This window comes from Arthrobacter sp. 7Tela_A1 (assembly GCF_049311065.1).
Taxonomy (GTDB): Bacteria; Actinomycetota; Actinomycetes; order Actinomycetales; family Micrococcaceae; genus Arthrobacter_B.
The window spans coordinates 1-56559 of record NZ_JAXIOO010000001.1 but is presented as its reverse complement, the minus strand read 5'-3'; the positions used below and the strand labels follow the sequence as shown (position 1 = coordinate 56559).

Here is a 56559-nt window from a genome sequence, read left to right as displayed (position 1 = left end):
GGCAGGTGGTGCTTCTCCAGCCGGGCCGGCGGATAGGGGATGTCGAATCCGGTAACGCGAACGGGTGCATGCTCCAGAAAGTCGAAGCAGCGCTCGGTGATGCTCGCGGCGATCTCTGCTCCGAGTCCGCCGGATTGCGCTGCCTCATGGGTGATGACCAGCCGGCCGGTTTTCCGCACGGAGGCTTCGACGGCGTCGTAATCCACCGGTGACAGTGAGCGCAGGTCGATCACCTCAACGGAGATGCCTTCGTCGGACGCTGCGACGGCGGCGTCCAGGGCCGTCATCACCAGGGGACCGTAGGTCACCAGGGTCACGTCACTCCCCGTCGCGGCCACCAGTGCAGCGCCCATCGGCAGGGCACCGTCCAGGGTCCGGCTGACCTCACCCTTGGTGTGGTACCGGCGCTTGGGCTCGAAGTAGAGCACCGGGTCATCGCTGGCGATGGCCTGGCGGATCATCGTGTACGCATCCTGGGGGTTGGAAACGCTGACCACCCGCAGGCCGGAGGTGTGGGTGAAGTAGGCCTCCGGGGACTCCGAGTGGTGCTCCGGAGACCCGATGCCGCCGCCGAAGGGAACCCGTATGGTCAGCGGCAGTTTGACGGCACCCCGCGTGCGGTAATGCATCTTGGCAACCTGCGAAACGATCTGGTCGAAGGCCGGATAAATGAATCCGTCGAACTGAATCTCCACTACGGGGCGGTATCCCCGGAACGCCAGCCCGACGGCGGTCCCCATGATCCCGGATTCTGCCAGCGGCGTGTCCATCACCCGCCTGGGGCCGAACTCCGCCTGCAGTCCGTCGGTGATGCGGAAGACCCCGCCGAGCTTGCCGATGTCCTCACCCATGAGAAGCACCTTCGGATCCTCGGCCATGGCGTCGTGGAGGCCCGAGGTAATCGCGCGGCCAAAACCCATGCTGCTCATCGTGTTCCGCCTTCCGCGGCAGGCTCCATCATCGAGCGGTACTGGCGGTAATGCTGCTCTTGGCGGTCCAGCCAGCTGTTAGGTTCGGCGTAGACGTGGGCGAACACCTCGTCGGGGCCCGGGTCCGGCAGGCCCAGGCAGGCCGCCCGGAGTTCGGCGGCGAGCGCGTTGGCGTCTTCTTCCACTGAGGCATCGAAGGCGTCGTCGAATTTTCCCTGTCCGCGCAGGTAGGCGGAGAGCCTGCTGATGGGATCTCTTTCCTGCCATTCGAGCACTTCGGCCTGGTCCCGGTAGCGCGTTGGGTCGTCGGCGGTGGTGTGCGGACCCATCCGGTAAGTGACGGCCTCGATGAAGGTGGGCCCTCCCCCGCTGCGCGCCCGGTCCAGTGCTACCCGGGTAGCGGCGAGAGTGGCCAGGACGTCGTTGCCGTCCACCCGGATGGCCGGGATACCGAAGCCGGGCGCACGGTTGGAGACGGGAATCTGTGCCTGCAGGCCTACGGGCTCGGAGATGGCCCACTGGTTGTTCTGGCAGAAGAAGATCACCGGAGCCTGGAAGCTGGCCGCAAAGACCATGGCCTCGTTGACGTCTCCCTGGCTCGTGGCGCCGTCACCGAAGTAGCTGATCGCGGCATCGTCCATGCCGTCCTGGGCGATGCCCATCGCGTAACCGGCGGCGTGCAGGGCCTGGGCGCCAATGATCACCTGGGTGGGTGCCATGTTGACGGAATACGGGTCCCAGCCACCGGCCGCGTTGCCTCGCCAGACGCGCATGAGGTCGGCGTGCCCGACGCCGCGGCAGTAGGCCACCGCATTCTCGCGGTAGCTGCTGAAGACAAAGTCGGAGCTGCGCAGCGCCCGGGCGGAACCGACCTGGGCGGCTTCCTGGCCCAGCAGCGGAGGCCAGAGCCCCAATTCGCCCTGCCGCTGCAGCGACGTCGCTTCCGTATCGATCCGCCGCACCAGGACCATGTCCCGGTACAGTCCGCGCAGGACTTCGGCGTCAACGTCGTCGACCCAGTGGTCGTAGAGCTCATCCGGTACGCGCGTTCCGTCAGGGCGGATGAGCTGGACGTACGGGTTGCGGGGTTCCGTCCCGGTGTTTTCGGGATGGTCTACCGGGATATGCAGGGACACTTTGATACGCATCCTTCCGTGTTGGGGCCCCTGGGGTGGCGGGGTCCGAACCTGATGCCCGGGCGCCGTTGCCCGGATAGATGTGACCCTACTCACACCGCGCAGGTGGCACAACCACGCGTCTGCAAACTGCGCATCCTGCCCTGCCAACGGGATTTTCACCGTGCTACCGTTGCGCACTATGCAGATTCTGGACATTACCGATTTCCGGGTCCTGCGGGCCATGGCAACCGACCCGCGGCGCACCGTCGTCGCGCTCGCGTCGCGCCTGGGCATCTCGCGGAACACCGTCCAGGCCAGGCTCTCGCGGATGGAAAAGAAGGGCGCGTTCCTTTCCTTTGAACGTCGCATCAACCCCGTGGCCCTGGGATATCCGCTGATGGCGTTCGTGCACGTGCACGTCCAGCAGCAGCGCCTGTCAGATATCACTGCCGACCTGTCCGACATCCCCGAGGTGGTGGAGGCCCATGGACTCACCGGAGCCGCGGACATCCTGCTGCGGATCGTGGCCCTGGATGCCGAGGACCTGTTCCGGGTGAACAAGGCGATTCTTGCCGTGCCCGGCGTCGAACGCTCTGACACCACCCTCGCCATGGGTGAACTGATCCCCTACCGGGTGGCACCGCTGCTTGACCGCGGTCCGGCAGCCGGCGCCGAATAGCCGGCGCCGAACAGGTTCACCGGCACACAAAAAGGTGCCCTCCCGGAAGGACCGGGAGGGCACCTTTTCCGTGCGGCCGAGACTAGTGGTCGACAGCCTTTTCAGCGCCGACGCCGGTGAGCGAGCGGACTTCCATTTCCGCCTGCTTCTCGGGCGACTCGTTATCCTTGCTGGTGACCGTTCCCAGCCAGCCCAGGAAGAAGGCCAGCGGGATGGAGACCAGGCCCGGGTTGTTCAGCGGGAAGATCGAGAAATCCATTCCGGTGATCATCGAGGTTTCCGCTCCGGAGACCACCGGCGAGAAGATGATCAGCACGATCGCCGATCCGAGGCCGCCGTACATGCTCCAGACAGCACCGCGGGTGTTGAAGCGGCGCCAGTAGAGCGAGTAGATGATCGTAGGCAGGTTGGCGCTGGCAGCCACGGCGAAGGCAAGGGCGACGAGGAACGCCACGTTCTGCCCCTGGGCGCCGATGCCGCCCAGGATGGAGACGACGCCGATCACCACAACGGTGCGGCGGGCGACCTTCACTTCGCCGTCGGCATCGACCTTGCCCTTGCGGACCACGTTCGCGTAGATATCGTGGGCGAAGGACGCGGCTGCGGTGATGGTCAGGCCGGCCACCACGGCCAGGATCGTGGCGAACGCGACGGCTGCGATGACGCCCAGCAGCACCGGTCCGCCGAGTGCGAAGGCCAGCATCGGTGCCGCCGAGTTCACGCCGCCGGGAGCCGAAAGGATGGTTTCGCGTTCGATCAGGGCTGCTGCACCGTAGCCGAGCACCAGGGTGAACAGGTAGAACAGGCCGATCAGCCAAATGGCCCAGACCACCGAGCGGCGGGCTTCCTTGGCGGTGGGAACCGTGTAGAAGCGCATCAGCACGTGGGGCAGGGCCGCGGTGCCAAGCACCAGGGCCAGGCCCAGCGAGATGAAGTCCAGCTTGGAGGTTTCGGACTTGCCGTACTGCAGTCCCGGATCAAGGATCGCGGCGTTGCCGGACATCTCGACGGCGGAACCGAGCAGCTCGGAAAGGTTGAAGCCGTTGATCGCAAGGACCCAGATGGTCATGATGCCGGCTCCGGCGATCAGGAGGCAGGCCTTGATGATCTGCACCCAGGTGGTGCCCTTCATGCCGCCTACGAGTACGTAGATGATCATGAGGCCGCCGACGACCGTGATGACCAGGGACTGGCCAAGCTTGGTATCGATGCCCATGAGCAGGGCCACCAGTCCACCGGCACCGGCCATTTGGGCCAGGAGGTAGAAGAAGCAGACAGCCAGCGTGGTCGTGGCCGCAGCAATGCGCACCGGACGCTGCTTCAGGCGGAAGGAAAGCACGTCCGCCATGGTGAACTTGCCGGTATTCCGGAGCATTTCAGCAACCAGCAGCAGGGCTACGAGCCACGCCACCAGGAAGCCAATGGAGTACAGGAAGCCGTCGTAGCCGTTGATGGCGATGGCTCCGACGATGCCCAGGAAAGACGCGGCCGAGAGGTAGTCGCCGGCTATTGCGGTGCCGTTCTGCGGTCCGGTGAAGGAGCGGCCGGCTGCATAGTAGTCCGCAGCGGTCTTGTTGTTGCGGCTGGCGCGCAGCACCACCACCAGGGTGACGGCAACGAACAGGCCGAAGATCAGCATGTTCAGCCAGCCGGTTTCCCGGACGGCGTCAGCGGTGACGACAGCGGGGATGTAGAGGGTGCTCATTTGGTGTCCTCCGGAAGGGAAACGCCCTTGGCTTCCAGCTCGCCGCGCAGGTCGGAGGCGATCGGATCAAGGCGGCGGTTGGCATAGCTGACGTACCACATGGTGATGCCGAAGGTACTGACGAACTGCAGCAACCCGAGGATCAGACCGATGTTGATGTTGCCAATGACCGGGGTGGACATAAAGTCATGCGCATAGTCGGCCAGCAGGACGTAGGCGAAGTACCAGACCAGGAACACTACGGCCATGGGGAAAATGAAGCTGCGCTGGCGCTTGCGCAGTTCCTGGAACTGCGGTGACCGCTGGACTTCCCGGAAGTCGACTGGTGCCGCGCTTCCGGGGTGTGATTGTGGCTGGGATTCAGCCATCTCTCCTCCTTGGGTAGGGCACGTACGGCGGTACGGCATCGCAGCCTGGAATCCATCGGGGATCCCGGACACCAACGCGCCGGTTGTGATGGGCATCACTTTTCCAAGCTGCGGGTCCCTGGGGCCACTTTCGCCGCACCTGCGTCGGTGAACGGAGCGATCCGTGCGCCCAACGGCATGCCGGGGTCCTCCGGCGCACCCCCGGAGTGGGTAGTCTGGTGGGCATGCCTGCAGCCGTCGACGTCGCCCTGGTCTGCGCCATTGCCGTGCTGACGCTCGCCGCCGTGGCGGCTTTGGGGTACCGCTTGAGCCGTTCCCAGCGCGACCTGGGGTCCGACGCCGAACGAGCCGCATATGCGACGCTGCACACAGCGTCACTCGCCTCCCGCCACCTGAGGTCCGGGCTCACTCCGGCCGGGGCATCGCGGGCCAGCCGGCACCTGCGCGGGCTGCTGCGCTGCGAAACACTGCTCATGACCGACACCGCTGCCGTCCTGGCCTGGGAGGGATCGCTGGCGGATACGCCCCAGCGCCGTGAGCGCGTGCTGCTCGCGGCCCGCTCTGTGCAGGACAGCGGCCGCACGAAAGTCTTCCGCGGCCCGGCGCTGCGCGCCCTGGGGCTGGACGACGGCGGCCAGCTGCTGATCTGCCCGCTGCGGGTCAACGGTGCCGCTGCCGGAACCCTGGGGATCTTCGCCCCGACGATCAGCGCCGGACTGATCCGGGCCACGAATGACGTAGCCGACTGGGTGGCTGCGCAGGTGGAACTGGCCGAACTGGACACTTCCCGCGCCCTGCTCATGGAGGCGGAGGTGAAGGCCCTGCGCGCACAGATCAGCCCGCACTTCATTTACAACTCGCTCAACGCGATTGCTTCCTACATCAACACCGACCCGGCGCGCGCCCGGGAACTGGTGGTCGAGTTTGCTGATTTCACCCGGTACTCCTTCCGGCGGCACGGGGATTTCACCACCCTCGCCGAGGAACTGACGTCGATCGACCGCTACCTGCTGCTCGAACGGGCCCGCTTCGGCGACCGGCTGAAGGTTTCCCTGCAGATCAGCCCCGAGGTCCTGGGCACTGTCATTCCGTTCCTCTCCCTGCAGCCGCTGGTGGAGAACTCAGTTCGGCACGGGCTGGAAGCCCTGGAAAGCGACGGCCACATCACCATCTCCGCGCGCGACGCCGGCGCGATGGCCGAAATAACCGTCGAGGACAACGGCGTGGGCATGGATCCGCAGAAGCTGCGCACCCTGCTGGCCGGGCACGCCGACGGTGACCACGTGGGCCTGCGGAACGTCGACGTCCGCCTGCGCCAGCTGTACGGCGACGCACACGGCCTGGTGATCGACACAGCCGTTGGGGCCGGAACCCTCATCACCATGAGAATCCCCAAGTCGCAGCCCGAACACCGGACCTGAACGAAGTAGTCTGTCTTCCATGCCGAAATCCGCAAAGCTGCTGAACGTGGTGGTGGCCGACGACGAAGCGCCGGCCGTAGAAGAGCTGGCCTTCCTGCTGGGCCGGGACGCCCGCATCGGCACGGTGCACCGGGCCTCCAGCGGAGCCCAGGCACTGCACGCGATTGAGACCGCCGACATCGACGCCGTCTTCCTGGATATCCACATGCCTGCCCTGTCCGGGCTGGACATCGCACGGGCGCTGTCCCGCAAGGAGCGGCCGCCCGCCGTCGTCTTTGTCACCGCCGACGAAGACCACGCCCTGGACGCCTTCGATCTCGCCGCCCTGGATTATCTCCTGAAGCCGGTCCGTCCGGAGCGGCTCACCGAGTCGGTGCGGCGCATCTGCGAGACGCTGGCCGGGACGGAAGCCGACGACGGCGACGTCGTCACCGTAGTGCAGGGCGCCACCACACGGATGATCCGGCGAGAGGACATCCGCTATGTGCAGGCCCAGGGTGACTACGCGCGCCTGCACACAGCCGATGCCAGCTACCTGGTGCGGATTCCCCTGGCCGAGCTGGAGACCCAGTGGGCTGACGCCGGGTTCCTGCGCATCCACCGCTCCTATTTGGTGGCCCGGCACCAGATCCGCCAGGTCAGGATGTCCGCCGGGCGGGCGAGCATCCGGATCGGTTCCGAAGAACTGCCGGTGAGCCGGCGGCACCTGCCCACCGTCCGCAGCACCCTGGCCTCCGGCAGGGTCAGGCCGTCTGCATGAACAGCGCGAACCTTCCGGAGCGGGTACGGGTCACGGCTCCGCGTGCCCCGGGCGCGGCTCCGGCCGTTTTCCCGGTGGCCCGGGAACTCGATGAGCAGTCCGAGGTCGGCGAGGTATTCCTGTCGTCCCTGATCCGTTCCCAGCTGCGGCTGGCGCTGGTGGTTGCCGGCGGTTTCGGCCTGATCATGGTGGGCGTGCCCCTGCTGCTGGCAGCCGTCCCCCAGCTGAACGCCGTCGAGGTATTCGGCATCCCTGTCCCGTGGCTGCTGCTGGGCCTGGGCGTCTATCCCCTCGTGATCGTCAGCGGCGCCTTGTATGTCCGAAGCGCCAACCGGAACGAAAAACGTTTCCAGGACCTGCTCGATGAAGGCTAGGGCTGCGTGAGCTGGGAGGTAAGTCCCGGCGTCGGTTATGCCGCCCTCGCTGCGGTGACGGCAGCGACGCTGCTGATCGGCGCCTACGGACTCCGCATTTCCCGCACCACCGGGGACTTCTACGTGGCGTCCCGGACGGTCAAACCCTGGTGGAACGCCTCGGCCATCGGCGGGGAGTACCTCTCCGCCGCCAGCTTCCTGGGTGTCGCCGGCCTGGTGCTGGTTTCCGGCGCGGACGCGCTCTGGTTCCCCATCGGCTATACCGCCGGATACCTGATGCTGCTGCTGTTCGTTGCCGCGCCGCTGCGCCGCTCAGGTGCCTACACCGTGCCTGACTTCGCCCGGGCCAGGCTGGATTCTGTGGCGGTCCGCCGCGTCACCAGCCTGCTGGTCGTGGCAGTGGGCTGGCTGTACATCGTCCCCCAGCTGCACGGAGCCGCCCTGACCGTCGGGCTGACCACCGGGCTGCCGGGATGGGCCGGTTCCGTCGCCGTCGTGGTGATTGTCTGCCTCAGCGTGCTGAGCGGCGGGATGCGCTCCATCACCTTCGTGCAGGCCTTCCAGTACTGGCTGAAGCTCGTGGCCCTGGCGGTGCCGGTGCTGTTCATCCTGTTCCGGCTTGGAGCCGACGGCGTCTCCTGGACCGGGGACGGCACCGCTTTTGACACCGGCACCGGCACGGAGATGGCCGATTCGGTGTACCGGAACATTTCGCTGAGCATTGCGCTGCTGTGCGGGACGCTGGGCCTCCCGCATGTGCTGGTCCGGTTCTACACCAACCCCGACGGCGTTTCGGCCCGCCGGACCACCCTGATCGTGCTGGGACTGCTGTCGGTCTTTTACCTCTTTCCCACGATCTACGGGATCCTTGGCCGGACCTATCTGCCTGAACTCGCCTCGGAGGGCTCGGCCGATGCGACCGTGCTGCTGCTCCCGGCCCGGATCTTTGACGGTGCCCTGGGCGACCTGCTCGCGGCTTTCGTGACAGCGGGAGCCTTCGCGGCGTTCCTCTCCACGAGCAGCGGACTGATTGTGTCCCTTGCCGGAGTGATCAGCCAGGAATTCTTCCGCGGAAGCATCAGCGGCTTCCGGGCCGCTACCCTGCTGGCGGCCGCGGTCCCGCTGGGGCTCGCGCTGCTGACCAACACGCAGGCGCTGGCCGGCAGCGTGGGGATGGTGTTTGCGTTCACCGCGTCGACCCTGTGTCCCCTGCTGCTGCTGGGAATCTGGTGGCGCCGCCTCACCGCCCCCGGCGCTGTTGCCGGAATGATCACCGGAGCCCTGCTCTGCGGCGGGGCGATTGTTGCAGGCGGCCTGTTCTCCGTCTCGGGGACGGCTGCGCCCGTGTGGTTGGAGCAGCCGGCGGCGTGGACCGTACCGGCCGCGTTCGCCGTGATGGTCGGCGTCTCGGTGCGGACTGCGGGCTCGGTGCCCGGTGGAACCTCACGGTTCCTGGCGAGGATCCACACCCCCGAGCGCATCTTCCGCCGCTGATCCTCCCCCGGACACAATTCGAGATAGCAGAAACTGCTGGTTTCAGGGCTGAAACGAGCAGTTTCTGCTATCTCGAATTCGGGAGGAAAAGACCCCTAGTCGATCGCAGCCATGAGTTCGACGACGCGGTCCAGGAACGCATCCACCTGCGTCTCCTCATAACCTGCCTCGCCCTTGGCCTCGCGGAACACGGCGCGGCGCACCACGTCCACGCTCAGCGGCTTGTCATGTTCAAAGTAGCCGAGCAGTTCGTTGCAGAGGGCATCGACGTCGCGCACGTTGTAGCTGGGGGCCCGCTTCTTGGACGGACGGCGGAACCGCTCCCCGGGCTTGCGGTGCAGGCGGGCACGCAGCACTGCTGAGGTCCGGCCGATCTGGATCAGCCACGCCTCCTCGCCCTTTTCCTGGATGAGGCGGTCGCGCTCACGCTGGGCGAAGACATCTTCAAGCCGGTCCAATGCGGCGTCGACAGCCTGGGCCTCGTAGCCTCCCTTGGCGGGATCGAAGGCCATGGAACGGACGTGGCGGCTGGTAATGACCTTGGCTCCCGGTGTCTCGGCATTGTAGTAATTGCGGGCCTTGGTCAGGAATTCGTCGACCTGGCGGACGTTGTAGCCGTACTCCCTGCGGCCCACACGCTCAAAGGGGGCACTGGCCTGCCTCACATCGTTCATGTTCAACTCATCCTTTGGTGTCAAGTCTTCATTCCGCCGCGGGATGCGGGACCGTCGGAAATATCTTACGTGGAGGCAGTGCCTGGAACGGCCAGGACTCCCCGGAAACCCCTACATTGCTACGGGGACAAGGAGCACCGAGAGCAGGAAGACCACCGGAGAGGCGAAAACGACCGAGTCGAGCCGGTCCATGACGCCGCCGTGGCCGGGCAGCAGGTTGGACATGTCCTTCACACCGAGCTCGCGCTTGATCATCGACTCGGAGAAATCCCCTGCCGTCGCAGCAGCCACGGTCGCCACGGCCAGTACCAGTCCGAACCACCACGGCTGGCCCAGGAAGAACACGGAGGTCAGGACGCCCACCACCGTGGCTCCGGCCACCGAGCCGGCGAAACCCTCCCAGGATTTCTTCGGACTGATCTTAGGAGCCATCGGATGTTTGCCCGCCAGGGCCCCCACCAGATACCCGCAGGTGTCGTTTGCCACCACCAGCAGCAGCAGGACCGCCACGCGGATGTAGCCCTCAGGCTCGCGGAAGAGCAGCAGCGCAAAACTGAGCAGGAACGGCACCCACAGGATCACGAAAATCCCGGCCAGGATGCTGCGAAGCGCGTCTTGGGCAGTGTCGATCGTGCGCCAGAGAAGGATTGCGATGCCGGTTCCGGCCAGCGCGAAGGCCAGCGCCTCCGTCCCGCCGAAATAGGCAGCCAGCGGCACGGCGATCGAACCAACCAGCACCGGGACCTGCGGCACCTTGATGCCGCGGACTTCCAGCGCACGGGATACTTCCCACACGCCCACGGCCGAAAACACCGCTGCGATGGCCGCGATGGCCAGGGGGCTGTACAGCAGGCCTACCAGCAGACCACCAAGCAGTACGACGCCGACGGCGATGGCAGCGGGCAGGTTGCGCCCCGCCTTGGACGGTTTCTTCGCCGGCTTGGCGCCCTGCCTGAGGGCCCTCCGGCTGCCTGGATCATTCATGTCCGCGCCCTTCGCTGCCGGGCCGGCCTCAAGGGACGCGGAACCGCCAGCCTGGGTTGAAGGCTGGGAATGGCTCATCAGACCTCTAGCAGCTCGGCTTCCTTGCGCTTGAGCAGCTCATCGATCGACTCAGTGTGCGCCTTCGTCATGGCGTCAAGATCCTTTTCGGCGCGGGCACCGTCGTCTTCGCCGATCTCTCCGTCCTTGACCAGCCGGTCAAGCGCGTCCTTGGCCTTGCGGCGGATGTTGCGGACGGAGACCTTGGCGTCTTCGCCCTTGCTCCGGACGATCTTGACGTATTCCTTGCGGCGGTCCTGCGTGAGTTCGGGCATCACCACGCGGATGACCTTGCCGTCGTTGGACGGGTTGGCGCCCACCTCGGAGTCACTCAGGGCGCGCTCGATGGCCCGCAGGGCGGTCACGTCATAAGGCGTGATGAGAAGGGTACGGGCGTCCGGCGTCGCGAAGGAGGCGAGCTGCTGGAGCTGCGTCGGGGAACCGTAGTAATCCACCAGCACCCGGGAGAAGAGCGCCGGGTTGGCGCGCCCGGTGCGGATGGTCGAGAAGTCCTCCTTGGCAACCTCCACAGCCTTGTCCATCTTGTCGGCTGCCTCTTTCAAGGTCTCTTCGATCACGGTGTCTCCTCAATACGGAAAAGTCCGCGCCATGGCGCGGTTGGGCTCTAGTACCATCCTAACCCGGGCGGCTCCCGGCCCCGCGCACCTGCGGGGATGCACTCAAGGCCGTGCCGGGAGCCGGGGAGGGAACCGTCCTAGTTGGAGACGACGGTCCCGATGTTCTCGCCGCGGATGGCGCGGGTGACGTTGCCTTCACCCTCCATGCCGAAGACAACCATGGAGAGGTTGTTGTCCTTGCACATGGTCATGGCGGTCTGGTCCATGACCCGGATGTCCTGGCGCAGGGCATCGTCATAGGTCAGGGTGTCCAGGCGCTTGGCGCTGGGATCCTTGTTGGGGTCGGCGGTGTAGACGCCGTCCACGCCCGACTTTGCCATGAGGACTTCGTCTGCGTGCACTTCAAGGGCCCTCTGGGCCGCAACGGTGTCAGTGGAGAAGTACGGCAGGCCGGCACCGGCGCCGAAGATAACGACGCGGCCCTTCTCGAGGTGCCGAATGGCACGCCGCGGAATGTAGGCCTCTGCGACCTGGCCCATGGTGATGGCACTCTGGACGCGGGTCTCCACGCCTGCCTGCTCGAGGAAGTCCTGGAGGGCCAGGCAGTTCATGACGGTTCCCAGCATGCCCATGTAGTCAGCGCGGGAACGGTCCATGCCGCTCTGGGACAGCTCGGCGCCGCGGAAGAAGTTGCCTCCGCCAACCACGATTGCGGTCTCGACTTCGCCTACGGTGGCCGCGATTTGCTTGGCGACGGAGCGTACCGTTTCCGGGTCCACGCCCAGCTTGCCTCCGCCGAACACCTCGCCGGAGAGCTTGAGCAGCACGCGGCGGCGCGGAGCTTCGGTTTCTGTCAGGGCGTGGTCCATGGTGCCTCCCGGGGCAAACTGGTGAAACGACGTAAACGTGTCAGCTGTTTTCAAGATTAGTAAGGGGTTTCGGACAGGCAAAAGGGGCGGCCACCTTTCGGTGGCCACCCCCTCTGTGCATCATTGGTCAGCTCAGAGCCTGCGCCGGATTACTGCTTAGGCGCCTACGCGGAACCGGGCGAAAGCGGTCGGCTTGACGCCGGCCTCTTCCAGCACGGCTGCGACGGTCTTCTTGGAGTCCTTCGCGAAGGGCTGGTCCAGAAGCACGATCTCCTTGAAGAAGCCGGTGAGGCGCCCTTCAACGATCTTCGGCAGCGCGGCCTCGGGCTTGCCCTCGGCGCGTGCGGACTCGTCAGCGATGCGGCGTTCGTTCTCTACGATGTCCGAAGGAACTTCGTCCCGGGTCAGGTAGGTCGGAGCGTAAGCAGCGGTGTGCACTGCGACGTCGTGGGCCGCGGTGAAGGCTGCGTCACCTTCGCCGTCGACAGCGAAGAGCACGCCGACCTGTGCCGGAAGGTCCTTGGAAGTCTTGTGCAGGTATGCGTCGACGGTCTTGCCTTCGATGCGTGCCACGCGGCGGACGACAACCTTCTCGCCCAGGATGGCGCCTTCTTCGACGACGACCTCGGAGAGGGGCTTGCCGTCGATCTCAAAGGCCAGCAGTGCCTCGGCGTCAGCGGCGCCGGACTCCACGGCTGCGGCGAGGACGCGGTCAGCCAGTTCGATGAACTTGGCGGACTTGGCAACGAAGTCAGTCTCGCAGTTCAGTTCGACCATGACGCCGACGGTGCCGTCGATGACCTTGGCAGCAACCAGGCCCTCGGCGGTGGAACGGCCTTCGCGCTTGGTAGCGCCCTTGAGGCCCTTGATGCGGATGAGCTCCATGGCCTTGTCGGCATCGCCGTTGGCCTCGTCGAGAGCCTTCTTCACATCCATCATGCCGGCGCCGGTGCGCTCGCGCAGAGCCTTGATATCAGCAGCGGTGTAGTTCGCCATTTGGACTCCAGTCCTCCCGTAATAAAAGTATTGGTGCATTTCCACCTTTACGGGGGGGCGGGGGCCCCGGCCCCCCCGTAAAGGCGAAGGTCCTAAGACGGCAGCAGCACCAGGGCCGCTGCCGTCACAGGGAAATCGAGTTACTTTGCTTCTTCAGCGGGAGCTTCGGCGGCGGGAGCCTCCGGAGCAGCCTCAGCGGCCGGAGCTTCAGCAGCGGCTTCAGCGGCCGGAGCCTCTTCAGCGGCCGGAGCAGCTGCACCTTCGAGCAGTTCGCGCTCCCACTCAGCCAGCGGCTCAGCCGGGGCTTCGGTGTTGCCGGACTTGTTGTGGCGGGCGATGAGGCCCTCAGCAACAGCGTCGGCGATAACGCGGGTCAGCAGGTTGACGGAGCGGATGGCGTCGTCGTTGCCCGGGATCGGGAAGTCGACGTCGTCCGGATCGCAGTTGCTGTCGAGGATGGCGACAACCGGGATGTTCAGCTTCTTGGCCTCGTCAACGGCGAGGTGTTCCTTCTGGGTGTCCACGATCCAGACCACGGACGGAGCCTTGGTCAGGTTGCGGATGCCGCCCAGGTTGGATTCCAGCTTGGTCAGCTCACGCTTGAGGAGCAGGAGCTCCTTCTTGGTGTGGCCGGACGCAGCGACGTCGTCGAAGTTGATCTCTTCGAGTTCCTTCATGCGCTGGATCCGCTTGGCGACGGTCTGGAAGTTGGTGAGCATGCCGCCGAGCCAGCGCTGGTTCACGTAGGGCTGGCCAACGCGGGTGGCCTGCTCTGCGATGGCTTCCTGGGCCTGCTTCTTCGTGCCGACGAACAGCACGGTTCCGCCGTGGGCAACAGTGGCCTTGACGAACTCGTAAGCGCGGTCGATGTAGGACAGCGACTGCTGCAGGTCAATGATGTAGATGCCGTTGCGCTCGGTGAAGATGAAGCGCTTCATCTTCGGGTTCCAACGGCGGGTCTGGTGACCAAAGTGAACGCCGCTGTCGAGCAGCTGGCGCATGGTAACGACGGGCATGTCGTCACTCCTTCCGGCAGCGTGCGGCGACGAAGCGCGCACGGAAAGCTGCCTATTGACGGTTGATAGAAGCACCCGGCGGGTGCTGCTCCTGGTGCCCATCAGCTGCTGGATGGTTCTCCGGCGGCGTGCGTCCCGTTCCGGTGTTTGGCCGGACCGCAGGAACGCACCCATTTTCCCTGTTTCAGGGAGCGTGGATAGTTGGGGCACGCGTAGTCAGCGTGCTGAACGTAGGCCTGATCCCTGTCGACACCAGATCATCCGGTATCCGCTGCGGGAGCGGGGCGGGATGGCCTGTGCGGGCAGGAAGGATCAGCGCGCAGCAAACTGCTTCGTCAAGTGTACTACAGCGAAGGGGCTCAGATTGCCGCTCCTCCCCCGCCCGTTCCTGCCACTGGCAGGAGCAGGATCTGTCCACAACCGGGGGCCTGTGCGGGCTCCGGCACCGCCGCTCCGGCGAGACTCGGGACCATGACCAGACACCCATGGACAACCCCGCTGCGTGCCGCCGCGCTGCTCCTGTTCCTGGTCGCGGTACTGGCGGCCCCGCCCCGGGCGGGGGCGGGCAATTCCCCCCCCCGGCCCCGGCGGCCGCGCCTGCGTGGCAGTGGCCGGTGACACCGCAGCCCGCCGTCGTGCGCGGCTTCGACAAACCTGCCCAGCGCTGGCTGGCCGGACACCGCGGCGCCGATCTCTCGGCGGCCGCCGGAACCGCTGTCCGCAGTCCCGCCGCCGGCACGGTCCGCTTTGCCGGATACGTCGTGGACCGCGCAGTGCTGACTGTCGATCACGGAAGCGGCCTGGTCAGCAGCTTCGAGCCCGTGGTCTCGACGCTGTCTCCGGGTGAAGCAGTGGCGGCCGGGCAACCCCTGGGGCTGGTGGACGTCCGGTCCCCGGCCCTGAACCCGCCCGGAACGAAGCAGCCGCACTGCCCCGGCAGCTGTCTGCATTGGGGAGTGCGGCTGGACGGGGAGTATGTGGACCCCCTGCGCTTTATCCTGGACCGGCGGCCGCGCGTCCTGCTTCCGCTGCCCGCCGGTCCCGGATACTAGACGAACGCGGCGATTCCGGTGATGGCGCGCCCGGTGACGAGGGTGTTGATTTCGTAGGTTCCCTCGTAGGAGTAGATGGCTTCGGCGTCTGCGAAGACCTTGGCCATCCCGTAGTCCGTGACAATGCCGTTGCCGCCCAGGATGCTGCGGCCCAGCGCCACCGATTCGCGCATCCGGGCGGTGGTGAACGCCTTGGCCAGCGCGGACTGCTCATCCTTGGCCCGGCCCTCGTCTTCAAGCTGGGCCAGGCGGACCATCATGCCCATGGAGCTGACGGTGTTGCCCAGGATCTGCACAAGCTGCTCCTGCACCAGCTGGAACGATGCCAGCGGCTTGCCGAACTGCTCGCGCTGCACGGCGTAGCGGCGGGCGACGTCGAATGCCGCCATCTGCTGGCCAACGGCCTGCCAGGCAACGGCCAGGCGTGTGACCTTCAGGACCTTGTTGGTATCCCGGAAGCTGTTGGCCCCCTTGAGGTGGAAGTCGTCGCTGACGACAACGTTGTCGAGCACGATGTCAGCGTTCTGGACGGTGCGCAGCGCGATCTTGTTCTCGATCTTGGTTGCCGAATAGCCTTCGGTTTTCGTGTCAACCAGGAAGCCCTTGACCTGGTTGTCGGCTTCGTCGCGTGCGTAGATCACTACCCAGTCGGAGAACGTGGCGTTGCCGATCCAGCGCTTCGCACCGTTGAGCACCCAGTTCCCGCCTTCCCGGCGGGCCGTGGTGCGGGTTCCGCCCGCAACGTCAGAGCCACCCAGCGGCTCGGTCAGGCCGAAAGCGCCGATCTTCTTCAGCGAGTAGATGTCCGGAAGCCAGGCTTCCTTCTGCTCTTCCGAGGCCAGTGCTTCGATGGAACCGGTGAACAGTCCGTCGTGCACGCCCATGAAAGTGGCGAATGAGGTGTCTGCACGGGTGAACTCCGCGTGGCACAGCCCGGCGAAGAGGTTGGAATAGCCCTGACGGTAGACCGGGGACACCACATCCAGTTCAGCCAGCTTCGGAATCATTTGGAAGGGGAACTCCCCGGCATTCCACCAGTCGTTGGCGTACGGCTTCACTTCGGCGGTGAGCCAGCTCCGAACCTCATGCAGGCGGTCGCGCTCCTTGTCGCTGAGCAGGTCTTCGAATGCGTAGAAGTCGCCGTCCGCGTACGGGAGGTTATCGACGTCGATAATTGCCATGAAATGTCCTTCGCTGGTCCTTCGGGCGTCCGGGCGATGAAGCCGGCTGCCCCTATGTTACCCACCAGTAACATCGAAGCACAATCCCCCGGGACTGCTTAAACAGCGAAGCACCCCGGCGTTGTAGCCGAGGTGCTTCATCTGCTGACACGGGTAGGGCTGGTGGGGCTTGAACCCACGACCCACGGATTATGAGTCCGCTGCTCTGACCGGCTGAGCTACAGCCCCGCGTACTGCCGCAGTTTCCTGGCACGCAGTAGGAACATCCTAATCGGCTACAGGCCCGGGCACCGAATTCACCCGGTGCCCGGAGTGCGGCGCGGCTAGGCGAAGCTGTCCGCCCGGTAGAGCTTCTCGAATGTGGCGAGCGTGCCTTCAAGGGTGTGGGAGTCCACCATAGCCCGGCTGTGCTGCCCCATTTTCAGGCGCTCGTCGTCGGGCAGTTCAAGGATTTCAGTGATGCGCCCGGCAACTTCGGTGCTGTTGCCGGGTTCGAACAGGAACCCGTTCCTGCCCTGTTCCACCAGATGCGGCAGCGCCATCGCGTTGGCCAGCAGTACCGGTGTGGAAGCGGACATAGCCTCGAGTGTCACCAGCGACTGCAGTTCGGCGGTGCCCGGCATGCAGAAGATGTCCGCGCGCAGGTACGCCTGGCGCAGTTCCTCGTCACTGACGAGTCCCCGGAAGGCAACCCGGTCTTCGACTCCCAGCTGCTTGGCCAGGGCGATGAGGGCAGGCTTGACCTCTCCTCCCCCGACGATCTCGGCGTGCACGTTCAGCTCGCGCGGGGTCTTGGCGACGGCCTTGATCAGCACGTCAACATGCTTTTCTTCAGCCAGCCTCCCCACGAACAGCACGATGGGATGATCAGGACGTTCGATGGTTTCGCCGGCCTGGAGTTCGTAGGTGGACGCTTCGATGCCGTTGGAGAGCGGCATGACGTCCGGAAGCCGGGCATGCTCGACCATGGCTTTGGCCGCCAGCGGGGTCGGCGTCGTCACCACGGCTGCCTTGCCCATGACCTTGCCCATGTCCCGCCACGAGTTCCGGGCGACGATGCGTTTGAACCACTTGGGGAACGGCAGGAAGGGGTCCAGGTTCTCGGGCATGAAGTGGTTCGTGGCGATCACCCGGATGCCGCGCTTGCGGGCGGCATAGAGGGTGTACTCCCCCACCATGTAGTGGCACTGGACGTGGACAACATCCGGCTTAATGCGGTCCAGCAGCATCGAGATGTGCTTCTTGATTTCCCACGGCAGGCAAATCCTCCAGTACTCGTGGGTCGGCACACCGTGGGAACGGAGCCGGTGGACCGCCCAGGGACCGTCCGTCTCGGAATGGGACGGGCCGCTTTCAGGACTGGGTGCCAGGACGTGGACGTCGTGGCCCCGGCCGTGCATACCCTGGGCCAGGCGGAAGCCGAACTGGGCTGCACCGTTCAGGTGCGGCGGGTAGGTGTCACAGGCGATCAGGATAGTCAGCGGTTTTTCTGCCGGTTCCTCGGTCACGTAAGTATTCCTCTATTGGGTTCGGTCTAACGGTTTGGTGCGCGTCAGGGCTTGCGGTTGCCGGCCGGCTTCGATGCCGAAGGTCTTTGGCGCCGCTTCTGGGCTGCCCTGCGCTTGATGACGTCCGGATGGTACCGGGACAGGGCGACCACCCCAACAATAGCAACCAGGGCACAGACTCCCATCGCGACGGCCAGCACTGCGGGAACATCGGGACGGAGTTCGTTCAGCACCCCGATGCCGATTGCGATCCCCACCATTGGGTCGATCACCGTCAGTCCGGCGATCACCAGGTCCGGCGGACCGCTGGAATAGGCACTTTGCACGAACCAGGCGCCGAGTCCCCCCGCCACCACGATCCCGGCGACCGTGTACCACGGCACGTTGAGCAGGAAGCGTCCGTTGGGGTCCAGCAGGTCGGCCGCGATGGTTTTCGTGAGGACGGCAACGAAGCCGAAGAGGATGCCGGCTCCCAGGATGTGCGCGATCGCGCCGAGCCGCTTGCCGAACAGCAGGTTGAGGAGGGCGAAGAAGGCGACCACGACGGCGAGGATCATCACGATCGTGATTTCCTGCCGGGGTTCGACAACTTGGTCGGTTCTCGTCGCGCCGACGGCAAGGGTCACGAACAGCATGCTCCCGGCGACACAGGCGATGATCGAAACGACAGTGACCCGGTTCAGCCGAAGACCCTGGTCCCGTGAGTTCACGATGGTGGTGATGACCAGTGCCAGCGAGCCGATGGGCTGCACGACTGTCAGCGGCGCCATTGCCAGCGCCGCGACGTTGAGCCCCATGCCGATCCCCAGCAGGAGCAGGCCGAACAGCCAGCGCGGGTTCCGCAGCAGCCTCAGGAAGCCTGAGGAATTGAGGTCCAGCCCGCCGGTGTCGGCGCTGACGGCGCTGCCCTGGCGCTGGGCGCCGAAGGCCAGGAAGAAGGCACTGGCCAGGGCGCAGGCGATGGCGATGCCGGTCATGGAACCCGGCCCGGGTCACTGGGAAGTGTGCCGCCGTCAGGACTCATGCGGTGTCCCGACGGGCAGGGCGTTGTGCAGCCTGTATTTCCGCCAGGAGGCCCGCATATAGCCGGCGAAGGCTGCGATGTGTCCGGCGCAGCCTGCCGCGAGCACGATGTTCCCGGCGATGATCAGCCACTCATACCCGAAGCCCGGGACTCTTTGCAGCAGGAGCATCGGAGCGCCGATGAGCAGCAGTGCGGTCCTGATCTTCCCAATGTTGCTTACCTGGAGGTTCGGGCTCCCGCCGAAGAGTATGAGGGAGTTCGCAATGAGGATCAGATCCGGGATGACGATCGTCCAGACGAGCCAGGACGGAGCGATCTGGTCTACAACGAATACGACCGCCACGATGATCAGGGCCAGCCGGTCGGCAACGGGATCAAGCCATTTGCCGGTCCGTGACACCTGGTCCAGCCTCCGTGCGAGGTAGCCGTCTACCCAGTCGGTGGAACCGATAATGACCAGTGTGATGAAGGCCGGACCGTAGCTGTCCCGGACGATAAACCAGACAAAAAGGGGTACGCCAAGGAAGCGGAGGACGGTGATCAGGTTTGGAAGGGTCCAGAACGTATCAAGGACCTTTTCTCCCCGGCCCGGACGGGAACCGGCGCCGATGAGCTTGATCACGGTGTGGCTCCCTCTGCCTTTCTGTACAAAACGGGCTATTTACGCATCAGCCTGCGGAGGAGGATTCCCATGGCGACCAGTGAGGCACCGAGCACCGCCAGCGGCTGCTTGCGCTCGCGCAGCATGGTGCCGATCTCGTCGGCGGGGCCTGTCGTTCCATCAGTCGAAGCCGTTCCGTCCGCGGAAGCGGTGCCTGGCCGGCGGCGAGAGGCGGAGCGGCGTGCCTTGAGGTCGGACATCTGCTTCTTGACGTCGGCCTTTTCACCGAGCCCGTCACGCACTGCAGCCATGTGCTCGCGGCGCTGGCGCAACCGGATACGCAGCTCTTCGGGAGTGGGCTTGTGGACGGCGTCCTCGGGCTTCTCCTGCTCACCCTTGCCCTCATCCTTGGGCTTGGGCTGCTTCGGCGTGTCCAGGGTGGCCGGATCGAAGCTACGGCCTTCCTTCAGGACACCAAGGTCGTAACGGACTCCGCGCAGCGCGTCTTCGGGCAGCAGCGGCATGGTCTTCTTGAACCGCGAAATCCCCACCAGCGCGGCAATCCCGGCGATCACCAGGAACAGCGCGGCGACCAGGAGCGCGGACAGCCAGGCGGGCATCACTGTTGCCAGTCCCAGGATGGCTGCGGCGATCAGGGCTACGCCAAGGGCGGCCAGGCACAGGAGCGCGGCAACCAGAAAACCGGCCGCGATCCCGGCTTTGATACCCTTCTGCTTCATTTCCGCCAGCGCCAGGGCAAGTTCGTCGCTGATCTGCCGCGGAAGCAGGCGTGCCATCACCTTCGAGAGTCCAACAAGCGATGAGCTTCCGTTCGCGCGTTGAGTCCTGGTGCTTGCGGAGCTGTTCATCGGCCCTGCCTCCGTCTGCTCGTTACTGTTCGCCGTTGCCATTACCCAAAATTACCATTCTCCTCAGATTTCACGGGTTTCAGTAGGTGCCGTCCAGACACTCCAGTCACAACTTGTCGCGGTCTTCCTCAAGTTCGCGTCCGGACAGCTCGGGAAGTTTTGTCTTCACGAACCAGAACGAGACAACGGCAAAGATCGTAAAGATGGCGTACATGATCCACAACCCGAAGTTTTCGCTGACCCACGGGAAGGAAAGGGTCACGATGAAATTGAAGACCCAGTTCACCATGGTGCTCAGTCCAAGGGCCAGTGACCTGATGCTATTCGGGAAAATCTCGCCCAGGGTCACCCACATGACCGGGCCCCAGGTCGCTGCGAAGAAGACCACGAAAAGGTTGGCACCGATCAGCGCAATGGCGCCCCATGGCTGGGGCAGCAGGATTTCTCCGCTGCTGTCGTCGGCTTGGAAAAAGGAGATCGTTGCGGCCAGCAAACCGATGAACATGCCAACCGAACCGACCATCAGCAGCTTGCGCCGGCCAACCCGGTCCACGAAGGCAATGGCCACGATCGTCATCAGCACGTTGACGACCGAGGTGATCACCGACGTCGTGAACGAATCGGATTCGCTGAAGCCCACCGACTGCCACAGGGTGGTTGAGTAGTAGAAGATCGCGTTGATGCCCACCAGCTGCTGCAGCGCGGCGATGGCCATGCCCACCCAGAGGATCGGTTTGAGGCCCAGCATGCTCCCGCGCAGGTCGGCGTAGGTCGCACGTTCCTCATGCTCAAAGCTGTTCCGGATTTCAGCGATCTTTTTATCTGTGTCCTGGACGCCGGTGATGTCCCGCAGCACCTTTGCTGCTTCCGGGTCACGGTTCTTGCGCACCAGGTACTGGGGAGACTCGGGAATCGTCAAAGCGAGAATGCCATAGACGATTGCCGGGAAGACGCCGACCAGCAGCATCCAGCGCCAGGCGGCCATCCCCCACCAGAGCTCGTTGAACGCGCTGCCTGCCGTGTTGGCCAGGAAAGCGTCTGAGAGCAGGGCCGCGAAAATGCCCAGCGTAATGGCCAGCTGCTGCACCGATCCCAAGGCTCCGCGCCACTTGGCCGGTGCGACCTCCGCAATGTATCCCGGAGCGATGACGGAGGCGGTGCCGATGGCCAGGCCGCCAATCAAGCGCCACAGCATCAGGTCCCAGACGCTGAAGGCCCAGGCCGAACCGATGGAGTTGGCGGCGAAAAGGACCGCGGCAGTTACCATCACGGTCTTGCGTCCAAGCCGGTCCGCCAGTTGCCCCGCGAACCAGGCGCCGATTGCGCAGCCCAGCAAGGTGATGGCAACAGTAAAGCCCAGCACTCCCGCGCTGAGATCGAACTCCCCGCCGATCGCGTCGACGGCCCCGTTGATGACAGCGGTGTCAAAGCCGAACAGCAGGCCGCCAACCGCGGCAGCCACCGTAACAGCTATGACTTTGGCGGGGTGCGACACATTCCCTGCGCTTCCCTGGCTGGGCCCTGCCTGACGTGCACCCATTGGATCCCTCGGCTCTCCTAGTGCGCGGAAATAACCAATAAAGCCTACTCCAACAGTAAGCATGCTTTGTGTTGCTGGGAACTGCGGCACAGGTTTCGGGGCAGCGGGTGCGGCGCGGATGACCGGGTGAAGATACCGATGGCATAAAAAAGCGGACGTACCCCGGAATCCCGGGGCACGTCCGCCTCTTGCCGAGTAAGTCCTAGCCGGCTGCCGCGGCGACGGCGGCTGCGACGGCCGGCGCAACGCGGGGGTCAAGCGGGCTCGGAACGATGTGGTCTGCTGCAAGCTCATCCCCCACCAGATCCGCGATGGCGTTGGCAGCCGCGACCTTCATGGCGGGGGTGATGCGCCGCGCTCCGCTGTCCAGGGCTCCGCGGAAGACACCGGGGAAAGCCAGCACGTTATTGATTTGGTTCGGGAAGTCGCTGCGTCCGGTCGCCACCACCGAGGCATACCTGGAAGCCACGTCGGGGTGCACTTCGGGGTCTGGATTGGACAGGGCAAAGATCACCGCTTCCGGAGCCATCGTCGCCAGGATCTCTTCCGGCACGGTTCCCGAGGACACGCCAATAAAAACGTCGGCGCCTGTGAGGGCTTCTGCTGCACCGCCTTCCACGTTCCGTGGGTTGGTCCGTGAGGCGAGCTCACCCTTGGCTCCTTCGAGGTTCCGTCCGGCGGTCAGGATTCCCTTGGAATCCAGGACGACGACGTCGGCGACTCCGGCTTCCAGCAGGATGTTGGCGCAGGCTACTCCCGCAGCGCCGGCACCGGAGATGACGACCCGGAGTCCGCTCATGTCACGGCCGGTAACCCGGGCGGCGTTGGTCAGGGCTGCCAGGACCACGATGGCGGTGCCGTGCTGGTCGTCATGCATCACGGGGCAGTCCAGTGCCTCGATCAGCCGCTTCTCCAGTTCGAAGCACCGGGGAGCAGAGATGTCTTCCAGGTTGACCGCTCCGAAGCTGGGGCGCAGGCGGACCAGGGTCTCGATGATCTCGTCCACGTCGGTGGTGTCCAGGACCAGGGGAATGGAGTTCAACCCGGCGAAGGTCTTGAAGAGCGCCGATTTTCCTTCCATGACGGGCAGGGAAGCAGTTCCCCAGACCCAGGACAGCGGTCCCGTCGCTGACCACTGCGACCAGCCGTGAGGCCCACGTGTGGGTGGCAGCCATGCCGGGATCAGCGGCGATCCCGCGGCTGACCTGGGCGACGCCCGGCGTGTAGGCGATGGAAAGGGCGCGGGTTGAATCCAGCGGCTGCTTCGTCTCGACGGAGAGCTTGCCGCCCTCGTGGGCGGCAAAGATTTCTTCGCTGGAGATGGCTGCGGCTGGGGCAAAAGTGGATGTCATGCGAGAACTCCTGATGAAGGACCGAAAAGGCCGCGTCTGGGCCGGCTGGATCAGCGGCCGCAGCGTATGCGGAGGAAGCGGAACAGTAGGGTTCCGGTGCGGGCATCAGGATAGTTGCGCCCTTGCCGCTGCGGCACCGGGCTGCGGATGGGTCCAGTGCACTTTGAAGCGGCAGAGAACCAGTGTAGCCACGGCCGGGTGGAAATCCGTAATGGACGACACGGGAAAAGAGAAGAACCCCGCAGGCACAGGGCCCTGCGGGGTTCTTCAGGTGGCTCCCCCGACTGGACTCGAACCAGTAACCCTTCGATTAACAGTCGAATGCTCTGCCAATTGAGCTACGGGGGAAAGCGGCGACACTCAGTCTACAGGATGTTGCGGCTGTCACCGAACCGCTCCTCCTGTCTTCCCGGCGCCGTCCGACGGACAGGAAGAAGGCTCCTGACCTGCATTTCTACAGGTCAGGAGCCCATTTGCTCCCCCGACTGGACTCGAACCAGTAACCCTTCGATTAACAGTCGAATGCTCTGCCAATTGAGCTACGGGGGAAAGCGCGACTATTACTCTACAGACGATCTGCCGAGAAACGAAATCCGTTTCGTCCACGGTGCGGCTGGGCCCGGAGCCTGCCGGAAAGCAGTCCGGACACCGGCGGCAGCCCCGGTTATTGGATTTCACGCAGGGCCCGGCGCTGCATCTCCAGTTCCATCAGTTCACGGTTGAGCTGCTGGAACAGGGCCGGATCAGCATTTGGATCCAGCCGCTGGAGCTGGCCGAGTTTCTCCGCTTTCAGATGCGTCACCTGGAGCTCGAACAGGCGGTTAAGGATATCCCGGCAGTACAGGGCCAGCGCGTCCGCATCCCGTGCGGGGATCGGAGTCACGGCAAGTTCGCTGACAAACCCGCGCAGCGCGTCCGGCAGTTCCTGGCGCACCTGCTCCACCCAAGCAGCGGCGGACGGCGGGACCTGGCCCGCAGCCCGGACGGCGTTGTGGACTGCCAGATAGGCCGGGACGGTGAAGCGTGCTGCCTTGAACCGTTCCCATTGGCCCTCGTCGAGCAGTCCAGGCTGCTGCAGCACCACTTCCAGCGCCTGGCGTTCCATCCGCGCTGCTGGATCGTTGGGATCAGGGCGCGGGAAGGTCTGCGGCTGGGCGGGCTGCGTCCGTGCACCCTGGTCCTGGTTCCTGTCCAGGAAGCGTCCCTGCTGCTGGGGCTCCCGCTGCGCTCCCGGACTGCCGCCGTCCTGCCCTCCGGGTGCCGCGCCGGGACGGCCGCTGCCCTCCCGCTGGCGCTTGGCTGCCCCGTTGACGGCGCGCAGCACGTCATCGACTTCGCTGCCCAGCCACCCCGCGAGTTCACGCGCGTAGGCCGGGCGCATGGCCGGATCCCGGATGTCCGCTACGACCGGAGCCGCCGCACGCAGGGCAGCGATGCGTCCTTCGACCGTGTTCAGGTCGAATTTGGCCAGCGTGGAGCGGATCGCGAACTCGAACAGCGGGCGCCGGGAGCGGATCAGTTCCGCAACGGCTGCGTCACCCTTCTGCTGCCGGATGTCGCAGGGGTCCATGCCGTTCGGATCCACGGCCACGAAGGTCTGCGCCGTAAAGCGCTGGTCTTCCTCGAAGGCGCGCAGTGCGGCCTTCTGCCCGGCGGCATCGCCGTCGAAGGTAAAGATGACCTCTCCCCCGGTGCCGTCGTCGGAGAGCAGCCTGCGCGCAATCTTGATGTGGTCGGTGCCGAAGGCGGTGCCGCAGGTGGCGACGGCGGTGGTGATGCCGGCAAGGTGGCACGCCATCACATCCGTGTACCCCTCAACAACCACGAGCTGGCGGTTCTTGGCGATGGACCGCTTGGCCAGGTCGATGCCGTAGAGGACCTGGGATTTCTTGTAGAGCGGCGTTTCGGGGGTGTTGAGGTATTTGGGACCTTGGTCGTCTTCGTACAGCTTGCGGGCACCGAACCCAATGGTGGCTCCGGTGAGGTCGCGGATGGGCCAGATGAGGCGGCCGCGGAACCGGTCGTAGAACCGGGAAGCATCGGAGCCGGTGGAGAACATCCCGGTCTGCGCCAGTTCTTCGCGGGTAAAGCCCTTGCCGGTGAGGTGCTTGAGCAAAGAATCCCAGCCCTGCGGGGCGTAGCCCACACCAAAGTGTTCGGCTGCTGCCGGGTCGAAGCCCCGCTCGGCCAGGAAATTCCGGGCTGCGGCTGCCCCGGGCGTGATGAGCTGGGCACGGAAGAATTCCGCGGCAACCTTGTGGGCATCCAGCAGGCGCTGGCGTTTGCCGACGTCTTCGCGGCGGGGGCCGGTGCCACCGTCTTCGTAGTGCAACTCGTAGCCCAGACGGGCGGCCAGTTTTTCCACGGTCTCGGAGAAGGACCCGTGGTCCATCTTCTGCACGAAGGAGATCACGTCGCCGCTCTCCCCGCAGCCGAAGCAGTGGTAGGTGCCTACCTGGGGGCGGACGTGGAAGGACGGGGAGCGTTCGTCGTGGAAGGGGCACAGGCCCTTGTAGGAGCCAATTCCGGCGGACTTGAGCGTGACATACCCGTCCACAACCGCCTTGATGTCGGTCCGGGAACGTACTTCATCAATGTCTTCGCGTTTAATCAGGCCGGCCATGGTTCTACCTTATTCCCCGGGACCAAACCCGGATTCCTACCAGAGTGCGGGAACGGGACCGACCAGGCGTTCGTGCAGGGCCAGCGCCGAGCCGTCGGTGAGCGACGCGACCTGGTCGATGACGACGCGCAGCCGGGCACCGTCGTCGGCCGCTTCCCGCCAATCGGCGGCGAACATCGGCTCCAGGTGGCGGTCGCCCGTGGCCGAAAGCTGGGCCACGAGATTTGTCAGGACCTCACGCTGGCGTTCGTACAGCGGCTGGCGCTGGTCCGTGGTCATCACGAACGTCGTGGCCAGGCCCTTCATCACGGCGATCTCGAGCTGCGTTTCCTCCGGAACCACCATCGCGGCGTTGTACCGGGTGAGCGGGTCCGGTCCGTAGATCTCCCGGGTCGCGTCCATGGCGCTCGAACAGAACCGGCCGATCAGCTGGCTGGTCATATCCTTCAGGGCAGCCATGGAGCGGCGGCTGCCGTCGGCTTCCCGGACCCAGACGGGTTCCGCTTCCAGCCGTGCCAGGGCCTCATCGACAGCTGCGGCTTCAGCCGTGGGCACATACCACTGCTGGGTATACCCGATCACGCGGGCCCGCTGGTCGGGGTTGTCCAGCCACTTCAGCTGCACGTGGCCGGCAACGATGGCGTCCTCGACGTCGTGCACGGAGTACGAAATGTCGTCGGCCAGGTCCATGACCTGGGCCTCGAGGCAGGAGCGTCCGGCCGGAGCGCCGTCCCGGAGCCAGGTGAAGACCGGAAGATCGTCCTCGTAAACGCCGAACTTGGTGGTGCGGTGTCCGTTGACCAGCGGTGCATCGACGGCGGACCACGGATACTTGCAGGCCGCATCCAGGCTGGCGCGGGTCAGGTTCAGCCCGGCCGGCGAGCCGTCCGCCGCAATGATCTTGGGTTCCAGCCGGGTCAGGAGCCGCAGCGTCTGGGCGTTGCCTTCGAAGCCTCCGATGGCATGGGCGATGTCGTTCAGCGCCGTTTCGCCGTTGTGCCCGAAGGGCGGGTGCCCCAGATCGTGGGACAGGCAGGCGGCGTCGACGACGTCGGGATCGCAGCCCAGCGCGTTCCCCAGTTCACGGCCCACCTGGGCCACCTCGAGGCTGTGGGTCAGCCGGGTGCGCACAAAGTCGTCAGTGTCCGGAGCGACCACCTGCGTCTTGGCCCCGAGCCTCCGCAGCGCCGATGAGTGCAGCACCCGGGCACGGTCGCGCCCGAACTGGGTGCGGTGGGTGCTCTTGGCCGGTTCGGCTACCCAGCGCGCCAGGTCGACGTCGGTGTAGCCGGCAATGCGGAAAACCTGCGGGAGGGTCATGAATTCTTAGCCACCTGATACATCGAGTTCGGCTGCCGCAATGATGGCTTTCTGGGCGGGGTTCAGTTCCCGGCCGTCCAGCCAGCCTTCCGGCAGGGCTGTCTTCTTGGGTGTGCCTGCCCGGCCGCGGGGACCTTCGGCGTCCGCGCCCGGGTAGGGAGCAGTGGGGTCCAGCTGGGCCAAAAGTTCGCGGAGGACCTCCAGGGAAGGCACTGTTGCCAGCTTAGCCCGCAGGTCTCCCCCCACCACGTAGCCCTTGAAGTACCAGGCCATGTGCTTGCGGATGTCCCGCAGGGCGATCATCTCGTTGCCGAAGGTCTCCACCAGCAGTTCGGCGTGCCGGTAGACGCTGTCGGCCACTTCCTGCAATCCGGGGCGGTGGCGCTCATCGCTGCCTTCGAAAGCTGCCTGCAGGTCGGCAAAGAGCCAGGGCCGGCCCGGGCATCCGCGGCCAATGACGACGCCGTCCACCCCCGTCTGCTCGACCATGGCTATTGCGTCCTCGGCGGACCAGATGTCGCCGTTGCCCAACACCGGCACGTCGGGAAGGGATTCACGCAGTTCGGCAATGGCGTTCCAGTCGGCTTTGCCGGAGTAGAACTGGGACGCGGTGCGGCCGTGCAGGGTGACGGCCGCAACGCCGGCGTCCCGTGCAATCCTGCCGGCTTCGCGGAAGGTGAGGTGGTCCTCGTCGATGCCTTTGCGCATTTTGATGGTCAGCGGGATGCCGCCCTTGGAGGCCTCGCGGACAGCGGTCTGGACGATCGCGGTAAACAGGTCAAGTTTCCAGGGCAGGGCGGAACCGCCGCCCTTGCGGGTGACCTTGGGGACCGGGCAGCCGAAGTTCAGGTCGATGTGGTCGGCCCGGTCCTCGTCGACGAGGATCCGGATAGCGGCTCCCACGGTCACCGGATCCACGCCGTAGAGCTGGACGGAGCGGATGGCTTCGTCGTCGTCGTGCTCGATGATGCGCATCGACTCGGGGGAACGCTCAACCAGGGCCCGCGACGTCACCATCTCCGTCACATACAACCCGCCGCCGTACTCGCGGCACAGCCGGCGGAACGCCTTGTTCGTAATACCGGCCATGGGGGCCAGGATCACCGGCGTATCCACGGTCAGCCCGCCGAGTTTCAGGGGCGGCAGCTCAAGCCTGGTCTTCTGGGTTACAACGCTCACTGTCCTATTCTCGCAAGCCGGTGCAAATCCTGCGCCCCTGGACTTCCTGCCACCAGTTCGGGCAGGGGGTATTGACTGCCTGCCGAAACACTTTCTATCGTGCAGGCAGCCTGCCAGTCCCTCGGGCCAGCAGGCTTCCCGGCTTCAACGCCGCAGCCGGGAAGCACCGAGAAGATGGAGTCCCACCATGTCAACGGCGACACAGCGGTCCGCAGGTTCCGAGAGAGGGCTCGCGAGGGTCGCCCAGGCGCTGGCCCGCTGGACGGAAAAGTGGTTTCCCGACGCGTATATCTTCGCTCTGGGCGGCGTGGTTCTTGTTGCCCTCGGGGCGTTCCTCAACGGTTCATCTCCGCAGGCAGTGGTGGATTCCTTTGGGGACGGTTTCTGGGACCTGACCGCGTTCACCCTGCAGATGTCCATGGTGGTCCTTACGGGCTATGTAGTGGCTACCTCTCCCCCGGTGGCGCGGCTGATCGCATGGCTCGCCCGGGTGCCCCAGGCCCCGGCCACCGCCGTCAGCTTTGTGGCGTTCCTTTCCATGTCAGTTTCCATCCTGAACTGGGGGTTGAGCATTGTCTTCGGCGGGCTGCTGGCCAGGGCGATTGCCCGCCGCAAGGACCTGCAGGTCGATTACCGGGCGCTGGGCGCAGCGGCGTTCATGGGCCTCGGCGCAGTCTGGGCACTCGGCCTGTCCTCCTCCGCTGCGCAGCTCCAGGCCACGGCGGCGTCGCTGCCCCCGGCGCTCCTGGAGATCACCGGCGTCCTGGACTTCGGCAAGACGATCTTCACCTGGCAGTCGATGCTGACCTGCCTGATCCTGATTGCCCTGACCACGCTGATCGCCCATCTGTCCGCACCGCGCGGAGGCGCCATCCGCACAGCTGAGGATCTTGGCGTGGACCTGAATGACCAGCCGGAGCCGGCATCAAAGCGTGAGCGGCCCGGTGAGTGGCTGGAATACAGTGCCATCCTTCCGGCGCTGATCGGCCTGCTGACCGCAGGCTGGCTGGTCTCCTCCTTTGTGACCAAACCGTTCCTCAGCGTCATCTCCAGCCTCAATGCCTACCTGCTGGTCTTCCTGGTGCTCGGGCTGGTCCTGCACCGCACTCCCCGCAATTTCCTTCAGGCAGTTACCAAAGCAGTTCCGGCCACAGCCGGAATCCTGGTCCAGTTCCCGCTCTATGCCTCCATGGCCGCTATCCTCACCGAAGCTGAAGGCGCCGGCGGAAAGACCCTTTCCGGGCATCTGGCAGGCTTCTTCACCGACATCGGATCCGGCGGCGCCTTTGCCGTGGTCATTGCGGTCTACACGGTGATCCTGGGAATCTTTGTTCCCTCCGGCGGCGGCAAGTGGCTGGTGGAAGCACCCTACGTCATGCAGTCAGCCACGGACGTTGAGATGAACCTGGGCTGGACGGTGCAGATCTACAACATCTCCGAGGCCCTGCCGAACCTGATCAACCCGTTCTTTATGCTGCCGCTGCTGGCCGTGCTGAAACTGCGGGCCCGCGATCTGGTGGGATTCACGTTCCTGCAGTTCATTCTTCACCTGCCGGTGGTCCTGCTGCTGGTCTGGCTGCTGGGCATGACGTTCACGTTCGAGCCGCCGGTTATTCCGGAGCCGGCCGCTCCGTAGCCGTCCCCTGTGCCTTCGTTACCGGAGCCCGGCCGGGCACCGGACAGGCCCACGGCCTTGACCACCAGGACAGCGACGGCGGTGGTCACCGGAATGGCCAGCACCAGGCCGATGGAGCCCACCAGGGTGCGGATGACTTCCTCCGCGAGCTCGCCGCTGGTCAGCGTTTCCATCAGCGTGCGGTCGTACAGGGAAACCAGGATCAGCACCGGCAGCGCCGCCCCGGCATAGGCGAACGCGATGGTGTAGACGGTGGAGGCAATATGGTCGCGGCCCACGCGCATGGCTCCGGCGAAGAGCCGTTTGGCGGAAGCGCCGGGGGCCAGTTCGTACATTTCCCAGACGGCGGAGGACTGGGTGATCGTCACGTCGTTGAGGACACCAAGGCCGGAAATAATGAGTCCGCAGAGGATGATTCCGGAGATGGAGAGCTGGTCCGAGGCGTTGATCAGAGTGTAGGCGTTCTCATTGTCGACCCCGACCAGGTGCGCAGCGTCCGTGGCCCAGGCAGCCAGCCCCGCCGTGATGGCCAGGCCAAAGAGCGTGCCCAGCAGCGCCGTCGAGGTCCTGGCGGAGAAGCCGTGCGCGAAGTACAGGACTCCGATCATGATCACGCTGGATCCGACCAGCCCCAGCAGCAGCGGCGGCTTGCCCTCCACCAGGCCCGGCAGGATGAAACCGGCCAGCACGGCATAGGCTCCGCCCAGTCCGATGAGTGCGCGCAGGCCGCGCCAGCGGGCGACGGCGATGACCACGCCGGCGTAGAGCACGGCGAGTGCGGCGATCGGAACACTCCGGACGAAGTCCATGAAGATGTACGGCGGCGCCCCGTTCTCCACCATGACGTGTTGAAGGTTCAGGTAGCGGATCGTGTCGCCCGGCTCCACCGCGTTGGTCTTGGCAACTTCCGGAGGAACTTCCACCGGCAGCGCCTCTCCCCCGCCGGGCGGCAGGGTGTAGGCCACCTGGCACTGCGGCGCCTGGGCTCCGGCCTCCGTGAGCGCCGCGGATGATGGGCAGTCCTCTTCCACGACTCTCTGGACAGCGCCCGTGTCGATGCTGACGCCGTCGGCCGTCGCATACGGATCGGCAACGGTGATCTCCCCCGGCTGTCCGCTGGGCCAGAGCGCCACCATTCCGGCGAAGGCCAGCAGTCCCAGGGGCACCAGTATCCAGGCCAGCAAACGGTTGGCCCGCCGCCGGGCGGCCAACGCTGCACGCGTTGGCGCGCCCGGGGAGGGCAGGTGGCTGTGTCCCATGCGGGGCGTCCTTACATCGTGGAAAGGGCATCGAGATGGCAGAAAGTGCCCTTTTCAGAGCTGAAAAGGGCACTTTCTGCCATCTCGGCGGAGAGGGAGCGAGGAAACTAGCTGCTGACGATCAGGGTCTCGGGACCGTCCTGGCGGGCGGCGCCGGAAGCCAGCAGCGGCTCCAGGACCCGGACCAGTGCCGTCATGGATCCGTCAACCTCAAGCTGCACCGGGTACTGGTAGGCCAGCATGGCCAGCAGTGACGCCACGGCAGCTTCCGCCTCGGCTTCCGCCAGGGAGGTGTCCCAGCCCAGCAGCACGTCCGCCGGAGCATCGGTGCGCTCGGACGTGTAGCTGACAGCGAAGGCGGCGATCTTCCCGCCTTCGTTCTTCGGCTTGTCCCGCAGCACGACGGCACCGGAAGCCCCGGTGGCATCGTTGAGCAGCATCTGCTGCGCGCGGCCCAGGCTCATGTCTGCCCGGTCCCAGTCATGGACAGCGTTGTAGAAGTCCGCGACGGCACGGGTCAGCTCCACCGACCCGGTGGCTGCTTCCTCCAACTGGGGGCCGTGGTCTTCGAATACGGGCAGCTTGATCCTGCCCGGCTCCACCACCACAACCCGGGAGCGCTGGATTGGTTCCAGCCCGGCAGCAGCTGCGAAGGCAGCGCCGGGGGTATCCGGTTCCACCTTCGCGCGCAGCTTGGCAACACCCGACGGCGCGTTCTCGGCTTCCTTGCGCAGCATGCCCAGCAGTGTGGACCCAAGGCCCGCACGCCGGTTGTCCCGTGCCACCTCGATGTACACCCACAGGCGGTCCGGGTGCAGGCTGGTCTCGTAGACCACGCCCGCAGCCACCGGCACGCCGTCGTCCTCCGCCACGATGCAGCGGCTCCACGGCTCGTTGGACGACGGCCGCAGGACGGCCCGGAAGTGCCCGGCTTCGCCGGTCTCCGGGTCACCCCAGAGCTGGAGCAGCGTCAGGTCATCGTCCTCGCGCCATTCACGGAACTGAACAGCCATTACGCGCCGATCAGCCGCTCGGCGAGGTAACCCTCGACCTTGTCCAGGCTGACGCGCTCCTGCGCCATGGAATCGCGCTCGCGCACGGTCACGGCCTGGTCTTCGAGGGTGTCGAAGTCCACGGTGATGCAGAACGGGGTACCGATTTCATCCTGGCGGCGGTAACGGCGGCCAATGGCGCCGGCGTCGTCGAAGTCGATGTTCCAGTTCCGGCGCAGCTGGGCAGCCAGGTCCTTGGCCTTCGGGGACAGGTCCTCGTTGCGGCTCAGCGGAAGGACGGCAGCCTTGACCGGAGCCAGGCGCGGATCCAGGCGCAGCACGGTGCGCTTGTCCACACCGCCCTTGGCGTTGGGTGCCTCGTCCTCGGTGTAGGCGTCCACCAGGAAGGCCATGAAGGAACGGGTCAGACCGGCGGCCGGTTCAATGACGTACGGCGTGAAGCGTTCGTTGGTGGCCTGGTTGAAGTAGCTGAGCTCCGTGCCGGAGTGCTTGGAGTGCGTGCCGAGGTCGAAGTCGGTACGGTTGGCGATGCCCTCAAGCTCGCCCCACTCCGAGCCCTGGAAACCGAAGCGGTATTCGATGTCCGTGGTGCCCTTGGAGTAGTGGCTGAGCTTCTCCTGCGGGTGCTCGAACAGGCGCAGGTTTTCCGGGTCGATGCCCAGGTCGGTGTACCAGTTCTTCCGGGCTTCAATCCAGTACTTGTGCCATTCTTCGTCCGTGCCGGGCTCGACGAAGAATTCCATCTCCATCTGCTCGAATTCGCGGGTGCGGAAGATGAAGTTGCCCGGGGTGATCTCGTTGCGGAAGCTCTTGCCGATCTGGCCGATGCCGAACGGCGGCTTCTTGCGGGAGGTGGTGAGCACGTTGTTGAAGTTCACGAAGATGCCCTGCGCGGTTTCCGGGCGCAGGTAGTGCATGCCCTCTTCATTGGCCACGGGGCCCAGGAAGGTCTTGAGCAGGCCGGAGAATTCCTGCGGTTCGGTCCACTGGCCCTTGGTGCCGCAGTTGGCGCAGGCGATGTCGGCAAGGCCGTTTTCCGGGGCGCGCCCCTTCTTTTCCTCGTACTCTTCCTCGAGGTGGTCGGCGCGGTAGCGCTTGTGACAGCTCAGGCACTCGACCAGCGGGTCGGAGAAGACTTCAACGTGGCCGGAGGCTTCCCACACGGCGCGCGGGAGGATGACGGCGGAATCCAGGCCTACGACGTCGTCGCGGCCGCGGACCATGTTCTGCCACCACTGCTTCTTGATGTTTTCCTTGAGTTCAACGCCGAGGGGTCCGTAATCCCAGGCGGAACGGGAACCACCGTAGATCTCACCCGACTGGAAGACGAAGCCCCTGCGCTTGGCCAGGGAGATGATCGGATCCAGTTTGGATTTGGTCGAAGCCATGTGAATGGTACCGCCGTTCTTTCTGCTCGCGCAGGCCGCTGGGTGCGGTCCGCTTCTGATCCCTTACCGGCCTCCCTTCCGGCGCGGAGGTGCGCGGGAAGGCGGCGGAGGGCAAAACCTATAACTACCAGCTTAAGGTCACGCGGGCGAAAGCCTGTTACCGGCGCGCTTTCGTCGCCGGGGCCGGACGCCCGGCATGTTCCCCCCGAAGTTCCAGCGCCGGAAAACGCATGACCACCCTGGCCGTAAAAATAGGACATGGTTTTGTTGCGTAAGTCGGAAATCTATAGAGTCACCTAGGCAAAGTTAGGTATTCCTAACCTTAGTCAAGCACCCTTATGTCGTCTCCACCCCCACCTAGGCCGGGCTTTGCCGCGGTCGGATTAGGTCGAATTTGAACCCCGAAAACATGATTTTCCAAGAATCCCGGACGGATAAACCGCGCGGTTGGCGGCCTTTCGCCGTGGCGGTCGCGGCAGCTGCACTTGTCGGCTCCGGCCTGGCAGGCATCACCGCCACGGCGGCCTCGGCAATGGACCTGGCGGAGCCGGAATCCCTGGCTACAGCGGAGCCCACGCCCCTTCTCCTGCAGGAGCACGACCACGGCTCCCCGTCAGCGGAGCCGAGTCCGGAGCCAAGCCCAACACCTTCCGGCACCGCAGAGAGCTTCCCCGAAGCATCCTCGCCCGCTGCAACACCGGCGGCAACCCCCTCGGCGACTGCCGGCACCGGACACGATCACGGTTCGGCGCCGGATTCGCCGTATTCCACGGCCTACCTGGAACGGAACTGGAAGCCGACCAAGTACGACACGTGCACGGCCGAACTGCATGCTTCCTTCACGGCGCTCGGTCCGGACGGCAAGATCTACCCCACGTGGCATCCCGCGCAGGTGACTGACCCGGCCACCGGCGAGCTGTGCACTTTCGGGCACGAGCACGGCGCTGATCCGCGCACCTCGAACATCTATGGCTGGGTTGTCGACTACCTCACCCCGGAAGACGCCGACGGCAAAACCGGCATTCCCTTCGGCTACGCCAGCGAAGCGCTCATGACGTACGGTGCGGCGCATGAGGGTATGGCCATGCGCCATGAAGACAACGCAGGCCACAAAATCTTCGTAGCCAACAACGTGCAGCTTCTGGACGTCAACCGTGACTGGGTCCTCGACTCGGCCGGCGCCGTGGTCACCTGCGATTTCCTCATCAAGCAGCACCAGGGCAGCTGGTCCCCCGACGCAACGTCCAACAACGCACATGAGGCCATTTACGCAAGCAGATGTTCAGACGGAACCGAGATCATCTCGACGACGCTGAGCAAGTTCGGAAACTCCAACGAGTTCCACAAGAACTGCGGCGCGAACGATCGGGTGGCCACTCACGGAAGCAAACTGCCGGCCGGTTACGGCGGAATCCGGCTTATCCCAGATGCCGGCTGTGTGCAGCTGCACGCTACCGGCGACGATGCATCGTTGTGGGGCATGTACGAACTCTGGAAGGGCGAAAACCTCATCACGGACAAGGCTGGGAACGTGCTGGCCCATTTCGATCCGTGGTTCGGGGTACGCAACCCCAGCCGCTATTACGACGCAGCCAACAGCACCGATACCTCCAACGGTATTTCCCGTCCCGTGAACCTTGCCTGGGGAGCGAACGCAGCCGCAGCGTTTCCCTGGAGCACAGTGAAGGATGCTGCGGGGCTGGACTGGCAGGACCCGGCCTCGCCCTTTGACGGGGCACAGCGTGACTTCTACCTGAACCAAAACTCCGTCAGCGCTGCCTCGACCGGCACCGTGTTTACCGACCCCTACGGTACGAACGGACAGGACACCGAGTTCACCGGCAGCATCCGGCAGCATCTGGTTCCCGGTACCGCAACCAGTGCAGCAACCCTGAGCACCCAGAAATTCGACACCTCCGCCGATTTCGGCAAGAACAACGGCGTCCACGCCCCCAACTGAGCCGAAACGAGCAATGAAGAACATGAACAATTCCACCCTTTCCATGCCGCGGAGATACTTTGCCGCGGGATCAGCCGGGGTCCTTCTGGCCGCTGGATCCCTGGCGGTGTCCGCGCTCCCGGCCACTGCGGCGGAAACGCCGCAGGCCCTGGCACAAAGCCAGTGGCAGGGCGAGCCGAACGGCACGCTTGGCTTCAGCGTCAGCAGCACGTCCTGCGACATCAATGGTGACGGGGTCCAAGACACCGTCCTGGGCGATTGGGGATGGGACCGTCCCGGCTTCCCCAACACGGGAGCAGCCTATGTTGCCCTCGGCTCGGCCGCCGCAAAGAGCGGCGACGTCGCGGATCCTGATCTTTCCGGGACCATCCGGATTGACGGTCCGTCTGTCACGGTCCCGGGCGGAGCCTGGGTCGGCTGGTCGGTATCCTGCCTCGGAGACGTCAACGGAGACAGCCTGGACGACTTTGTGCTGGGTGCGGGCAGCCGGAACTACCAGCAGGCCACGGTCATTTTCGGGCAGCGGGATTTCACCTCCGTGGACCTTGATTTCCTTGGCGCCCGGGGATTTGTGATTGAAGATCCGGGCGCCGCTGACAGGGTCTCCGGCGACAAGTCAACGGACAACTTCGGCTTTGCCGTGTCCGCGGCCGGCGATGCCGACGGCGACGGACTCGCGGACATTGCCGTCGGAGACATCCTGGCCGACTACAACGACCGGACCAACAGCGGAAGGGTCTGGATCATCAAGGGACAGACCTCCGTGAAAAACGTGGATGTGCAGCGTGACGCCGGCAAGGTGATCCGCACCATCGACGGAGCAGCCGCTCAAGACCGCATGGGCACAGTCAGCCCCGGCGGCGACGTCAACGGCGACGGCCGGGACGATCTCCTGGTTTCCGCATACACCGCCTCCCCCTGGGGAACGGGCGTCGCCTCTTCCGGAGCGGCATACGCGATTTGGGGGTCAGCAGGCGTTGACCTGGCAGCGCTGGGCGGAAACGGCTTTGCCGTCTACGGCCCGGAGCGGGAACGGGACCGCTTAGGTGCATCCGTCGCCGGCATCGGCGACGTCAACGGGGATGGCCTGGCCGACCTGGCCGTGGGCGCCGACGGCGCCTCGCGTGAGGGAGCTCCCCGCAACGGCGGTGTCGCGGTCATCCTGGGCTCCGCGGCGCCCGCACCGGTGATGACGGATCCGGAGTCTGATGGTCCGACCGTCTACACGTGCAGCACCGGGACCGCTGACCTCGGCTGCCCCGCCCGCGACATGCAGGAACGGGGCTACTGGATCGAGGGAGCGGCTGACGACAGCCGCACAGGTGCTTCAGTATCCGGGGTGCCCGATATCAATGCCGACGGTGTTCCCGAGATCCTCATCGGCGCCGCCGGCAGCGGTGACGTCTGGGTCTCCTACGGGATACGAAATGGCGCTGGAACAGTATCGCTGGCTGACCTCACGGCCGAGGACGGTCTGCATCTGGGCACCGCCGGGGGAACCGCAGTCGGCTCGGGAGCGGACCTGAATGCTGACGGCAGTCCAGACGTGGTTTCCGGCGGCGGGAACGCCGTCACCATGTTCCTGCTCGCAGCGGCCGTTGCGGCTCCCGAAACACCGGAGGGCGGCGGCACACCGGGCGACAGCGGCCAGCCCGACGACGGCGGCACGCCTGGCGAGAGCGGCACGCCTGGCGACGGCGGCACACCGGGCGGGAGCAACACGTCCGATTCCGGCGCTGAGGGGGCGTCCGGTCCGGGAACTGCGGGACAGGCGTTAGACACCGCGGATACTGACACCGGCGGCACGCGCCTGGCGGCGACAGGTGCAGGCCAGGCCCTGCCTTACATGGTCGGGGCAGCGCTGGTTCTGCTGGCCGCCGGTGCCTGGCTCGTCATCAGCAGGAGGCGCCGCGCCTAGCAGCGGCAAGACAGACAAAGACCGTCCGGTGGAGCATTCCACCGGACGGTCTTTGTCTGTCTCTCAGCGCCTACAACGTCCGCAAAAGTTACGGTCAGGCCTCGAACAGGGACTCCCCCACGTAGCCCCCCGGCGAAACACCAGGGGGCACGGCAAAGAGCCCGCTGCCTGTGTGGCGCAGGTATTCAGCCATCAGATCCTGCTTGGACATGGCGGACTGTATCGGGACATAGTGCGTCCTCGGATCCACCACGAAGGCGATGAAGGCCTGCCCGGCGTCCAGGCGGCCCAGGCCGTCAGAACCGTCAACGTAGTTGTAGCCCCGGCGCAGCATCCGGACGCCCCCGTTGTTGTCCGGATGGGCCAGCGCCACGTGGGAGAGGGGATCGATCAGCGGGCCCTTCCGTCCGGGCAGTGCAAAGTCAGGTGCTGTGAACTCCGTTCCGCCCGAGAGCGGCGCCCCTTCCCGCTTGGTCCGGCCGGTGACTGCTTCCTGCTCACGCAGGGTGGTGCGGTCCCAGGTCTCGATATGCATCCGGATCCGCCGGAACACCATATAGGTGCCGTTATCCAGCCACGATTCAGATGCCGGGCTGCCGGAAACCCAGAGATGCTCCTGAAGCAGGCTATTGTCCTGTTGCTTCAGGTTGGACGTGCCGTCCTTGAACCCGAAAAGGTTCCGCGGGGTGAGCTGCGCTGTCGAAGTCGAGGCGGTCCGGCCGAAACCGGTCTGGGACCACCGGACCCTCGCACGCCCAAAAGCAATCCGGGCCAGGTTGCGCACGGCGTGGACGGCAACCTGCGGGTCGTCGGCACAGGCCTGGACAACAAGGTCTCCGCCGCTGCGGTTTTCTTCCAGGGCATCGCCGGAAAACAGCGGAAGCTCGATCAGTGCAGCGGGGAGCCGGTCCACGATTCCGTAGCGGTCCACGCCGTCCTTCTCAAAGAGAGTCCGGCCGAAGCCGAACGTCAGCGTGAGGTGCGCTGCGTGGAGGTCCTGCGCTTCACCAGTATCTTCAGGCGGAGCATCGTAGGGACCGTCCGCGGCACCCGTCTCGCCTATCTCCCGGCCGGCAGTCAGCGCTTCGGCTGCGGCGGTCCAGTCCTTGAGCAGGGAAATCAGGGAGGAGCGGGTCGCCGCGGTGACGTCGAACGCGGCGGTATGCATGCGGTCCTGGGCCTCGGTGGTGATCCCGGCCTGATGCGTGCCGTGGAAAGCCACCACATCATCTGCGCTTCGTCCGCCCGGCCGGTCCAGGGCAAAGGCCCCGGCAGCACCGGCCGCCAAACCAAGGCCCCCGGCCCCAGCCGCCGTGAACAGGCCACGGCGGCTGAGGCGTTTACTCCCACTTGCCATTTCGGGACTCATGGGATGCTTCTCCTATTTCACAACCGCTGCGGTCAGCTTCGAGAGGGGCTCGCTCAGGGAATCGACGGCGCTGCTAAGCTCCTGGATCTGCTCGTCGCTCAGCTCCGTGTAGAGCTTGAAACCGTCCCCAACCCGATACTGGTCGAGCAGCTCCTGGAGCGCCTCAAAGTTCTCGGCCAGCGAGGCGTCGAGCTCGCCGTCGTTTTCGGCCAGCAGCGGTTTAAGGTCTTCATACGCAATCCGGGCACCGTCCACGTTGGCCTGGAAGTCCCACAGGTCGGTGTGGGAGAAGAATTCCTCTTCGCCCGTCACCTTGCCGGTGGCGACTTCGTCGAGGAGCTCCTTGGCACCGTTGGCCAGCTTGTCAGCGGTGTAGGTCAGCTCCTGGGTCCGGCTGAACAGTTCCTCGGTGTCCGCGACCATTTTCTCCGCGATATAGGTGCGCTCCTCGGCCGTCATCTTGGTGTAGCCCTCCGGCGCCCACAGGTCCTTCTCGGCACGGTGCCAGCCGGTGAATTCGTCGCCCTCTTCCAGATCCGCTTCACGGGCGTCGAGGATCGGGTCAAGGTCGCCAAAGGACTCGGCCACCGGTTCGATGCGCTCCCAGTGCATACGGACCTGAGGGTACAGAGTCCGCGCCGTCTCTTCCTCGCCGGCGGTAAACGCCGCGGCAAACTCACGGGTGCCTTCGACCAGCTGGGCGGCCTGGTCTTTTACATACGCTGCGTACAGGTTGACGGCGTTTTCCTGCAGCTCGGCCCGGTCGGCACTGATCTCGGCGCCCTCAGGGGCTTCGGTCACGGTAAACGCTGACCGGATGCCGTCTCCCACCATTCCCGGCTTGCACGCGGTGAAGTAGCTGCCTTCAGGTGCCATAACCACCAGGTCGCGCGTGAGGCCCGGCCCGATGTTCTCTACTTCACCGACGATCCGCAGACCGTCTTCAGCCAGCAAATAGAACTCGGTGACTTCACTGCCCTCATTGGTGACATCGAAGCGGATGGTTCCGCCGGGTACCGTGTCCGTTGCCACAGTGCAGGCTTCGGCCGTGCTGGTGACAGCAATTGCGCCGTCGGCGGCTGCGTTGTTATCCGTACACCCGCTCAGGGCGAGGGCAGTGACGGCAAGAAGAACGGCAGGGGCGAGTGTGGGTTTTACCTTCATGGTCTTTCCTTAGGTTGCTTACGACAGCCGGGGTTAGGAAGCCGCTGTCACGGGCCGGGGCGCGTTTGCGTCCCGGCGGGAGCCGCGGCGTCGGACGCTGCGGAAGTAGAACCACATCACCGGGATCACGTAGAGGACCCAGGCGGCTGCTTCGAGCCAGGTGGTGGCGGGCGAGAAGTTGAAGATGCCCTTGAGTACCGCCGCCAGCCAGCCGCCTGGGGAAATGATGTGGGAAACGTCAAAGGCGAGCGAATACAGCCCGGGAAGCACACGGGCTTCCTGCAGGTCATGGATGCCGTAGGCCAGGACGCCGCCGGCGACGATGATCAGGGCTGCTCCGGTCCAGGTGAAGAACCGGCTCAGGTTGATTTTCAGCGCGCCCTTGTGGAGGAGCGCACCCAGGATCACGGCGAGGATGAGTCCGAGGCCCGCACCCAGGATCGGTTCCCAGGTCTGGCCGGTGGCCCGCGCAGCTGACCAGATAAACAGAGCGGTTTCCAGGCCTTCACGGCCGACGGCCAGTGCAGCCACCAGAACCAGGCCCCAGGCCTTCCCGTCCGATGCGCGGTCCACCTGGTTCTGCAAGTCGGTTCCGAGGGTCCGGGAGGCCTTTGCCATCCAGAAAACCATCCATGTGACGAAGCCGACGGCGATAATCGACAGGGTGCCGCCGATGATTTCCTGGGCTTCGAAAGTCAGCCCGCGGGGGCCAAAAGTCAAAAGGGCCCCAAAGCCCAGGGATACTGCCGCAGCGGCTGCGGCGCCGGCGTAAATCCGGGGAATGAGTGCAGTCCGCCCGCTTTTCTTCAGATAGGCGAGGAGGAGTACGACGATAAGGACAGCTTCGAGTCCTTCACGGAGCCCGATGAGGAAGTTGCCAGTCATAAGGTGCCTTGGTCCGGGCCGCGCCCGGGGTCACTTACGGCCGTTGCGCAGGCTGCTAATTACGCAACGAAACCGTGCGCTATTAGAGGTTAGCTTAGGCTAGGCTAAGTTACCGTTTATTTCGTTGCCGCGAGCAAGTACTGCTTACCGGCTTCGCCGCCGCCGCCCAGGCCGGAACCCGGGCATGTTCCAGGGCAGGGTGGCGACGACAATCGCCGCCAGCGTCAGCGCGGTGCCCAGCACCGTGGCCGCCACCACCACTGAGCCAGGCGCCGGGAAAAAGACGTCCAGCAGCAGCGAGCCGATCAGCTGCCCGCCGATGAGTCCCAGGCTGGTCAGCAGGACACCGAGCGTCTTGACCAGCATCGCCCCGACGCCAATAAAGATGCAGCCCAGCGGACCGCCCAGGTAGTACCACCAGGTGTCCGGCAGCGGGTTGCCCGTTCCGGACAGGGCCACCTTGACCAGCCACACGGCCAGCAGGGCGGCGAAGCCAGAGACAAAGTTCAGCAGGGTCGCCGTGACCGGTGAGCCGTAGTGCATGCCGGTGGTACCGTTCATCGCCTGCTGGAAACTCATGGCCATGCCTGCACTGAGCGGCAGCAGAACCGCCAGCAGCCAGTCCCCTGTTCCACCAGTGCCGGAGAGTTTGGGGCTGACGGCCCAGGCGACGGCGGCGATGGTCAAGACGGCTCCCACCACGCGCATGATGGTCAGGGCCTTCTTCCCGCCGGGACCGATCCCCATCCGGTCCACCAGCAGTCCGGTCAGGGTCTGGCCCGCGACCGTCGCCACGGTGAAAACCGCCACCCCCAGGACCGCGATAGTCAGGGTCTGGGTCAGCACGAACCAGGCGCCGATCACGCCGGCCAGGATATAGATCCGCGGAAAGCGCCGTTCCTTCAGGGAAGGCAGGATCTGGGCGAAGCCTGCCCGTCCGCGCGGCAGGATGGCGCTGACCACGATCATCACCGCCAGCCCGACGCCGAAACTGACCAGGGCCGCCGCAAGGGAATCGTCCAGGGCCAGCCCGAGTTCGCCGTTGACCCGCGCCTGGGCCGGGATCGCCATACCGGCGGCGAGCGCCAGGGGAAGACCGACGGCGGCAGGAAGGCGGGCAGGCTGTGGCACCGTTACACAGTACTCCCGGCCGGGCCCGCCGCCGTCAGGACCGCGCCGGTGCGCGGAAGCACCCGGGCGGAAAACGCCGTCGTCCGTTTCCGGCAGAATAGACCCATGAGTTCAACTGATCCCCAGGACCTTCCCATCCGTGACGACATGATCCGCCTTGGCCAGGCGCTGAAGCTTGCCAACCTTGCCGAGGACGGCATCGAGGCCAAGGAACTGATCGAAAACGGACTCGTGAAGGTCAACGGCGAGATCGAAGAGCGCCGCGGCCGCCAGCTTCACGCGGGCGACACCTTGGAGGTCAACGGCCAGGCAGTCCGGATCGCTTCCGCCTCCTAGCGCGATCCCAGCACAGTGTGGGTCAGGAACTCCTTCACGTGTCCCAGTTCCTGCATGTTGATGCTGTGGCCCATGCCGGCGTAGAGCACCTTGGTCAGTTTGGTGTGTCCGTTGAGCCAGCCGTGGGTGTACTCGATCCGCGGTGCGTCGATCACGGGATCGGCCTGGTCCCGGCCCCAGAAGAACGGAACCTTCAGTTCGGCGAGCTCTTCGTCGTGGAAGAATCCGTTGCCTTCGGCCGGGACAACAAAACCTGAAAGCCCGACGACGGCGGCAAACTCCTCAGGCCGGTGCCGCATCAAGGTGCTGGCCACTGCCATGCCCATCGAGAATCCGAGCAGCGTCACACTGCTGTGCGCTCCCTTGATCCCGTCCAGCCAGTCGGAGACATCCTGGACCGCGTTCACCACCCGGTCAACTGAGTAGTCGGGCTCGTGCATCAGCGGGAACCAGGAGAAACCCGGACCGAGCGCCAGCGGTGCGCGCACCGAGGCAATCGTGAACTCCTGCGGCAGGTATTCCGCCAGACCCATCAGGTCTTCTTCATTGGCAAGGTAGCCGTGGAAGAGCACCAGCAGCGGCGTTCCGACGCGTTCCTCCTCGGGCTTGGAAAAGAGGACAACGGGATTCCACGGAGCGTTTTCAGTCATGGCTTTCATTCTGGCATGGCGGGGAAAGGAACCTACGGTCGCGTAGCCGGGCCCGGCCAAGCCATCATGGTCCGGTGAACGAAAATGCTCAGCAGTCCCCCGTATCTTCCGGCCGGCAGACCGGCACCGCTCCGCGGCCCGCCCCGTCCCCTCCGGACCACCCGTTCAGCCGGTACGTGGCACTGGGTGATTCCTTCACTGAGGGAATCGGGGACCCAAGCCCGGAAAGCCCCGGCGGCAACCGCGGCTGGGCGGACCGGCTGGCTGAGGAACTCGCCGTCGGACACGAGGACTTCGCCTACGCCAACCTGGCCGTCCGCGGCCGGCTGCTGAACCAGATCGTCGACGAACAGCTCCAGCCGGCGATCGACCTCAAGCCGGACCTGGTTACCATCTGCGCGGGCGGGAACGACGTCATCCGCCCCGGCGGCGATCCGGACCGTCTGGCCGAGACCATGGACGGCACCATTGCCCGCCTGCGGGAAACCGGCGCAAGGGTGGTGCTCTTTACCGGACCGGACATCGGTGCGACTCCGGTGCTGGGCAGCGTCCGCGGACGGGTGGCCACCTACAACGAGAACCTGAGGACTGTGGCCGGATGGCACGACGCCGTCATTGCGGACATGTGGGCACTGCGCGAGCTGAGCAACCCGCAGATGTGGGCACCGGACCGGCTGCACTTTTCACCGCTTGGACACCAGACCATCGCGGCGATGGTGCTGGAGACGCTCGGGGTGCCGCACACGCTGGAGCCGGCCAAGGTCAAGGATCTGCCCGCCAAGAACTGGCGGACCGCGCGCACGGAAGACCTGGTCTGGGCGCGTGAATACCTGGTGCCGTGGGTGGTCCGCCGGGTACGGGGGCGTTCCTCAGGGGACGGCATTTCACCCAAGCGTCCTGAAGCCGGCCCCTATTTCGGCACACGGATGCCTCCGGGTTCCTCCGAAGCAGCCGGAGCCGGGCCGGTCTAAGGCTCGGTTCTGGGCCGCGGGCCGGGGCGGGAGGGTGCTGGGTCGGGACTGTGCCGCTAAGGCCCGGGCCGTGCCGGACGCGACGCGAAAAGGTAGGCAAGCAGACAGGTCCCCCAGCCCAGGAACAGCGGGTCCCACAGCAGGGCATGCCCCAGCAGGCCCTGCCAGTCAGCTCCCGGGCCCGCCGGAATCCAGCCGGCCAGGACCGCCGCTGCGGCGGCCGCATTGATCCCGCCGTAAACCACCAGGCCGGCGCCTCCTATCCAGCTGAGGACCCGGATCAGGCCGGGGAACGGAAACTGGCCATAGGCTGCCGCCAGCGGTATGACGGCTGCCGCGGCCTTCAGCAACGCCGTCCCGGCGAGCAGCAACGCGGCCCCCAGCGGCGCCTCCTGTGCGGCCTGAACAGCGAACTGTCCTACCGTGGCGAGCAGCCATCGCCCGCCGAGCGCCCAATACAGGCTGAACCCGGCGTGGAACAGGCCGAGGCCGCAGGCAGCCCAGAGGAAGTACCCGCCCCCGCGGGGCCGGGTCCGGGGACGGCGCTGCGAAATGCTGCTGCGCATCCTTTTATGGTGCCAGCCCACCGCGCCGGTGTGGGCGCTTAGGCGAAGAAGTCCTGCTCGAGCACGTCCTTGAGCTGCAGGATGTCCGTCAGGAACCCGTCGTGGCCTATCGGTGCGCTGATCACGTGCACGCTGTTGTTTCCGGGCAGCGCGGCTGCCAGTTCATGGGACTGTTCCGGGAAGTACAGCCGGTCCGAGTCCACGGCCGCCACGAGGAACTGTGCCTGGGTGGCCGCGAGCGCTTCGGCGAGGCTGCCGCGGCCGCGGGCGACGTCGTGGCTCATCAGCGCCTCGGTGAGGATGACGTAGCTGTTGGCGTCGAACCGGTCCGCCAGCTTCCGGCCCTGATGGTCCAGATAGCTCTCCACCTGGTAGCGGCCGCGCTCGGCCGGCAGGGCAGCCCCCAGCGGGTCCTCTCCCGGCTGCGGTGTCCTGCCGAACCGGTACTGCAGTTCCGCCTCTGACCGGTAGGTGATGTGAGCGATCCTGCGAGCCAGCCCGAGTCCGGTGAGCGGAGCGCGTCCGTTGTAGTAGTCCCCGCCGTTGTAATCCGGGTCCAGCCGGATGGCTTCGACCTGCGCCTGGGCGAAGGCAATCTGCTCCCCCGTGCTGGCCGCCGTCGCCGCTATCACCGCGCACCGTGCGACCCGGGCAGGTTCAGTCACGGCCCACTCCAGCGCGCGTGCACCGCCGAGTGATCCGCCCAGCACCGTGTGCCAGCGGCGTATGCCGAGCTGGTCCGCCAGGCGCGCCTCAGCCCGTACCGAGTCCCGGATGGTGACGAAGGGGAAGCGGGATCCCCAGTGCAGTCCGTGGGGGTCAGCCGACGCCGGGCCCGTGGAGCCGTAGCAACCACCGACCATGTTGATGGAGACCACGAAGAAACGGTCGGTATCCACGGTTCGTCCCGGCCCCACGAGACCGTCCCACCAGCCCGGTTCCTCCGTGCTGCCCTGCGCCACGTGGGTACTGCCGGTGAGGGCGTGCGGAATGAGGACGGCGTTGGAGGCGTCACTGTTCAGGCGGCCCCAGGTTTCGTAGCCGAGAACGACGTCGGGCAGGCGCCCTCCGGTCTCGAGTTCGAGTTCACCGATCGAGGCGTACTGCAGCACTCCGTCGAGTGTGTGGACGGGGTGCTGCGCTGTGGCTGGATAGGTTGTCACGCTGTGCTTCATGCTCCCTTGGCGGCGCGGAATCCGGCGTCGAGGTCCGCAATGATGTCATCCACGTGCTCCAACCCGACCGAGAGCCGCACCAGGCCCGGGCTGACCCCTGCCGCTGTCTGGGCCTCCGCCCCCAGCTGGCTGTGGGTGGTCGACGCCGGATGGATCACCAGCGAGCGGACGTCGCCGACGTTCGCCACGTGCGAGTGCAGCTGGAGCGCATCGACGAAGCGCTTGCCGGCTTCGACACCCCCGTCGATTTCAAAGGACACGATCGCACCGGTGCCGCGGGGCCCGTACTTGCGGCCTCGTTCGTACCACGGGCTGGACTTCAGGCCTGCGTACGCGACGGAAAGGACGTCGTCGTGCGTCTCCAGCCATTCCGCGACGGCGACGGCGTTTTGAACGTGCCGCTCCAGCCGGAGGCTGAGCGTTTCCAGACCCTGGCCGATCAGGAAAGCGTTGAACGGTGATACTGCCGAACCGAGGTCCCGCAGCAGCTGGACCCGTGCCTTCAGGATGAAGGCCAGGTTGGCGCCCAGTGCACCGTTGACCCCGAGGTCCCGGGCGTACACCAGGCCGTTGTAGCTCTCATCAGGGCTATTGAAGCCGGGGAACTTTTCCGGATCGGCGGCGAAGTCGAAGTTGCCGGAGTCCACGATCACGCCGGCCATCGCGGTGCCGTGCCCTCCGAGGTACTTGGTGGCGGAGTGCACCACGATGTCCGCTCCCCATTCGATGGGGCGGATGAGGTAAGGGGTGGACAGCGTGTTGTCCACGATGAGGGGAATGCCCGCCTCATGCGCGACGGCGGAAAGTCCCTCCAAGTCCAGGACATCCTGGCGTGGATTGGAGACGACTTCGCCAAAGAATGCCTTGGTGTTGGGCTGCACGGCTTCGCGCCACTGGTCCAGGTTGTCCGGGTCGGCGACGAAGGTGACGTCGATGCCGAACTTCTTCAGGGTGTGCTTGAAGAGGTTGTACGTTCCGCCGTACAGGCTGGGGCTGGCCACGATGTGGTCCCCTGCCTGGGCCAGGTTGAGGATCGCGTAGGTTTCCGCGGCCTGCCCGGAGGCAAGCAGCAGGGCCCCAACGCCGCCTTCCAGGGAAGCGATGCGGTTCTCCACTGCTTCCTGGGTGGGGTTGCCGATCCGGGTGTAGATCGGAGCCAGCTCTGCGAGCGCGAAACGGTTCGCTGCCGCTTCTGCGCTGGGGAAAACGAAGGACGTCGTTTGGTAGATGGGAAGGGCACGGGCGCCGGTGGTGGCGTCGGGCTCCTGTCCTGCATGGATCTGGCGGGTTTCGAATGACCAGTTGGCAGACATGTTGCTCCCTTAATGACCAGGGGCCCCACAGGTACCGATGCCGGAAGAACTCCGGTACCAGACGTGTGGCCCGCGCTTGCCGGGACACCCTTTGTGGTGTCCAGCCAGGTCTTCACCCGGGGCACCCCACCGCGGTTGGAGGGTTGCCGGCCAGCAAGCCGGGGCTATCTGCTGGCACTCATGACCTGTACCAATAGAACCAACGGAGCCGGAGTTGCGCAACCCATATGACGCAGCGTGAATCCGGGAAAATCCGCAGATCCAGATACGTTTTGCGGAGCTAAGGCTTGCCTTGGTCGAGACACAGGTCACAACGTGCCAAGATGTTCGCATGCGCCTGGATCATGTTTCTTACGCCTGCGAATCCGACGGCCTGCTGGCCACCACGGAACGTATTGCTTCTGCCCTTGGAACCGACTTTGTGAAGGGCGGGGTGCATCCCCGCTTTGGCACCCGGAACATGATCATTCCGTTGGCCAACCAGCAGTACCTGGAAGTGGTTGAGGTCCTGAATCACCCCGCTTCCGACAAGGCACCTTTTGGCCAGGCCGTCCGTGCCCGGTCCGAGGCAGGCGGCGGCTGGATGGGCTGGTGCGTCGCCGTGGACGACCTCGCACCTTTCGAGGAACGGCTCGGCCGCTCCGCCGTCCCCGGAAACCGCAAGTTCCCCGACGGGCAGGAACTGACGTGGCAGCAGATCGGCATCAACGGCCTGATCGCCGACCCGCAGGTCCCCTATATGCTCCGCTGGGATGAGGACAAGGCCGACCTCCATCCCTCCCGTGCCTTTGCGGGCACAGTCTCCCTGGATTCCCTTAAGATTGCCGGGTCCGCCCAGCGCGTCACCGAATGGCTCGGCCAGCCGGTGGAGAACCCGCTCGACGGCCTTGGCGTCACCTGGGTCTCCCCCAAGGGAACCCCCGGCATCATGTCTGTGACCTTCGGGACTGAGAAGGGTCTCGTCGAGATCTAGGTTCCGTTGCCTTCGTGGCCGGGGTTCCCCTCTCCTTCGGGCCGGGCCCGTCAGTCTTGGTGAAGGCTGTGGCCGCTGTCCCGGTGCTTAGTTCCCAGCCACCACTTCCCGCGTTCCGGCGATTCGGTGCACTTCGTCCAGGAATCCGGCTGTGCTTCTTCCCTGGGATCCGGTTGCGCTTCGTCCCAGGGATCCGGCTAGCCCGCCCACACTGCGCGCCTTGCCGCCTTGCCACCGTGCTCAGTGCCGGCGTTCCGCTGCACTCCGGCGTTCCGCTGCACTCCGGGGTTTTGCTGCACTCCGCGGTTTTGCTGCACTCAGTCCTCCGAAACGCTGCACAAAGGGAAAACACTGCATTCTGTGACCCGGTTTTGCTGCGTTCCGGAACTTTCTAGACCTCCTGGGAAAATACTGCGCGGCGCCATGACCGGATTTTCCCTTAGCGGATTATTCCGCCCTTAACGCAGTTTTTCCGACAAGGACCGCCCGCTGCAAGGGCCTGACCTTGTCCACAGATTCGTTGCTGCACCCCGTGTTTGACCCCGCAGCATTCCACGCTGGATCCATGAGCGCAGACCTGCTTTTCTCCGTCGATGCCGATCGTGACGGGCCCGGACGTCGTTCCCTCGCACTGCGGTGCACAAGGGGAGAGCTGGTCCGGGTCAGACCCGGCGTCTATCTGGATGGACAGTCCTGGGCCGGGCTTCGCCCCTGGGAGCGCGAGCGCTTAAGACTCGCGGCGGCCGTAGAATCCGGAAGGACCCGACGGGTCCTCATCCAGCAGTCGGCGGCCGCGATCTGGGGAATTCCGACGATCGGAACGGCGCGTGAGGTCATGCTGCTCGCGTTGTCTCCCGTCAACGGACACAGCCACGGTGACCTCCGCTGGGCTCGGAGACGCCTGCTGGAACCGCTGGCTACGGTCGACGGACTGCCCGTCACATCCAGGGCCCAAACCGTTCTGGACATGGCTGCGTACCTGCCCTTCGAGCAATCAGTTCCGGCAATGGACCACGCCATCCGCCCCGACCGGCGGCGAGGACTCCCGGCGCTGGAGAAAAACACCCTGCAGGACTTGGCACAGGGCCTGCCTACACAGGCCAAGCGTGCGAGAGCGATCCGGGTCATCACGTTCGCAGATGAGAGGTCTGAATCTCCCGGCGAATCCTATTCCCGCGCCATCATCCACCGCAGCGGCTTCCCCGGAACTTCAGAAGAGTTTCAATTCTCCTGGCGGGCGCCTGCTTGGACGCACGGATTTCTTTTGGAAGCAGCAGGAACTCGTTGGCGAATTCGACGGCACGGTGAAGTACGGAAAGACTCAGACGGACGGCCGGGCCCAGCCCGAACATGCCCTGCTGCAGGAAAAACGCCGCGAGGACGCAATCCGGGCAACAGGCGTAGGGTTTCTCCGCTGGAGCTGGTCTGAGCTGTTCAAACCCTCGGGCGACCCGGACGGCCTGGTGCAGGCATTACTCCGGGCAGGCCTTCCACAACAGCGCTCACGCGCCTAACGCGGAACAGGCACGCCCTAGACCCAGGACCCGGAGCCCGCGGCCCGCAGCCCGGAAACCGGCAGCAGACTCCGCAGGTTACCCCGCAGACACCCTCAGCTTCACAAACCCGACCCGGCAGCCAGAAGCGCAGCATTGATTTTCCGGACGGCGGCGGCGTCGACCTTCAGGATGCGGCGGTCGTAGGTGAGCAGGCCGTTGACCTCATCCTCGACGTCGGTGAGCTGGGTGTAGACGCTCGCAGCGAGGCCTTGGCTGACGGCCGGAAGGATCTGGGTCCGGTGCAGGTCGGAGTAGGCATGGTCGAGTTCCTGGGACGTGTTGAGTGCCTTGCCATAGCCGAAGACCTTGCTGTTCCAGGTGTGCCCGTCCAGCGGGAGGCTGAAGCCGCCGTACTCGGAAAGCACGATCGCCCGGGGATCGCGCTGCCAGCGCTTCCGGATGTGGAACGGCACGGCATAGACATGGAGGCTCTTGGTGTCTCCCGCGCCCTGGTCATGCCAGCCGCTGGCGTGGTCGATGCCGCGGGTCGGGTCCAGTGCGCGCAGCTCGGCGGCGATGTCAGCGGCGTCGAACTGGCCCCAGCCTTCATTGAACGGGACCCAGAGCGCGATGCAGGGCACGCTGCGCAGCAGGTCAACCGTCTCCCGCATTTCCTGCCGGAACGATTCGCGCCCCGCGGCGTCGCTGCGGCCGAACTTCGCATACCGCCGGTCGCTCCGGCTCCCCCGCCCAGGCAGCGAAACCCATTCCTGCGCCCTGCCGTCGCCTTCCCCGCCGTTGACCAGGTCCTGCCAGACGAGCATCCCCAGGCGGTCGCAGTGGTGGTACCAGCGCAGCGGTTCGATCTTGATGTGCTTGCGCAGCATGGTGAAGCCCAGGTCCTTGGCCGTCTGGATGTCGTGGACCATGGCCGCGTCCGACGGAGCCGTGTACAGACCGTCGGGCCAGTACCCCTGGTCCAGCAGCCCCGCGTGGAAGTACGGCCTGCCGTTGAGCAGCAGTCGCTGGTGCCCGTCCGGGCCGGCTCCGCGGCCAAAGGTGCGCAGGCCGAAGTAACTCTCGACGGCGTCGTCTCCCAGGGTCACGCCCACCGAATAAAGGAACGGATCTTCAGGGCTCCAGAGCCTCGGCTCCGGGATCGCCAGCCGAAGCGGCTCTCCGGGAGCGGCAGACCCCCGGGCCACCTCCCTGCCTTCGGCTGTCACGGTAATCTCCGCGCTGTGACCGACGTACGAACCGCCGGCCCCGGGACCGCCGGCCAGCACTGTCAACTCCGCCCCGTCCAGGGTAGCCAGCGGTGTGATGACGACGTCCTGAATCCACCGGGCCGGAACGGTCTCCAGCCAGACCGTCTGCCAGATTCCGGACTGGGCGGTGTACCAGATCCCGCCCCGTTCGAGTTTCTGCTTGCCGCGGGAAGCGCCGTTGGTATCCGAGGCGTCGAGCACACGGACCACGACCTCCTGCTCCGTTCCTCCGGGAAGCAGGCAGTCGGTGATGTCGAGGGTGAACGGCAAGTAGCCGCCCTCGTGCCCGCCGGCGTCGCACCCGTTGACCGTCACTGTGCAGGACTGGTCCACGGCGCCGAAATGCAGCAGCACACGCTCACCGTCCCCGGGCTGCGGCAGGGTGAAGGTGCGGCGGTACCAGAGGACCTGGCCGGGCTGCAGTTGGCGGCCGACGCCGGAAAGCGGCGCTTCCGGCGAAAAAGGCACCACGATTTTCCCGTCCCACGCGGCGGGCTGCTCCCCCGCTGCGGAAGAGTCCGCAAAACTCTCAGGCGTCAACGCGTAGTCCCAGCGGCCGTTGAGGTTGATCCAGTTGTTCCGCACCAGCTGGGGACGGGGATACTCGGGCAGGACATTCTCAGGATCCAGGGCTTCGCCCCAGACGGTACTCAATGCCATACGGCGCTAATCTCCAATTCCAATGGCAGAACCGAACAGGGCAAAGCCCACGAATCCGGCTATATCAATAAGGGCATGTGCAATCACGAGCGGCATCACGCGCTTGGTCTTGTAGTAGGCGTACCCAAACAGCAGCCCCATGAGGAAGTTTCCGATTCCCGGACCAATTCCCTGGTAGAGGTGGTAGCTGGCACGGATGAGCGCACTGGTGAGGATCATCGCCGGAACCGACCAGCCCAGCGCCCGGAGCCGGGTGAACAAGTAGCCGACCACAATGACCTCTTCCAGGACGGCGTGCCGCATGGCGGAAAGGATCAGCACAGGCAGGGTCCACCAATAGGTGTCCAGGGCCGCCGGCACCAGGGCCGTGGTGATGCCCAGTGCCCGCCCCGCGGCGTAGACGCCCAGCGTCCCGGCACCGATAACCGCGGCCAGCACGAAACCAAGGGCGAAGTCGCGCAGCGGCCGTGCAAAGGTAAATCCGATGCGCCTGAACGCCGAACGTCCCGGCTCGGTCAGCAGGAAGAGCACCAGGGCCACGGGCACCAGTGAGAAGAAAATGCCCAGCAGCTGGTACACCAGGTCAAAGACAGGGTTGGGAGCCAGGGACTGGTTCAAGGTTGTCGTCTGCCCTGCCAGGGGCGCCTGTGTCATCTTGTCGGCCAGGCGGACTATCGCGTAAACACCGGACTGGCCCAGGGACAATCCCAGGACAATTAATATCTCTGCGGCAATCCGCCGCCGCGCCCGTGGTTCCAGGACAGGGGCCGAGACGGGAACAGGGGCGCTCATGTGCCTATTCTGCCTGATGCCGGATCGCGCCGGCAGACAGAATGCTTGCGAACGGCACGGAAATGCATTTCACTGATTGAAATGTCTATGCCACGCAGTGGCAATCGTCTTTCGCGAGCGGGGTTTTGTGGTTATTCAGGAAAGCACGGCAGTCATCGTCGAACTCGGCACCGGCGCACTGGAACCGGCCGAAATCGTGGCGGTTGCCAGGGAAGGGGCACAAGTCAGGCTCGCCCGCGGGGCTGTAGGGGCCATGGATGCCTCACGCACCGTGATCGAAGCACTAGCAGCGGATGTCCGGCCGCACTACGGCGTCTCAACGGGTTTCGGAGCCCTGGCGACCAAGCAGATCCTCCCGGAGCAGCGGACGGCACTGCAGCGCTCCCTGATCCGCAGCCACGCAGCCTCCACCGGCGCGGAAGTGGACCGCGAAGTGGTCCGCGCACTGATGCTCAACCGGCTCTCCACCCTGGCTACCGGGCGCACAGGAGTACGGACCGCCGTCGCCGAAGCCTACGCCGCCCTGCTGAACGCCGGCATCACACCGGTCATCGGGGAATACGGTTCGCTGGGCTGCTCGGGAGACCTGGCGCCGTTGTCCCACTGCGCGCTGGCCCTCATGGGCGAGGGCATGGTGCGTGACGCCGCCGGAACGGCCATGGGTGCGGGCGAGGCATTGGCTGCGGCGGGGCTGGAACCTCTGGAGCTTCATGAGAAGGAAGGATTGGCGCTCATCAACGGCACCGACGGGATGCTGGGAATGCTGACCCTGGCGATCGCCGACCTTCACCGCCTGCTGACCACGGCAGACCTGGCGGCGGCCATGAGCGTGGAAGGGCTGCTGGGTACCGATGCCGTGTTCGCCGCCGACCTGCAGGCCCTCCGGCCACAGCCGGGGCAGTCCGAGTCCGCAGCGAATATCCGGAATGTCCTGGCGGGATCTGCCTTGATCCGGGAGCAGAAGAGCGGGGCATTCACCCGCGTCCAGGATGCCTACTCGCTGCGCTGCGCACCGCAGGTACACGGTGCCGCGCGCTCCACTCTCTCGCACGCTGAACACGTCGCCTCCTGTGAACGTGCTTCCGCGATCGACAACCCGGTGGTCACCGTCGACGGACGGGTTGAGTCCAACGGAAACTTCCACGGAGCCCCGGTGGGGTATGTGCTGGATTTCCTCGCCATTGCCACAGCGGACGTGGCCTCCATGAGCGAACGGCGCACAGACCGCTTCCTGGACCGCAACCGGAGCCATGGGCTGAATGCCTTCCTCGCGGCTGACCCCGGCGTCGATTCCGGCCACATGATCGCCCAGTACACCCAGGCCGGTATCGTGTCGGAGCTCAAGCGCCTCGCCGTACCGGCCTCCGTGGATTCAATTCCGTCCTCGGCGATGCAGGAGGACCATGTCTCGATGGGCTGGGCGGCAGGGCTGAAGCTGAGGCGGGCTCTGGACGGTCTGGCGCGGGTCCTGGCGATCGAACTGCTCACCTCTGCACGGGCTCTGGATATGCGCGACGGCGGCATCGGCACCTCCAAAAGCGCTCCGGTGTCGACCGAGGTCCGCCGCACCATCCGCGAGGTAGTCCCGGCACCGGGTCCGGACCGTTACCTCGCCCCGGAGATCGAAGCGGCCTACCAGCTTGTCTCCAGCGGGAGGCTGCTGGACGCCGCGAACGGTGTGCTTGCCAAGCCGCTGAACTAGGCTTCGGGGCATGGATTCGCCGAATAGCCCCGCCGCTGCCGGGGACCACGTCCGCCTCACGGCCGTTGTGCGCGGCATGGTGCAGGGAGTTGGTTTTCGCTACCGGGTCATGCGCCAGGCACTAAAGCTCGGCCTGGCGGGAACAGTCATCAACCAGGCGGACGGATCCGTGGTGATAACCGCGGAAGGGCTGCCGTCGGCGCTGGACGGACTCATGGAATGGGTACGGTCACCCGCGGCGCCCGGTGCCGTGGAGGACGTGGATGAGCAGCATTCCCGTGCCACGGGCGAGTTCAACGGGTTCGACGCCGGCTAGAACCCGGCGATTAGAACCAGCCGGTTAGAACCAGCCGGATAAGACCAGGCAGGACTCACACGGCAGCACCGCGCGTCTCGGGAAAGTTTCCAGGCATGAAAAACGCCGGCAGACTTGGGGTTGGTTGGGGGGAACACAACCCTAGTCTGCCGGCGCCGGATAGTTCACTACGCTATCCATTCATCACTCGCACCCTTATGAGGTATTAACTACGTTAGGACACGGGTCTGGAAAGCTCCTGTCAGCAAGCTGGCAACTCCCTGAGAGTGCGGTTCCGGATCTCAGGCGGCCTTCTTGAGACCGGTTCCACCGCTGGCAGCATTCCGCGCCGCAGCCTTTGCCGCGGTCGAGGACTTGGACTTTTTCTTGGCCGGGGCTTTCTTGTTCACCGGGGATTTCACGCTGGACTGCTTGGGCTGGGACCCGGCGTTCTTCGCCTGCGGAGCCGCCCTGCTCTGCAGTTCAGTCTCCTTCGTAGTCGCGGCCGTGGCCACGGCGTCCCGGGAGGCGGCTGCGGGCAGCACCGACGACGGGAGCCGCTGGGCGCGGGACGGCGCCAGCGCATCAAGGAGTTCCTCCGTTGCCGAGCGTGTGGCGTCGAGGAAAACCGCGGCCGCGGAGTCCTCCGGTACACTCTCGCTGCGCCGCACTGCTGAGCGCTTGAGCAGCCGGTAAAGGGCCGACACCACTACCAGGATGGCGATTCCGGTGCCGTACATCAGGCTCAGGGACAGCGCCAGGGATGTCGTGCCGCCGGAGAAGGATCCGTACCCTGCAATCGCCAGGATCAACCAGGCTGTACTCACCGCCGTCAGGACGGTACGGGCTTTGACGTAGAAGGGACGCTGCTGCACGCCGGCGAGCTGCGGCGGCAAGATATCTGGCACTGACGAGACCTCTCAAAAACGCAATCGCAGGCAAAAAAGTGGAAGTTTGGCCGGAGCCGGCCTGCACTACAACTCTAGGGACAGCGGTGGGTGCGCTTGACCATTCACACGCCTTTTGGCCGATTCGTTACCGGCCGCAGATGAGATGTTGGTCACAGTCCCGAACGGGCCGGTGAGAGGTCCTCGGCAACGTCCACAACAAGGTGCCGGCCAAGGATCTGGGCAGCCGCCATTTCGGCTATTCCAGACGAGGTTTGGAAGCCGTAGCCGCCCTGCCCTGCGAGCCAGAAGAACCCCGGAACGGCGTCGTCGAACCCCACCACCGGCAGGCCGTCCGGCGCTTCCGTCCGCAGCCCGGTCCACGCGCGGATGATGTTCCCGAGGCCCAGCGATGTCTCGGAATTGACGAGGGCGATAAGTGCCGCGATGTCCTCCGGCAGATGCCGGGCGTCCTCTGCCGGACTGGGCACGCTCTCCGACGGGGAGATCAGCACGCCCTCCAGATCCGGCCGGTAATAGAAGGTATCGGCTGCGCTGGCGACCATGGGACCGTTCGCCGCGGGAGGGTTGGCAGCTTCCACGATGCCCGCGGTCCGCCGCAGTGGCTGCAGCCCGCGCTCCCGGGCACCAAAGAGGGCGGCGACAGCGTCGGCCCAGGCTCCGGCAGCGTTCACGACCACGGAGGCCCGGAACACTTCTCCTCCCGCGGACACGAGCCATTGGCCGTCTGCGGTACGCTCCGCACGGTCCACCCGCCGCCCCGTCAGCACCTTCCCGCCGGCAGCTTCGATCCGGCGCCGGTGCCAGCCGAGCAGGATATCCGTGTTGCAGGAGACAGAGGTGGTGTCCAGGCCCGCGGATTCGAAGGCACCGGGCAACAGCTCCGGTGCGAGTCCCACGGCCTCGGCCACGGTGATCGGATGCATGTGCCCGCTGGCCCGGTCGCGGACGTCCTCTTCAGTGCCCACGAGCATAAAGCTGCGCGGGGCAAGGATCGGCTGAGGCAGGCTTGCTTCGAGTTCCCTGATCAGTGCCAGGGTCCGAATCGTGAGGTCCTGGACGGCCGGCGGTCCGTAGCTCGGGATTAGCTGGCGGGCGGACCGGGAGGACGTGTGATAGGCCAGCACGCTCTCCGCTTCAAGAAGTACGACGGCGGTGTCCCCGGCAAGCTTCGAAGCCAGCGACAGGCCGGCGATACCTCCGCCAATCACCAGGACGGGGGCGTCGGTCTGGGCGTCATTCACCGGGCACCACCGTCAGGATCGTGGCGTCGTCGGCCTTCTCGCCGGTGTCGGACTGCTGCTCGCGCAGGTCCAGCAGAAGCTTCTGGGCGCCAAGGGGCGTGGACGCCGCACGCAGGAAACCGCACGGTCCGTCCACCAGGCCCACGTCGCCGGCGCGCCAGGGCCCCGCGGGGGGCCGCCCCCCACCGGCAGGGCGCGGGAGCCCGGCCACGGGGG

Annotated in this window: 50 protein-coding genes, 3 tRNA genes, 1 pseudogene and 1 riboswitch (1 of these 55 only partly in view); of the genes and pseudogenes, 15 read left to right on the top strand and 39 right to left on the bottom strand. The window is 65.5% G+C overall.

From position 1 onward, the window contains the following. Positions 1–929: the 5' portion of an alpha-ketoacid dehydrogenase subunit beta gene (locus TVB01_RS00270; RefSeq protein WP_422453187.1), read on the bottom strand. The gene continues 94 nt to the left of window position 1, outside the view; 929 of the gene's 1023 nt are visible here — the first part of the coding sequence; the start codon lies at positions 927–929; its stop codon lies off the left edge, out of view. After that, positions 926–2077 (bottom strand): pyruvate dehydrogenase (acetyl-transferring) E1 component subunit alpha, encoded by a 1152-nt coding sequence (gene pdhA / locus TVB01_RS00265; protein WP_422453185.1) that lies wholly within the window; start codon positions 2075–2077, stop codon positions 926–928. Before pdhA ends, TVB01_RS00270 begins: the two co-directional genes overlap by 4 nt. Before the next feature lie 169 nt (positions 2078–2246). Here pdhA and TVB01_RS00260 point away from each other — a divergent pair, with 169 nt between their 5' ends. Further along, a complete protein-coding gene (locus tag TVB01_RS00260; protein WP_422453184.1) occupies positions 2247–2726 on the top strand; it encodes an Lrp/AsnC family transcriptional regulator in 480 nt (159 codons plus the stop codon). A gap of 82 nt (positions 2727–2808) precedes the next feature. Here the strand turns inward: TVB01_RS00260 and TVB01_RS00255 are convergent, their stop codons facing one another. Together TVB01_RS00255 and TVB01_RS00250 are read right to left on the bottom strand one after the other, a co-directional pair. After that, positions 2809–4431: a cation acetate symporter gene (locus TVB01_RS00255; protein WP_422453182.1), complete on the bottom strand. Its 1623-nt coding sequence runs from the start codon at positions 4429–4431 to the stop codon at positions 2809–2811. Continuing rightward, positions 4428–4799: a DUF485 domain-containing protein gene (locus TVB01_RS00250; protein WP_422453180.1), complete on the bottom strand. Its 372-nt coding sequence runs from the start codon at positions 4797–4799 to the stop codon at positions 4428–4430. Before TVB01_RS00250 ends, TVB01_RS00255 begins: the two co-directional genes overlap by 4 nt. 224 nt (positions 4800–5023) lie before the next feature. Here TVB01_RS00250 and TVB01_RS00245 point away from each other — a divergent pair, with 224 nt between their 5' ends. From TVB01_RS00245 to TVB01_RS00230, 4 genes are read left to right on the top strand one after another with little or no spacing between them, the layout of a single operon-like run. Further along, positions 5024–6220 (top strand): sensor histidine kinase, encoded by a 1197-nt coding sequence (locus tag TVB01_RS00245; protein WP_227894849.1) that lies wholly within the window; start codon positions 5024–5026, stop codon positions 6218–6220. A 37-nt stretch (positions 6221–6257) separates the two neighbouring features. After that, positions 6258–6980, top strand: coding sequence for a LytR/AlgR family response regulator transcription factor (locus TVB01_RS00240; protein ID WP_422453380.1), 723 nt, complete (start codon positions 6258–6260; stop codon positions 6978–6980). Then, positions 6977–7354 (top strand): hypothetical protein, encoded by a 378-nt coding sequence (locus tag TVB01_RS00235; protein ID WP_422453178.1) that lies wholly within the window; start codon positions 6977–6979, stop codon positions 7352–7354. Before TVB01_RS00240 ends, TVB01_RS00235 begins: the two co-directional genes overlap by 4 nt. 6 nt (positions 7355–7360) lie before the next feature. Further along, positions 7361–8848 carry a cation acetate symporter gene (locus TVB01_RS00230; RefSeq protein WP_422453177.1) on the top strand — a complete coding sequence of 496 codons (1488 nt, stop codon included), beginning with the start codon at positions 7361–7363 and terminating at the stop codon, positions 8846–8848. A 95-nt stretch (positions 8849–8943) separates the two neighbouring features. Here TVB01_RS00230 and TVB01_RS00225 read toward each other — a convergent pair whose 3' ends face one another. From TVB01_RS00225 to rpsB, 6 genes are all read right to left on the bottom strand, one after another. Then, on the bottom strand, positions 8944–9522 hold the full coding sequence (locus TVB01_RS00225) for a DivIVA domain-containing protein (protein ID WP_422453175.1): 579 nt from the start codon (positions 9520–9522) through the stop codon (positions 8944–8946). A gap of 111 nt (positions 9523–9633) precedes the next feature. After that, on the bottom strand, positions 9634–10584 hold the full coding sequence (locus TVB01_RS00220; RefSeq protein WP_422453173.1) for a phosphatidate cytidylyltransferase: 951 nt from the start codon (positions 10582–10584) through the stop codon (positions 9634–9636). Continuing rightward, entirely contained in the window at positions 10584–11141 is a 558-nt protein-coding gene (gene frr / locus TVB01_RS00215; protein WP_422453171.1) for a ribosome recycling factor, read from the bottom strand. Before frr ends, TVB01_RS00220 begins: the two co-directional genes overlap by 1 nt. A gap of 137 nt (positions 11142–11278) precedes the next feature. Next, positions 11279–12010, bottom strand: a complete 732-nt coding sequence (gene pyrH, locus TVB01_RS00210; protein ID WP_227894855.1) for a UMP kinase — start codon at positions 12008–12010, stop codon at positions 11279–11281. Between the two features lie 156 nt (positions 12011–12166). Further along, positions 12167–13006, bottom strand: a complete 840-nt coding sequence (tsf, locus tag TVB01_RS00205) for a translation elongation factor Ts (protein WP_422453169.1) — start codon at positions 13004–13006, stop codon at positions 12167–12169. A 140-nt stretch (positions 13007–13146) separates the two neighbouring features. Further along, positions 13147–14022, bottom strand: coding sequence for a 30S ribosomal protein S2 (gene rpsB, locus TVB01_RS00200; RefSeq protein ID WP_422453167.1), 876 nt, complete (start codon positions 14020–14022; stop codon positions 13147–13149). Between the two features lie 614 nt (positions 14023–14636). Here rpsB and TVB01_RS00195 point away from each other — a divergent pair. Continuing rightward, the gene (locus TVB01_RS00195) at positions 14637–15074 is read left to right on the top strand and encodes a M23 family metallopeptidase (RefSeq protein ID WP_422453165.1); all 438 of its coding nucleotides are present in this window, start codon (positions 14637–14639) and stop codon (positions 15072–15074) included. On the opposite strand, the gene TVB01_RS00190 is transcribed toward TVB01_RS00195, so the two are convergent. From TVB01_RS00190 to dusB, 13 genes and pseudogenes are all read right to left on the bottom strand, one after another. Continuing rightward, on the bottom strand, positions 15071–16255 hold the full coding sequence (locus tag TVB01_RS00190) for an acyl-CoA dehydrogenase family protein (RefSeq protein WP_422453164.1): 1185 nt from the start codon (positions 16253–16255) through the stop codon (positions 15071–15073). The two genes, TVB01_RS00195 and TVB01_RS00190, sit on opposite strands and share 4 nt — an antisense overlap. Positions 16256–16409: 154 nt before the next feature. After that, a tRNA-Ile gene (locus TVB01_RS00185) sits at positions 16410–16483 on the bottom strand. Between the two features lie 95 nt (positions 16484–16578). Then, the gene (locus TVB01_RS00180) at positions 16579–17763 is read right to left on the bottom strand and encodes a glycosyltransferase (protein WP_422453162.1); all 1185 of its coding nucleotides are present in this window, start codon (positions 17761–17763) and stop codon (positions 16579–16581) included. A 44-nt stretch (positions 17764–17807) separates the two neighbouring features. Then, positions 17808–18740, bottom strand: a complete 933-nt coding sequence (locus tag TVB01_RS00175) for a DMT family transporter (protein ID WP_422453160.1) — start codon at positions 18738–18740, stop codon at positions 17808–17810. A 36-nt stretch (positions 18741–18776) separates the two neighbouring features. Beyond that, positions 18777–19409 carry a CDP-alcohol phosphatidyltransferase family protein gene (locus TVB01_RS00170; RefSeq protein ID WP_422453158.1) on the bottom strand — a complete coding sequence of 211 codons (633 nt, stop codon included), beginning with the start codon at positions 19407–19409 and terminating at the stop codon, positions 18777–18779. Between the two features lie 35 nt (positions 19410–19444). Further along, positions 19445–20185 (bottom strand): phage holin family protein, encoded by a 741-nt coding sequence (locus tag TVB01_RS00165; protein WP_422453156.1) that lies wholly within the window; start codon positions 20183–20185, stop codon positions 19445–19447. A gap of 178 nt (positions 20186–20363) precedes the next feature. After that, positions 20364–21752, bottom strand: a complete 1389-nt coding sequence (locus TVB01_RS00160) for a sugar porter family MFS transporter (protein WP_422453154.1) — start codon at positions 21750–21752, stop codon at positions 20364–20366. A gap of 247 nt (positions 21753–21999) precedes the next feature. Beyond that, positions 22000–23149, bottom strand: a pseudogene (locus TVB01_RS00155) (NAD(P)-dependent malic enzyme). Between the two features lie 272 nt (positions 23150–23421). Further along, positions 23422–23497, bottom strand: a tRNA-Asn gene (locus tag TVB01_RS00150). A gap of 128 nt (positions 23498–23625) precedes the next feature. Continuing rightward, positions 23626–23698: transfer RNA gene (locus TVB01_RS00145), tRNA-Asn, on the bottom strand. Positions 23699–23813: 115 nt separating this feature from the next. Then, complete coding sequence (gene dnaG, locus TVB01_RS00140) at positions 23814–25772, bottom strand: DNA primase (protein ID WP_422453152.1); 1959 nt, start codon at positions 25770–25772, stop codon at positions 23814–23816. A gap of 36 nt (positions 25773–25808) precedes the next feature. Then, positions 25809–27092, bottom strand: coding sequence for a deoxyguanosinetriphosphate triphosphohydrolase (locus TVB01_RS00135; RefSeq protein WP_422453150.1), 1284 nt, complete (start codon positions 27090–27092; stop codon positions 25809–25811). Between the two features lie 6 nt (positions 27093–27098). After that, positions 27099–28271: a tRNA dihydrouridine synthase DusB gene (gene dusB, locus TVB01_RS00130; RefSeq protein WP_422453148.1), complete on the bottom strand. Its 1173-nt coding sequence runs from the start codon at positions 28269–28271 to the stop codon at positions 27099–27101. 187 nt (positions 28272–28458) lie between these two features. Here dusB and TVB01_RS00125 point away from each other — a divergent pair, with 187 nt between their 5' ends. Then, entirely contained in the window at positions 28459–29907 is a 1449-nt protein-coding gene (locus TVB01_RS00125) for a short-chain fatty acid transporter (protein ID WP_422453147.1), read from the top strand. Here the strand turns inward: TVB01_RS00125 and TVB01_RS00120 are convergent. From TVB01_RS00120 to TVB01_RS00110, 3 genes are all read right to left on the bottom strand, one after another. Continuing rightward, entirely contained in the window at positions 29817–31166 is a 1350-nt protein-coding gene (locus tag TVB01_RS00120) for a YibE/F family protein (RefSeq protein WP_422453145.1), read from the bottom strand. The two genes, TVB01_RS00125 and TVB01_RS00120, sit on opposite strands and share 91 nt — an antisense overlap. 107 nt (positions 31167–31273) lie before the next feature. Beyond that, positions 31274–32179, bottom strand: coding sequence for a GNAT family N-acetyltransferase (locus TVB01_RS00115; protein WP_422453143.1), 906 nt, complete (start codon positions 32177–32179; stop codon positions 31274–31276). After that, complete coding sequence (locus tag TVB01_RS00110; protein WP_422453141.1) at positions 32179–33567, bottom strand: glycine--tRNA ligase; 1389 nt, start codon at positions 33565–33567, stop codon at positions 32179–32181. Before TVB01_RS00110 ends, TVB01_RS00115 begins: the two co-directional genes overlap by 1 nt. A gap of 409 nt (positions 33568–33976) precedes the next feature. Here TVB01_RS00110 and TVB01_RS00105 point away from each other — a divergent pair, with 409 nt between their 5' ends. Both TVB01_RS00105 and TVB01_RS00100 read left to right on the top strand, forming a co-directional pair. After that, the gene (locus TVB01_RS00105; RefSeq protein WP_422453139.1) at positions 33977–35527 is read left to right on the top strand and encodes a hypothetical protein; all 1551 of its coding nucleotides are present in this window, start codon (positions 33977–33979) and stop codon (positions 35525–35527) included. A 22-nt stretch (positions 35528–35549) separates the two neighbouring features. Then, the gene (locus TVB01_RS00100) at positions 35550–37445 is read left to right on the top strand and encodes an integrin alpha (protein WP_422453137.1); all 1896 of its coding nucleotides are present in this window, start codon (positions 35550–35552) and stop codon (positions 37443–37445) included. A 94-nt stretch (positions 37446–37539) separates the two neighbouring features. Here TVB01_RS00100 and efeB read toward each other — a convergent pair whose 3' ends face one another. The 4 genes from efeB to TVB01_RS00080 form a co-directional block, all read right to left on the bottom strand. Further along, positions 37540–38814 carry an iron uptake transporter deferrochelatase/peroxidase subunit gene (efeB, locus tag TVB01_RS00095; protein ID WP_422453135.1) on the bottom strand — a complete coding sequence of 425 codons (1275 nt, stop codon included), beginning with the start codon at positions 38812–38814 and terminating at the stop codon, positions 37540–37542. Between the two features lie 12 nt (positions 38815–38826). Further along, on the bottom strand, positions 38827–39978 hold the full coding sequence (gene efeO / locus TVB01_RS00090) for an iron uptake system protein EfeO (RefSeq protein ID WP_422453133.1): 1152 nt from the start codon (positions 39976–39978) through the stop codon (positions 38827–38829). Between the two features lie 33 nt (positions 39979–40011). Continuing rightward, complete coding sequence (gene efeU, locus TVB01_RS00085; protein WP_422453132.1) at positions 40012–40863, bottom strand: iron uptake transporter permease EfeU; 852 nt, start codon at positions 40861–40863, stop codon at positions 40012–40014. 144 nt (positions 40864–41007) lie between these two features. Continuing rightward, entirely contained in the window at positions 41008–41994 is a 987-nt protein-coding gene (locus tag TVB01_RS00080; RefSeq protein WP_422453130.1) for a DMT family transporter, read from the bottom strand. Positions 41995–42099: 105 nt separating this feature from the next. Between TVB01_RS00080 and TVB01_RS00075 the strand changes: the two genes are divergently transcribed. Continuing rightward, on the top strand, positions 42100–42330 hold the full coding sequence (locus tag TVB01_RS00075; RefSeq protein WP_227894878.1) for an RNA-binding S4 domain-containing protein: 231 nt from the start codon (positions 42100–42102) through the stop codon (positions 42328–42330). On the opposite strand, the gene TVB01_RS00070 is transcribed toward TVB01_RS00075, so the two are convergent. After that, the gene (locus tag TVB01_RS00070; protein ID WP_422453128.1) at positions 42327–42980 is read right to left on the bottom strand and encodes an alpha/beta hydrolase; all 654 of its coding nucleotides are present in this window, start codon (positions 42978–42980) and stop codon (positions 42327–42329) included. The two genes, TVB01_RS00075 and TVB01_RS00070, sit on opposite strands and share 4 nt — an antisense overlap. Before the next feature lie 176 nt (positions 42981–43156). Between TVB01_RS00070 and TVB01_RS00065 the strand changes: the two genes are divergently transcribed. Next, entirely contained in the window at positions 43157–43951 is a 795-nt protein-coding gene (locus tag TVB01_RS00065; RefSeq protein ID WP_422453378.1) for an SGNH/GDSL hydrolase family protein, read from the top strand. Between the two features lie 56 nt (positions 43952–44007). Here the strand turns inward: TVB01_RS00065 and TVB01_RS00060 are convergent, their stop codons facing one another. The 3 genes from TVB01_RS00060 to TVB01_RS00050 are packed head-to-tail and all read right to left on the bottom strand — an operon-like array spanning position 44008 to position 47005. After that, positions 44008–44517, bottom strand: coding sequence for a DUF3995 domain-containing protein (locus TVB01_RS00060; protein ID WP_422453126.1), 510 nt, complete (start codon positions 44515–44517; stop codon positions 44008–44010). Positions 44518–44555: 38 nt separating this feature from the next. Next, complete coding sequence (gene metX / locus TVB01_RS00055) at positions 44556–45692, bottom strand: homoserine O-acetyltransferase MetX (protein WP_422453125.1); 1137 nt, start codon at positions 45690–45692, stop codon at positions 44556–44558. Beyond that, positions 45689–47005, bottom strand: a complete 1317-nt coding sequence (locus TVB01_RS00050; protein ID WP_422453123.1) for a bifunctional o-acetylhomoserine/o-acetylserine sulfhydrylase — start codon at positions 47003–47005, stop codon at positions 45689–45691. Before TVB01_RS00050 ends, metX begins: the two co-directional genes overlap by 4 nt. Before the next feature lie 67 nt (positions 47006–47072). Then, positions 47073–47191, bottom strand: a riboswitch (SAM riboswitch). Between the two features lie 145 nt (positions 47192–47336). Between TVB01_RS00050 and TVB01_RS00045 the strand changes: the two genes are divergently transcribed. Continuing rightward, positions 47337–47978 carry a VOC family protein gene (locus TVB01_RS00045; protein WP_422453121.1) on the top strand — a complete coding sequence of 214 codons (642 nt, stop codon included), beginning with the start codon at positions 47337–47339 and terminating at the stop codon, positions 47976–47978. A 1139-nt stretch (positions 47979–49117) separates the two neighbouring features. Further along, positions 49118–49492, top strand: coding sequence for a hypothetical protein (locus TVB01_RS00040; protein WP_422453119.1), 375 nt, complete (start codon positions 49118–49120; stop codon positions 49490–49492). A gap of 101 nt (positions 49493–49593) precedes the next feature. On the opposite strand, the gene TVB01_RS00035 is transcribed toward TVB01_RS00040, so the two are convergent. After that, positions 49594–51402, bottom strand: coding sequence for a glycoside hydrolase family 2 protein (locus TVB01_RS00035; protein ID WP_422453117.1), 1809 nt, complete (start codon positions 51400–51402; stop codon positions 49594–49596). Between the two features lie 6 nt (positions 51403–51408). Further along, a complete protein-coding gene (locus tag TVB01_RS00030) occupies positions 51409–52194 on the bottom strand; it encodes a CPBP family intramembrane glutamic endopeptidase (RefSeq protein WP_422453115.1) in 786 nt (261 codons plus the stop codon). A gap of 103 nt (positions 52195–52297) precedes the next feature. Here TVB01_RS00030 and hutH point away from each other — a divergent pair, with 103 nt between their 5' ends. Both hutH and TVB01_RS00020 read left to right on the top strand, forming a co-directional pair. Then, positions 52298–53896, top strand: a complete 1599-nt coding sequence (hutH, locus tag TVB01_RS00025) for a histidine ammonia-lyase (protein WP_422453377.1) — start codon at positions 52298–52300, stop codon at positions 53894–53896. 10 nt (positions 53897–53906) lie between these two features. Further along, a complete protein-coding gene (locus TVB01_RS00020; protein ID WP_422453114.1) occupies positions 53907–54212 on the top strand; it encodes an acylphosphatase in 306 nt (101 codons plus the stop codon). A gap of 281 nt (positions 54213–54493) precedes the next feature. On the opposite strand, the gene TVB01_RS00015 is transcribed toward TVB01_RS00020, so the two are convergent. From TVB01_RS00015 to TVB01_RS00005, 3 genes are all read right to left on the bottom strand, one after another. Beyond that, the gene (locus TVB01_RS00015; protein ID WP_422453112.1) at positions 54494–55099 is read right to left on the bottom strand and encodes a hypothetical protein; all 606 of its coding nucleotides are present in this window, start codon (positions 55097–55099) and stop codon (positions 54494–54496) included. A 152-nt stretch (positions 55100–55251) separates the two neighbouring features. After that, the gene (locus TVB01_RS00010; protein ID WP_422453110.1) at positions 55252–56343 is read right to left on the bottom strand and encodes an NAD(P)/FAD-dependent oxidoreductase; all 1092 of its coding nucleotides are present in this window, start codon (positions 56341–56343) and stop codon (positions 55252–55254) included. Further along, the coding region (locus tag TVB01_RS00005; RefSeq protein ID WP_422453108.1) for a hypothetical protein at positions 56336–56559 on the bottom strand (224 nt) is incomplete at its 5' end. The genes TVB01_RS00005 and TVB01_RS00010, both read right to left, overlap by 8 nt.

Excerpts from the sequence above, each read along its gene's own strand:
- TVB01_RS00070 (WP_422453128.1), bottom strand. The coding sequence starts at position 42,980 with ATGACTGAAAACGCTCCGTGGAATCCCGTTGTCCTCTTTTCCAAGCCC.
- TVB01_RS00220 (WP_422453173.1), bottom strand. The coding sequence starts at position 10,584 with ATGAGCCATTCCCAGCCTTCAACCCAGGCTGGCGGTTCCGCGTCCCTT.
- TVB01_RS00105 (WP_422453139.1), top strand. The coding sequence starts at position 33,977 with ATGATTTTCCAAGAATCCCGGACGGATAAACCGCGCGGTTGGCGGCCT.
- TVB01_RS00100 (WP_422453137.1), top strand. The coding sequence starts at position 35,550 with ATGAACAATTCCACCCTTTCCATGCCGCGGAGATACTTTGCCGCGGGA.
- dnaG (WP_422453152.1), bottom strand. The coding sequence starts at position 25,772 with ATGGCCGGCCTGATTAAACGCGAAGACATTGATGAAGTACGTTCCCGG.
- TVB01_RS00165 (WP_422453156.1), bottom strand. The coding sequence starts at position 20,185 with ATGGCACGCCTGCTTCCGCGGCAGATCAGCGACGAACTTGCCCTGGCG.
- TVB01_RS00030 (WP_422453115.1), bottom strand. The coding sequence starts at position 52,194 with ATGAGCGCCCCTGTTCCCGTCTCGGCCCCTGTCCTGGAACCACGGGCG.
- TVB01_RS00040 (WP_422453119.1), top strand. The coding sequence starts at position 49,118 with ATGAGAGGTCTGAATCTCCCGGCGAATCCTATTCCCGCGCCATCATCC.
- efeO (WP_422453133.1), bottom strand. The coding sequence starts at position 39,978 with ATGAAGGTAAAACCCACACTCGCCCCTGCCGTTCTTCTTGCCGTCACT.
- efeB (WP_422453135.1), bottom strand. The coding sequence starts at position 38,814 with ATGAGTCCCGAAATGGCAAGTGGGAGTAAACGCCTCAGCCGCCGTGGC.
- TVB01_RS00190 (WP_422453164.1), bottom strand. The coding sequence starts at position 16,255 with ATGGCAATTATCGACGTCGATAACCTCCCGTACGCGGACGGCGACTTC.
- metX (WP_422453125.1), bottom strand. The coding sequence starts at position 45,692 with ATGAAGCACAGCGTGACAACCTATCCAGCCACAGCGCAGCACCCCGTC.
- TVB01_RS00075 (WP_227894878.1), top strand. The coding sequence starts at position 42,100 with ATGAGTTCAACTGATCCCCAGGACCTTCCCATCCGTGACGACATGATC.
- TVB01_RS00175 (WP_422453160.1), bottom strand. The coding sequence starts at position 18,740 with ATGACCGGCATCGCCATCGCCTGCGCCCTGGCCAGTGCCTTCTTCCTG.
- TVB01_RS00060 (WP_422453126.1), bottom strand. The coding sequence starts at position 44,517 with ATGCGCAGCAGCATTTCGCAGCGCCGTCCCCGGACCCGGCCCCGCGGG.
- pdhA (WP_422453185.1), bottom strand. The coding sequence starts at position 2,077 with ATGCGTATCAAAGTGTCCCTGCATATCCCGGTAGACCATCCCGAAAAC.
- TVB01_RS00110 (WP_422453141.1), bottom strand. The coding sequence starts at position 33,567 with ATGGCTTCGACCAAATCCAAACTGGATCCGATCATCTCCCTGGCCAAG.
- TVB01_RS00260 (WP_422453184.1), top strand. The coding sequence starts at position 2,247 with ATGCAGATTCTGGACATTACCGATTTCCGGGTCCTGCGGGCCATGGCA.
- TVB01_RS00235 (WP_422453178.1), top strand. The coding sequence starts at position 6,977 with ATGAACAGCGCGAACCTTCCGGAGCGGGTACGGGTCACGGCTCCGCGT.
- TVB01_RS00115 (WP_422453143.1), bottom strand. The coding sequence starts at position 32,179 with ATGGCTGTTCAGTTCCGTGAATGGCGCGAGGACGATGACCTGACGCTG.
- TVB01_RS00225 (WP_422453175.1), bottom strand. The coding sequence starts at position 9,522 with ATGAACGATGTGAGGCAGGCCAGTGCCCCCTTTGAGCGTGTGGGCCGC.
- tsf (WP_422453169.1), bottom strand. The coding sequence starts at position 13,006 with ATGGCGAACTACACCGCTGCTGATATCAAGGCTCTGCGCGAGCGCACC.
- TVB01_RS00245 (WP_227894849.1), top strand. The coding sequence starts at position 5,024 with ATGCCTGCAGCCGTCGACGTCGCCCTGGTCTGCGCCATTGCCGTGCTG.
- TVB01_RS00035 (WP_422453117.1), bottom strand. The coding sequence starts at position 51,402 with ATGGCATTGAGTACCGTCTGGGGCGAAGCCCTGGATCCTGAGAATGTC.
- TVB01_RS00120 (WP_422453145.1), bottom strand. The coding sequence starts at position 31,166 with ATGGGACACAGCCACCTGCCCTCCCCGGGCGCGCCAACGCGTGCAGCG.
- TVB01_RS00255 (WP_422453182.1), bottom strand. The coding sequence starts at position 4,431 with ATGAGCACCCTCTACATCCCCGCTGTCGTCACCGCTGACGCCGTCCGG.
- pyrH (WP_227894855.1), bottom strand. The coding sequence starts at position 12,010 with ATGGACCACGCCCTGACAGAAACCGAAGCTCCGCGCCGCCGCGTGCTG.
- TVB01_RS00135 (WP_422453150.1), bottom strand. The coding sequence starts at position 27,092 with ATGACCCTCCCGCAGGTTTTCCGCATTGCCGGCTACACCGACGTCGAC.
- TVB01_RS00050 (WP_422453123.1), bottom strand. The coding sequence starts at position 47,005 with ATGTCTGCCAACTGGTCATTCGAAACCCGCCAGATCCATGCAGGACAG.
- TVB01_RS00045 (WP_422453121.1), top strand. The coding sequence starts at position 47,337 with ATGCGCCTGGATCATGTTTCTTACGCCTGCGAATCCGACGGCCTGCTG.
- TVB01_RS00250 (WP_422453180.1), bottom strand. The coding sequence starts at position 4,799 with ATGGCTGAATCCCAGCCACAATCACACCCCGGAAGCGCGGCACCAGTC.
- rpsB (WP_422453167.1), bottom strand. The coding sequence starts at position 14,022 with ATGCCCGTCGTTACCATGCGCCAGCTGCTCGACAGCGGCGTTCACTTT.
- efeU (WP_422453132.1), bottom strand. The coding sequence starts at position 40,863 with ATGACTGGCAACTTCCTCATCGGGCTCCGTGAAGGACTCGAAGCTGTC.
- TVB01_RS00125 (WP_422453147.1), top strand. The coding sequence starts at position 28,459 with ATGTCAACGGCGACACAGCGGTCCGCAGGTTCCGAGAGAGGGCTCGCG.
- TVB01_RS00020 (WP_422453114.1), top strand. The coding sequence starts at position 53,907 with ATGGATTCGCCGAATAGCCCCGCCGCTGCCGGGGACCACGTCCGCCTC.